This window comes from Bacillus sp. FSL R5-0416, from assembly GCF_037975425.1.
Taxonomy (GTDB): Bacteria; Bacillota; Bacilli; order Bacillales; family Bacillaceae; genus Bacillus; species Bacillus subtilis.
In genome coordinates, this window is the sequence record NZ_CP150252.1 from 2816574 (window position 1) to 2874244 (window position 57671).

Sequence of the window (57671 nt, forward strand, 5' to 3'; positions counted from 1 at the left end):
TAAAGCGGAAGCTTCGCCATTTCAATATACCAATCACAGAAATCATCCCAAATAAAGTTATATAAATGGCGTCCTACTTCACCAAATTCATATCGATCAGCAAGCTGGGTCACGTGCTCGATCGTTTCATTTAATCGCGTTAAAATCCACTTGTCAGCGACTGACTTTTCGCCTGACAGATCAAGTTCATCGTACGTCATGCCATCCATATTCATTAATGCAAAACGAGAGGCGTTCCAAATTTTATTGGCAAAATTCCAGGTCGATTCCACTTTTTCATAGCTGAAGCGCAGATCCTGGCCAGGAGAGCTTCCAGTCGCAAGGAAATAACGCAGAGAATCGGCTCCGTACTTGTCAATCACATCCATCGGGTCGACACCGTTGCCAAGAGATTTACTCATTTTCCGGCCTTGCTCGTCACGGATTAAGCCGTGGATTAAAACATCTTTGAACGGGCGCTCGCCTGTAAATTCAATGCCTTGGAAAATCATGCGTGATACCCAGAAGAAAATGATATCGTACCCTGTCACGAGAACATCTGTCGGATAGTAGCGTTTAAAGTCTTCAGCCGTTACATCAGGCCAGCCCATTGTGGAGAAAGGCCATAGCGCAGAACTGAACCATGTATCCAGTACGTCTGTATCCTGTTCCCAATTTTCGCTGTCTTCCGGCGCTTCAAGCCCGACATATAGCTCGCCTGTTTCTTTATGATACCAGGCAGGAATACGATGGCCCCACCACAATTGACGGGAGATACACCAGTCGCGGATGTTTTCCATCCAGTGTAAATACGTTTTTTCGAAACGGTCAGGCACAAAGTTGACCTTTTCTTCTTTCTTTTGCAGCTCAATCGCTACATCAGCAAGCGGCTGCATGCGCACAAACCATTGTGTAGAAAGATAAGGCTCCACAACAGCCCCGCTTCGTTCACTATGGCCGACAGAGTGCATATGATCCTCGATCTTGAAGAGAACTCCCGCCTCCTGTAAATCTTTCACGAGCTTTTTGCGGCATTCAAAACGATCCATACCTTGATATTGCAGAGCATTTTCATTCATCGTGCCATCTTCATTCATGACAAGAATGCGTTCTAAATTGTGGCGGTTGCCAAGCTCGAAGTCGTTCGGATCATGAGCAGGCGTAATTTTCACGGCACCTGAACCAAAATCCATATCAACATAGTCATCACCGACAATCGGAATTTCACGATTTACAATCGGCAGGATCACCGTTTTTCCGATAAGGTGTTTATAGCGCTCGTCTTCAGGGTGAACGGCAACAGCTGTATCACCGAGCATTGTTTCAGGACGTGTCGTCGCAATTTCAATTGAGCCTGAACCGTCAGCAAGCGGATAGCTCATATGATAGAACGCGCCTTGAACATCCTTGTAAATCACCTCAATGTCGGATAGGGCTGTTTTTGTCGCTGGGTCCCAGTTAATAATATATTCGCCTCTGTAGATCAGGCCTTTTTCATAAAGCTTAACGAATACTTCTCTTACCGCTTTGCTCAAGCCTTCATCCAGCGTAAAACGTTCACGGGAATAATCTAGGCCAAGACCTAATTTCGCCCACTGGCTGCGAATAAAGTCAGCATATTCTTCCTTCCACTTCCACGTTTCTTCGAGGAATTTTTCACGGCCTAAATCGTAGCGGGATTTGCCTTCTTCACGAAGTTTCGCCTCCACTTTAGCCTGTGTCGCGATGCCGGCGTGGTCCATGCCAGGAAGCCACAGCACATCATAGCCCTGCATGCGTTTCATTCTTGTTACAATGTCTTGCAGCGTTGTGTCCCATGCGTGGCCAAGGTGAAGTCTTCCTGTTACGTTTGGCGGCGGGATGACAACAGAGTATGGCTCTTTTGTCTGGTCACTGCCCGCTTCAAAAAATTTGCCTTTTAGCCAAAAATCATATCGGTCTTTTTCAACCGCTGCCGAATCATATTTCGTCGGCATTGTTTGTTCATTCGTTTCCATCATAACCCTCCAGCATGTTTAAAAATGGCTGAGAACGAAAAAAGAGCTCTTCATCCCTGTAAAAGGACGAAAAGCTCTTTCGCGGTACCACCTTTTTTCATGAACTCTATCAGTTCATGCACTTATAACGGATAACGGGTGTTTCCCGAATTTCTCTACTCTTCTTTCAAGAAATTATGCTCCCGGGCGACCTTCCAATCAGACAACATAAGAAGCCTTTCAGCAAACGGCTTCTCTCTCTGCATGCGCCTTTTTTGTACTCTTCCCGTTCTAAGCAGGTGTATTTATCAGCTCATTGTATACATTATTTATGTTCTTTATTATAGTAAAAGTGTTTTTGATTCGTCAATCATCTTTTCCAAAAACACCGCTTTCTATACAGATGGGCAGGCACCTATTGCCCAAGTTTACATATGATGCTTGTAAATGCGTAGAGGAGGATGCACCGTGAAGAAACGTTTCAGCTCTTATTCGCTGCCGCCATGGGTAAGGCAAATTCGGCTTGTATCCGCACAAGTGATTATTCCCATTACGATTTTTCAAGGAATCAGAACCATTTTCTTTCCGACAACCTTTGATGTTTTGCTGCTCGCAATCCTAATCTTTTTAGCTTGCGCCCTTCATTTAGAATGGATATAAACAAACAAGTCCGCGCCATTAAGACGTGGACTCGTTTTCAGCCTGAAATTTTTTCTCTTGTTCAATCTGATGGATTTTCATCACAAACGGCTCTATATTTTTCATTTGCCAATAAGCCTTTAATAATTGTGTACATTCCTCTTTTTCATGCTGTCTTTTCCCAGTTTGATAACCGTTCAGCACCTTGTACATGGCTGCCGGATATGCCATATAGCTGAGAAAAAGGCTGACTTCCGCTTCACGCAAAGGGAATGATTTCGTATATCCATAAAACCATTCGACGCATTCCGGACAAGCTTTCGGAAAGCCTCTGAACATTTTTGTATAAAAGCCGAGCAGGTCGTTTTGCGGCGGACCGACAGATGCTCTTTCGAAGTTTGTAAAATATCCGGTCCCGGCATCATTATACAGAAAATGGTGTATAGACAGGCTGCCGTGGTTCATTACAACCCTTGAAACGTCCTTTTCCTTTGCAGACTCATACCAGTCCTCCAACCGTTCCAGCGCAAAATTCACCGCGGAAATGGTTTCTGAAAAATAGGTTATGGCCTGGAGTTCAAAAGGAGAAAGGTACCACTCCTTCTCCGCTCTATCCACAAACTGCTCATAGAAAATTTTATCTTGTTCCCACTTTTTTTTCGTTTGCCCGTAATAACGTTCAATCTCATCACGTCTAACCTTTAGTTCCTGCGCGGTTCTCTCGTGAAGACGGGCTGTTTCTCTAAATAAATAAGCATGTTTCTGATCCCGTTCTTCCTCTTGGTCAAATTGGAGCCAAGGCATTAAATAGTAGGTATCTCCGTATTGTATGCCTGCTGAGAAAAACTCACCGCTATTTGTTCTGTAAACGGGAACGAATGAACGAAAGCCTTTTTCCTCAATCGCCACCATATGATCTGTAAAATGCTTGCCGCGCCCCTCTTTCAATTTTTTCAGGGCAAATATGCCGTAGTCTGTATACACTTTCCAAACAAGAGGACTGACAGGCTCAATAAATTGAGCAGTCAGTCCGTATTCCTGAAGAACCGATTGGGTATCTTCCATTTCATTCACCACATTTTCCGATCACTTACGGTTTACGCATGGCTATTTTTATATTGAGGAATATAGAGAATCTGTCCTGCTTTTAATTCATCATCCAAGGCTAAAGAATTCATCCTGATCAGCTGCTGGGATGTAATTTCATACCGTTCGCATAAACGCTCGATCGTATCTTCCTGCTGCACAATACAAATTTTCATTCTCGAAAACTCATCCGCTTCTTTTGTAAAGAGTTTTGTTAAATAAAGAGAATTATCACTTTCCTTTGTTTGAGGTTCCTTCGTTTCAGCAGCAGGAGCAACCCTAGGAACAGCATCCGTTTCCTTCCTTTCAGTCTCAGAAGATTCAGGCAGCTGGAAGGATTGAAAAGGTGTTTCTTCCTTAGGCTCTTCAGCTGATGGTGTTTTTCTCACTTCAATTTCGAAGCTCTCTTCCTCTTGTTCTTCCTCCTCCAGCAGCTTAGGCGCTGAATAAAAAGAATCCTCCTCTTCTTGTTCAGGCAGGAAGGTACGGTATGCCAGTTCAGGCAATTCTTCTTGAGATGCCTCCTCCGAGCTTGTTTTTTGATTGAAATGGAAATGTAAATCGGCTTTGTCATTCTCCACATATACAGCTGAAGCTGTTTCTCTGCTATCTTCTATGGAGAGAGCGGCCTCTGATACACTCTCCAAAGCTTCATCCGCTTCCGCCTCTTCTTGGCAAAGCGTAGGATCAGCCTGATCTGATTGAGCTGCTTCTTCATTTTGAGCCTCTTGGCGCAGCGCATATTCATGATTAGGAGACGCTGTTGTTTCCTCTTTTTCCTCTGCAATCACAGTCTCTGAATGAAGTTCAGCTTCCAAAGCAGGCGATTCTTCTGCTCCAGCGTGTTCACGAAGCTCAGTCTCCGCTGGAGAGTCTGCTTCTTCACGAACATCCGCTATTGCAGCTGCCGGCTCAGCCGTTTCTTTTTTTGCTTTAACGATCTCTTGAATCTCTATTTCTGAAGGATCAGGTTCTGGCTCAGATTCTGCTGTTTCCGATTCAGCACGAACCTCCGTTTCCGGCACAGCAAGCTTTTCTGACTCGTCTTCCTCTTTCACATCTTCTCTGGCCTCTGGTTCTGAAGCAACCGATTCAGGCGGCTCAGATTCTGTCTCCAGTTCTTCACGGAGGCCCGCTTTCGAGATAAAAAGTTCTGGCGGTTCGGCTGGCGGTTCATGCTGAAGAACTGCTTCCTCTGCCGATGATGCACCCGGTTCTTCTACTACACTATGTGCCGGCGGCTCTGAAAGCTCTTCCTCCCTGAATGCCGCAGGAGCTTCATATAAAGGTATCTCCGGCTCTTTGTCTTGCGTATCGTCCAAAAGCCCTTCGATCGCTAAATCAGCTTGAATTGTTAAAATGCGCGAATCCGTCAATTGATAGTCAAATGCGTCAATAAAGACGAAGACATCCTGTAAATGGCTCACTTTATTTTTCGGAATGGTAATATCCACAGGAAAACAGTGAGTCAGTTCCGCACTTCCATCCTCTCTCTTTCTGACTTGTTCAACAAACCGCTTATCTGTATAAATCTCTTCGGTATGTTTGTTTTGATCTATGTTGTACTCACCTGTAAGTTCAAGCGATCCTATGATTGATACATAATCATTTACTTCCTGAACCCTAATATCAGGATCTAATGAAATAGAAAGCAGTTCAGAAACTTCCTGTCCTTTTTGGAAACAGATCGATTCTTCTACAGAAAATTGCAATCGATGATTTTGCGGCAAGTTCATATCCTCCTTTCATCTAATCCTTAAAATTAGATGTCACTAAAGGTGTATGTATGAACTGGAGAAAATATGAGTGGGAGAGCACGAAAAAACCGGCACAAGGAGTCCTTGATACCGGTTTTCACTCTTATCTGCGGCTGATCTCAGCAAATACTTTCTCAGCTGCCTGGATTGTGTTTTCAATATCTTCATCAGTATGGGCCGTTGAGAGGAAAAGACCTTCGAATTGTGATGGCGGAAGGAATACCCCTTCATTTGCCATCCCTTTATAATAGCTTGCGAACAGCTTCAAATCAGATGATTTCGCTGTTTCATAATTGATGACTGGTTCGTTTGTAAAGAAGAAACCGATCATCGAACCTGCACGGTTAAAGGTATGCGGAATGCCATGAGCCTCGGCAGCTTTTGAAATTCCTTCTTCCAGTCTGTCGCCTTTTTTGATGAAATTCTTGTAGGAATCAGGTGTCAGCTGTTTCAATGTCTCTAAGCCAGCCGTCATCGCAAGCGGATTGCCTGACAATGTACCAGCTTGATAGATCGGGCCGCTTGGAGCGATCTGCTCCATGATTTCTGCCTTTCCGCCATAAGCGCCGACAGGAAGTCCGCCCCCGATTACTTTTCCTAAACAAGTCAGATCAGGCGTTACGCCGAAGTAGCCTTGAGCGCAGTTATAATCGACCCGGAAGCCAGTCATCACTTCATCAAAAATCAGCAGGGAGCCGTACTGCTCAGTGATATCACGCAGACCCTGCAGGAAACCTTCTTGCGGCGGAACAACACCCATATTTCCGGCAACTGGCTCTACAATGACTCCCGCAATGTCTTCACCGAATTGCTGGAAAGCAAGCTTTACACTTTCTAAATCATTGTACGGAACGGTGATGGTGTTTTTCGCAATGCCTTCAGGCACCCCCGGGCTGTCAGGCAGTCCGAGAGTGGCAACACCTGAACCAGCTTTAATCAAGAGAGAATCGCCGTGTCCGTGGTAGCAGCCCTCAAATTTTAAAATCTTGTTGCGGCCCGTATAGCCCCTTGCCAAACGGAGGGCACTCATTGTAGCCTCTGTTCCGGAGCTTACCATTCGTACAATTTCTACAGATGGCACACGATCAATGACGAGCTTAGCCAGTTCATTTTCTACTTCAGTCGGAGCACCGAAGCTTGTCCCATATTCAGCCACTTTTTTGAGGCTTTCTACGACGCGGTCATTTGTATGCCCTAAAATTAAAGGCCCCCATGACAAGACGTAGTCAATATATTCATTCCCGTCAATATCAAAGATTTTCGAGCCTTTTCCGCGCTCCATAAATATCGGGTCCATGTCTACCGATTTAAATGCGCGAACGGGACTGTTCACACCGCCCGGCATGAGTTTTTGCGCTTCTTTAAAAGCCGTTTTTGATTTTTCATAGCTTCTCATCTGCCTCAACTCCTGTCAACTGAATAAAATTACTCCGCAAGCCATTTCGCTGCGTCTTTCGCATGATACGTAATAATCAGGTCGGCACCCGCGCGCTTCATGCTTGTCAAAATTTCCAACACAATTTCTTTTTCTTTGATCCAGCCGTTCTGCGCTGCAGCCTTCACCATTGAATACTCTCCGCTTACATTATAAGCGACGAGCGGCAAAGTAAACTCATTTTTTACGTCACGCATGATATCCATATAAGAAAGCGAAGGTTTGACAATCAAAAAGTCCGCGCCTTCCTCGACATCTGATTGTGCTTCGCGGAGTGCCTCCATACGGTTGGCAGGGTCCATCTGATATGTTTTGCGGTCTCCGAATTGCGGTGTGCTGTTTGCTGCATCACGGAACGGACCGTAAAACTCGCTAGAATATTTCACAGCGTAAGACATGATTGGAATATTGACGAATCCTTCTTTATCAAGTGCTTCTCTGATCACTGTAACAAATCCGTCCATCATGTTTGATGGCGCAATGATATCCGCACCTGCTTTCGCTTGGCTGACAGCTGTCTGCGCCAAAAGCTCCAGCGATTCATCATTGAGAATGACTCCGTCTTTGACAAGTCCGCAATGGCCGTGGTCTGTGTATTCGCACAGGCACGTGTCAGCGACAACAACCATTTCAGGGAAGTGTTCTTTAATTTCTGTGATGGCTTTTTGGACAATTCCGTGATCATGGTACGCTTGTGTTCCGCAATCATCTTTTTCTTCCGGGATGCCGAACACGATAACAGATTGAATGCCCAGTTTGACCAGCTCCGCTACTTCATCCTTCAATAAATCTAATGATACATGGTAAACATCAGGCATTGACGGAACAGCTTTTTTGCCTTCCAGCCCTTCAACGACAAAAATCGGATAAATAAAATCTGATGGATGCAAACGTGTTTCCTTTACCATTTCTCTCATTGCTTTTGATGTCCGCAGGCGGCGGTGTCTATTAAATGATTGACTCATATTCTCTCTTCCTCTCTTGACATGCTGCACATTAATTCAAGCATGCCATCTATTGTAAATGTATCAGGCGTATGCGATGTGATGCCGTACGTCAGAAGGGCATCATTTGTTAAAGGTCCAATGCTGATACAGGCCGTCCCATTCGCCTTCCACTTTTTTAATTCTTCTCCCAAGACATGCATAAACGTATGTACGGTTGATGAACTCGTAAATGTTACATAGTCAAAGGAATATTGACCCGCAGCGTCTTTCAGTTCCTCAATGCCTTCTTCATCCGGAATCGTTTCGTAGAGAACCCATTCCTTTACTTCAAAACCGAGCGGGACAAGCTCTTGTTTTATCACATCACGTGACAAATTCCCTTTCATCACGGTAATGGGCTCCCCCGGTTCAGCATGCTGCTTAAGAGCGTCAGCCAATTGTTCAGCAATATACTCCTGTGGCATCACATCAACCGATACGTTATGCGTTTTTAAACGGCGGGCGGTTTTTTCACCGACGGCTGCAATTTTTTTATGCGCAGGGAGAATAAGCTGATTTTCCTTCAGATAAGAAAAAAAGAAGTCTGCCCCATTCACACTTGTAAAAACAAGCCAGCCTGGCGCGGCAAGATCCTCTCTTACCTGTTCCGCAACATCATTCGGCAAAGCGCGGCGAAACGTAATCAAAGAGGTTAAAACCGCTTTACCGCCAAGCGCCTCCACTTTTTGCTGAAATGATGTTGCCTGTGCCTTATTCCGGGTGACAAGCACTGTTTTTCCTTCCAACGGAAAATCATTTTCCATCCTCATCAAGCTCCCGTTTTACACGATCAATTAAATCTTTTGCTCCTTTGTCAGCCATAAGAGCGGCACAGCGCTTTCCTACTTCCTCCGGATCGTTTCCGGTGACGGTTTCTTTAAAAATGATTTTGCCGTCAGGTGAAGCGACAAGACCTGTCATTTCAATTTCATCCTGTCCATTTAACACGGAGTAGCCCGCGATCGGAACCTGGCAGCCGCCCTCCATCGCGTTTAAAAAAGCACGTTCCGCTAAGACAGTCCGTTTTGTATATTCATCTGTAAACTGAGAAAACAACGCCAACAGCGCTTCATCCGATTCTCGGCACTCAATCGCCAGTGCTCCCTGCCCCACAGCAGGCAAACAGCGCTCTGGCTCAAGGAATTCGGTTACGACATCTTGCTTCCACCCCATTCTAGAAAGGCCGGCAGCCGCTAAAATAATCGCGTCATAATCCTCTGTTTCCAGCTTTTGAAGTCTTGTATCTATATTACCTCTAATCCATTTAATTGTAAGGTCAGGGCGCTCAATCAAAAGCTGCGCGCTTCTTCTTAAACTGCTTGTGCCAATGACAGCACCTTCCTTCATTTCTGAAAGCTTTACGCGATTCTTTGAAATAAGGGCATCACGCGGGTCCTCCCGTTCAGGAATGCAGCCGATCACAAGGCCTTCAGGCAAAACAGCAGGCATGTCCTTCATGCTGTGCACTGCCATATCAATCTCTTCGTTTAAAAGCGCCTGTTCAATTTCTTTGACAAACAGCCCTTTTCCACCCACTTTTGAGAGTGTAACATCGACAATCCGGTCGCCCTTTGTCACGATCTCTTTAATTTCAAAAGCAAACGAAGGATTGATTTCCTTCAGTTTTTGAATAACCCATTTTGTTTGAGTCATAGCGAGTTTGCTTCGTCTGGAACCTACTTTAATCGTTCTCATCATTTCTTTCCTCCCGAATCTGCTTGGGACATCGTTTAACTGAACCAATGGAATTGCGACAGGCTTCCAAGCAGGAAATAATTGATCATCAGCACCAGAAAACAAGCCGTATTCCACAGTGCAGCGACCTTTCCTTGCAGCTCTTTAATCAGCCTGATATAAAGATAATAGCTGTACAGCAGCAGGACGACAAACGAACCAAGCACTTTTGCGTCAAACCAATACAGCGTTTCTAGTGAGACATATGCCCATATGACGCCGAGAATCAAACTCAGCAGCAGCATCGGAACCCCAATGACATTTAAAACATACGCCATATAATCAAGCTTAGATAAATCTTCTATTCTCAACAGCCATTTTCCCCACTTTTTCTTTTTCAGCAGATGATATTGAAACATATATAGCACAGAAAAAACGAAAGAAAGGGAAAAAGCGCCGTATGAAAGAATCGCCATTGTAATATGAATCACCAAAAGCTCGGATACAAGCTGCCCGGAAAAAGCAGCTGACTGCTGCTCTGTCGGTGAAAATGTGTGAATGGCGATCATAGAAAATCCTATAACATTTGTAAAAAACACGATAAAGTCAACACGTAAAAGCTTTGTCAGTACAAGTGACAGCGTGACAAGCACCCAGGCATAAAAATAAAGCGCCTCCGTCACATTTAATACCGGAAACCGCCCCGTCACCCACATAAAATAGGCCAAATACACGGTTTGCAGAGTCCAGACAATAGAAAGCAACCAGAAGGCCATTTTTCCAGCCTTCCGGTTGTGTTGAAGAAAATCTATAAAATAAAAGAGTACACTTAACGCGTAAATGACGATTGTCCCCTCATTAAGTCTTGCCATTGCAGTATCAATCATTCAGCTTTCACTCACTTACAAGTGGGCTAAAGCCCGCTTTTGATTCAGCCTTCTTAAAAGAGTGGACCTTCTGGCTGCTTTCAACGGTTTTCATCATTTGACGGCCCGCAGCTTCTTCAATATCAAAAATCTGCATAAACAACGCGAGCTTTTCTTCAGAATCAGCATCTGCCGCAAGCTCTTTCACCTTTAAAATCGGATCACGAAGCATTTGGTTAATAATGCTTTTGGTGTGTTTGTTCAACAGTTTTTTCTCTCTTGTGCTTAAGTGAGGCAGCTTACGCTCAATGCTGTCCATCGTGTCTGACTGGATGGCAAGCGCCTTTTCGCGCAATGCAGAAATAACAGGTACAACACCAAGTGTATTCATCCATTGTTTAAATTCCACAATGGTTTCTTCAATTAACAGTTCAACTTTTTCAGCTGTTTCTCTCCGCTCTTTCATGTTCGCTTCTACAATGCCTTCCAGATCGTCGATATCATAAAGAAAAACACCTTCAAGATCATTCAGCGCCGGATCAAGATCTCTAGGCACGGCAATGTCGACCATAAACAGCGGGCGTCCCTTGCGAAGCTTATTCGCGTTTTCCATCATCTCTTTGGACACGACAAATTCACTTGCACCGGTTGAACTGATTAAAATATCAGCCTCCGCAAGCGCGCTTTCAAGCTGATTCAAGCTTCTCGCTTCACCTGAGAAACGGTCTGCAAGCTCCTTCGCTTTCAAGTATGTTCGGTTAATGACAGTGACCTTGCCGATTCCCTGTCCGTGCAGGTTTTCCGCAGCAAGCTCGCCCATTTTTCCCGCACCGAGAATCAATATGTGCTTGCTTGAAAGATTTCCGAAGATTTTTTTGGCAAGTTCAACTGCAGCATAGCTTACTGACACCGCATTTGAGCCAATGTCTGTTTCTGCGTGAGTTCGTTTGCCCACTGTAACCGCCTGCTTAAACAGCTCATTAAAAATAGTCCCGATCGTTCTTTCTTGCTGAGCTGTTTTAAAGCTGTCGCGTACCTGTCCGAGAATCTGCGTTTCGCCAATCACCATAGAGTCAAGTCCGCAGGCTACACGGAATAAATGCTCAACAGCGGCATCGCTCTCATAAAACGTTAAGAACGGTGACAGCTCTTCTTTGCTTAATTGAAACCAATCAGCTAAAAACTTTTTTATATAATAACGGCCGGTATGGAGCTGGTCGACTACCGCATAAATTTCAGTGCGGTTGCAGGTTGAGACAATGATGTTTTCAAGAATGCTTTTCTCTTCTTTCAGCTGCACCATTGCTTCTGCCAGCTCATTCGGCTGAAAACTTACTTTTTCACGTATCTCAATAGGGGCGGATTTATAATCTACTCCCACAACAAGTATATGCATCGCTCTAATTACACCCCCAACACCCAATCTTAATTTATAATCATTCTAACATAGAACTCATTATTTATAATAATTATAACATAGTTTCTTTCACAAAATGTGAACAGATTTTAAAATTCTTATGCTATATTAGAAAAAGCTTCAGGGAAAAGAAGCATTCCTATTGACAATACCAAAAACAGCAGAAATTTACTACACATCAGCTCTAAAAAACAAGAAGGTGATAGCATGAAACAAAAATCAATTTTATTCCCTTGTCTGCTGCTTGCCGCTTCTGTATATGCATGGCTTGAAAGCGGCCAAGCCGAACTGTTTTCAGGGCAGGATCAATGGCCTGTTCTCCTCATGCTGTTAGGCGCAGCCTTTGTATATCAAGGAAAAAAAGAAGCCGTTACACCCCATTTTTTTATCGGTTTGCTTCTCTTCGGGATCGGTTTACACTTTTTTGCCAAGCCGAAATGGGTATGGTGGCCGGATGATTTTGAAATGCTCCTCTTTATGATCGGCTTCTCACTTCTCGTTTCAGCCGTTCAAAAAAAAGAATATGTATATGAAGCTGTGTCGATGATTTGTTTTTCCCTGTTTTTGTACTTTTTCAAACAAATTATGGCATGGCTTGAGTCTGCGCATATTCCAACAGCGCTTCTGAAGGAGTATTGGCCGTTTGTCTTTATTGGAATCAGTTTATTGTTATTATTGATAAAACGAAAAAAATCTATACGATAAATAAAACCGGTAGAGGATCCTCTACCGGTTTATCATTTTTTTGATCGCTCCCCAAGCTTCGTCTTTTCCCTTTTTCGTTTCTGAAGAAAAGAGAATCAGCTCGTCTTCCGGATCAATATTTAATGTTTGTCGGACAACCTTCGCGTGTTTGTCCCATTTGCCTTTCGGGATCTTATCCGCCTTTGTAGCGATAACAATAACAGGAATGCCGTAATACTTTAAAAATTCATACATCTGTACATCATCATTAGATGGCGCATGCCGCAAATCAACGATCTGCACCACAGCTTTTAATTCCTCGCGTGTCGTGATATAGGTTTCAATCATTCTGCCCCATGCTTCACGCTCAGACTTTGACACTTTGGCAAAACCGTAGCCCGGCACATCCACAAAATGCAACTCATCATTGATAATGTAGAAATTAAGCGTTTGTGTTTTTCCCGGCTTTGATGACGTTCTCGCAAGATTTTTGCGATTGATTAATGAATTGATAAAAGACGATTTTCCTACGTTCGATCTTCCGGCCAATGCGATTTCCGGAAGCCCCCCTTCAGGGTACTGTTCCGGTTTTACTGCACTGATCACGATTTCTGACTTTGTGACTTTCATTTCTTCTCTCCTACTAAGGCATGTTCCAAAACCTCGTCTAAGTGGGACGCCAATATAAATGTCAGCCCCTCCCTGACGCTTTCCGGAATATCCTCTATATCTTTTTCATTATCTTTAGGCGCAATAATGGTCGTTAATCCCGCTCTATGTGCGCCAAGCGCTTTTTCCTTTAAGCCGCCGATCGGCAGCACGCGCCCGCGAAGCGTGATTTCCCCAGTCATGCCGACTTCACGCGAAACCGCCCGTCCCGTTAAAGCAGAAACAAGCGCTGTTGCCATCGTAATACCGGCTGACGGACCATCTTTTGGCACCGCACCCTCTGGTACATGTATATGAATATCATACTTCTCATGAAAGTCAGGTTCAATGCCAAGTTCTTCTGTTTTGGATCGCACATAGCTGAATGCAGCCTGAGCAGACTCTCTCATAACATCTCCGAGCTTTCCTGTCAGGATTAATTTCCCTTTCCCCGGAGAAAGCGATACTTCAATCGACAGCGTATCTCCGCCAACGGTTGTATAAGCAAGCCCTGTCACTACACCAACCTGATCCTCTGTTTCAGCTTGTCCATATCTGAAAATACGTTTTCCGATAAAGTCTTGAAGGTTCTTCTCAGTAACCGTAATCCGTTTTCGCTCTTCAGCAACAATGGCTTTTGCAGCTTTACGGCAAATCGCGGCAAGCTGGCGTTCAAGGCTTCTCACACCAGCTTCTCTCGTATAGTAGCGGATAATATCAAGAATCGCCTGATCACGCAGCTGCAGGTTGCTTTTCTTCAGCCCGTGTTCTTTAATTTGCTTTGGAAGCAAGTGATCCTTTACGATTTCAAGTTTTTCTATTTCTGTGTAGCCTGCGATATTAATAATTTCCATTCTGTCTCTGAGCGGACCCGGAATTGTGGCCAAATTGTTCGCCGTTGCGATAAACAGCACTTTGGATAAATCAAAGGTTTCTTCAATATAGTGATCACTGAAGCTGCTGTTTTGCTCTGGATCAAGCACTTCAAGCATAGCGGATGATGGGTCTCCTCTAAAATCAGATGACATTTTGTCAATTTCGTCTAATAAGAAGACCGGATTCAGCTTGCCCGCTTTTTTCATCCCTTGAATAATACGTCCAGGCATTGCTCCGACATAGGTCCGTCTGTGTCCGCGTATCTCTGATTCGTCCCGAACTCCTCCGAGTGAGATTCTGACGAATTTGCGTCCCAAGCTTTTTGCAATTGATTTGGCTAAAGACGTTTTTCCGACACCTGGAGGTCCTGCCAAACAGAGAATCGGGCCTTTCAGGGATTTGGTCAGCTTCTGGACAGCCAAATATTCTAAAATACGTTCTTTTACTTTTTCAAGCCCATGGTGCTCTTCGTCCAAGAGACGTCCTGCTTCTTTCAAATCAAGCTTATCATCTGTTTCATCCGTCCACGGAAGAGCAACCAGCCAGTCGATATAGTTGCGGATCACAGAGCTTTCCGCAGAACTTGACGGAATTTTTTCATATCTGTTCAATTCTTTAAGCGCTGTTTCCTTCACATGATCAGGCATGCCTGCTTCTTCGATTTTTTCCGTCAGCGTCTGAACTTCGCCAGTTTTGCCTTCTTTATCGCCAAGCTCTTTTTGAATCGCCTTCATTTGTTCTCGCAAGTAGTATTCCTTCTGCGTACGCTCCATCGAACGTTTGACGCGCTGGCCGATTTTTTTCTCAATCTCCAGCACTTCTTTTTCATTATTAATAAAATCAATGACCTTGTTCAGCCTGTCTTTGACATCAGCCGTTTCTAAAATATCCTGCTTATCCTTTAGTTTAAGGGGCAGATGAGAAGCAACGATGTCTGCCATTCTGCCCGGCTCTTCGATATCAGTAACCGCGGCGTACGTTTCGGCCGAGATTTTTTTAGAAATTTTTATGTACTGATCAAAGTGGTCTAGCAAAGTCCGCATCAATGCTTCGTCTTCTGTATCTTTTGAATCATCTTCATGAATAAGTTGAATGTCGACCGACGTGTAATCCTCGTGTTCATTGTATTTGACGATATGGGCGCGCTTGAGGCCCTCCACCAACACACGAATCGTACCGTTCGGAAGCTTCAGCATTTGCTTAATTTTTGTATAGGTGCCGACAGTGAAAATCTCGTCTTCACCAGGTTCGTCTATCGAAATATCCTGCTGAGTGGCTAAAAATATCATATGATCATGCATCATTGCCTGTTCAAGAGCCTGAACCGACTTGTCACGTCCTACATCTAAATGCAAAACCATCGTCGGGTACACTAATAAACCTCTTAAAGGGAGGAGCGGGATGCTGCGTTTTAATTCTTCTGCCATGTGACTGACACCTCCGTGACTTTAGTATGAACCATTATAATACAACTTTTTCATCCTTGTACAATAAACGGCATGGTTCCATTTTCTATAAAACAGTCTCCTCGTAGTATACCCTTTCTTTCTGATATGAAAAAGGAAAAGATGTCCTTCATGAAAAAAACCCTATTATCAAAATAGGGTTTAAACAGATTCTTTATTGATTTCAATAGGAAACGGTTTTTGTTCCGTTGGCGGATTCACTAAAATTTCATCAAGCACTTCTTGGAACGTCTTCACTGCAATAATTTCGATCCCGTCAATCTGCTTTAAGATGGCCTGCTGATTTTCATATGGGATAATCACCTTTTTCGCACCGGACTGCTTGGCCGCTTTTATTTTCGGAATGACGCCTCCGATGGGTTTCACAAGACCGTTCAGGCTGATTTCGCCCGTCATCGCAACGGTATTGTCAATAGGAATTTTGTGTATCGCCGAGAAAATCCCCGCCGCCATCGCAATGCCTGCTGACGGCCCATCAATCGGAATCCCTCCTGGGAAATTGATGTGAATATCATAATCAGAAGGCTTCATTCCCATTGTCCGGAGCACGGTTAATACATTTTCAACCGAACCCTTCGCCATGCTTTTTCGTCTGATTGATTTTGATTGGCTGCCGATGCTTTCTTCTTCAGCTATTCCTGTGATGTTAATTGATCCTTTATCTTGAGCCGCGGTTACACTCACTTCGATTTCCAGAAGCGATCCGCTGTTAGGCCCATAGACTGCAAGCCCATTTACAATGCCAACCTGTGGTTCAACACCGATTTTTTGCTCGTGCTTTGGAGTAAGCTGACTGGAGTGAATGACCCATTCGATATCCTCAATCGTAATGTCCTTCCGATTCTCCGTTACAGCCATCCCCGCTGCGATTTGAATCATATTGACGGCTTCCCGCCCGTTCCTTGTGTAGCTGGTCAAAAGATCCAGGCCTTCTTCGGAGATATTTTTTTCAATTTTATCCGCTGCTGTTTTAGCAACCGTTTTCAGCTCGTCCTTTTCAAGCTCGCGGAAAAAAACCTCCAGACAGCGGGACCTGATAGCTGGCGGAATTTCGTTTGGCATTCTCGTGGTCGCGCCAATCAAGCGAAAATCAGCCGGCAGCCCATTTTGAAAAATATCATGAATATGATTCGGAATTTGTGTATTTTCCTCACTGTAATACGCACTGTCTAAAAAGACTTTTCTGTCCTCAAGCACCTTCAGCATTTTATTCATTTGAATAGGATGCAGCTCCCCTATTTCATCAATAAACAGCACACCGCCATGGGCATGGGTGACAGCTCCCTGCTTCGGCTGCGGAATCCCAGCCTGTCCCATCGCTCCGGCCCCTTGGTATATCGGGTCATGGACAGAGCCGATGAGCGGATCGGCAATTCCTCTTTCATCAAAACGGGCTGTTGTCGCATCGAGTTCCACAAAAACAGCCTGCTCTTTAAACGGTGATTGTTTATGTTTTTTTGCTTCTTCCAACACAAGCCGCGCAGCAGCCGTTTTCCCAACTCCCGGTGGCCCATAGACAATCACATGCTGAGGATTTGGCCCGCATAAAGCCGCCTTTAATGCTTTAATGCCGTCTTCCTGTCCGACGATATCTTGAAAGCTTTTGGGGCGGACCTTCTCAGATAATGGCTCGGACAAGCTGATAGCGCGCATTTTCCGAAGCTGCTCCATTTCCTTCTTTGATTCTTTATCTATTGTGACCTTTTGTGTCCTTTGATTTTTAAGCAAATTCCAAAAATACAAACCGATGATGATCCCAAAAAACAGCTGAATAAATAACGCGATCCCTGTCCAACTCATGGTGGTCCCTCCTGAAAAACAATTTATGTATCCAATTCATTCCTCTGATTGCTAGTATCTCCCATAGAAGACGGGAATAAACGTTTTTCCGGAAGAGTTGCATGCAAAAAAACCTCCTGAGTGTTACCACTCAGGAGGTTTGTACTTATCTTTATGCAGATGTTTTATCTTGGCTTACCTCAGTGCCGTCTTTTAATAAGAGGCGAGGAGGCTCTCCGTGTGTCACAGTCGCCCCGGTAATTACACATTTTTCAATGTCATCACGAGAAGGCAGCTCAAACATCACATCAAGCATGATGCCTTCAATGATAGAACGGAGTCCGCGTGCTCCAGTCTTGCGTTCAATTGCTTTTTTAGCAATTTCAGAAAGCGCTTCTTCTTCAAACTCAAGCTCAACGTTGTCAAGCTCAAGCATTTTCTTGAATTGCTTAACAAGAGCGTTTTTCGGTTTTGTTAAGATCGCAACCAATGCTTCTTCGTCAAGCTTTTCAAGGCTTGCAATAACCGGAAGACGTCCGATAAATTCAGGAATTAACCCGAAACGGAGCAAATCTTCTGGAAGCACTTTTGAAAGAAGATCTTCTTTCTCAAGATCAGCAGCTTTATTGTCGGCACCGAATCCAATCACTTTTTGGCCTAAACGGCGTTTGATGATTTGTTCGATACCATCGAAAGCTCCGCCGCAAATGAACAAAATATTTGTTGTGTCAATTTGAATGAATTCTTGATGAGGATGCTTACGTCCCCCTTGAGGCGGCACGCTTGCCACTGTACCCTCAAGAATTTTAAGCAATGCCTGCTGTACACCCTCACCTGACACGTCACGTGTGATAGACGGGTTTTCAGATTTTCTAGCCACTTTATCGATTTCATCAATATAGATAATGCCTTTTTCGGCTTTTTCCACATCATAGTCAGCAGCTTGGATGAGCTTCAAGAGAATATTCTCTACATCTTCACCCACGTATCCAGCTTCAGTCAAAGATGTAGCGTCTGCAATCGCAAACGGCACATTTAAAATGCGAGCCAATGTTTGCGCCAGAAGGGTTTTACCGCTTCCCGTAGGGCCGATTAATGAAATATTACTTTTTGAAAGCTCAACATCATCAACTTTGCTGTTAGAGTTAATGCGCTTATAGTGGTTATACACAGCAACAGCAAGTGATTTCTTCGCTTGATCTTGGCCGATGACATATTCATTCAAAATTTCACGAATTTCCTGAGGCTTTGGTACGTCTTTAAATTCTACTTCTTCTTCTGTTCCGAGTTCTTCCTCTACAATTTCAGTGCAGAGTTCGATACATTCGTCACATATATATACACCAGGTCCAGCTACAAGCTTACGAACCTGATCTTGTGTTTTTCCACAGAACGAGCATTTTAATTGTCCTTTTTCCTCGTTAAATTTAAACATTCTTTCACCCCTTAATCTTGTCTCACTTTTTCTTTTACCGGCAGAGCAAAAGAAAATGATTCTTGAAACGAACGAGTATGTATTGCATTTTACCATACTTTCCAAAAAGACGGTAACAATGTGTTTCTGACTTGCACATTCTATATGTATGACAAAAAACAGCCCTGCATTAACTATATTGCCCCAAGAAAAAGAGATAACTCATAATTGTACAAAACAAGGCACGAATGATTCGCGCCCTGTTTTATTAGTACTATTATTATGCACCATATTAACGGTTTTCTACAAGAAAATCAATTGCTTTGCGAACTTTTAAATCTTCTTTCATCGCGTCAGTAGAACCGATGGCTTGTTTAATATTTTCAACAGGCATGTTGTATGCTTCAGCCATTTTAGTAAGCTCAGCATCAACTTCCTCATCTGATACTTCAAGGTTTTCCACTTTCGCAATCGCCTCAAGAGTCAGGTTAGATTTTACGCGTTTTTCAGCATCTTCTTTCATTTGCTCTTTAAGCGCAGCTTCATCTTGACCTGAGAATTGAGTGTAAAGCTCAAGGTTCATGCCTTGCATTTGCAGACGCTGTTCGAATTCTTTCAGCATGCGGTCAAGCTCAGTGTCGACCATTGCTTGCGGAACATCGATTTCAGCATTTTCAGAAGCTTTCAGAACAAGCTCTTCACGCAATTTAGCGTCAGCTTCGTTTTCTTTTGCTTCTTCTAAACGTTTCTTAGTTTTTTCAGTTAATTCAGCGAGTGTTTCCACTTCTTCATCGATATCTTTTGCGAATTCATCGTCAAGCTCAGGAAGCTCTTTCGCTTTGATTTCGTGAATTTTCACTTTGAACACAGCTGGTTTGCCTGCAAGATCTTCAGCGTGGTACTCCTCAGGGAATGTCACTTCAACATCCTTCTCAGCACCTGCTTCAAGGCCAACTAATTGATCTTCGAAGCCAGGGATGAATGAACCAGAACCTACTTCTAGAGAGTAGTTTTCAGCTTTTCCGCCTTCGAATGCTTCGCCGTCAACGAATCCTTCGAAATCAAGAACAACTGTGTTTCCTTCTTCAACAGCGCCTTCTTCTTTTACAACAAGCTCAGCTTGACGCTCTTGAAGGGCTTTTAGTTCGTTTTGAACATCTTCGTCAGTTACAGTTGTGTCGTCTTTTTCAATGCCCAGGCCTTTGTATTCGCCAAGCTTCACTTCAGGTTTTACTGTTACTTTCGCAGTGAAGATTAAGCTTTCGCCTTTTTCGATTTTTTCAACGTCGATTTCAGGACGGTCTACAGGCTCGATTCCAGCTTCTTCAACCGCTTTAGGGTATTCTACAGGAAGAAGAATATCCAAAGCATCTTGGTAAAGAGCTTCTACGCCAAAGCGCTGTTCGAATAATCCGCGAGGAATTTTACCTTTACGGAATCCAGGAATTGAAACCTGTTTAACTACTTTTTTAAATGCATCATCAAGTGCTGTTTTAAACGTTTCAGCATCAACTTCAACCGTTAAAACGCCTTCGTTGCCTTCTTGTTTTTCCCATTTTACAGACATGTGTTTCCCTCCAAAAATCTATTCAGGTTGTGTCGGTCTTCCATTCTAAAGCAATCATACGGCTTCGTCCAACAAAAACAAAGCTGCCAAAGATCAGAATCATTATGTATAGATGTTAATAATGAACTGCAAAGCCTGTCCAACCGTATTTCTTATAACCCGTTATACACAAATACAACCACTATATTATAACATAACACATAGCGCTTTCAACTATATGGCGCGATTTACAAATAAGAAATTTCTTCAATATCTTTTAACATTGTGCAAGCTTCATCGAGTTCTCTGTCGGTAAATTCATACATCATATGAAGTTCTTCGCTTTCAATTTCAATCCCGTGCATATCGTAACCGACTTTATGAAGGGCAGCCGCCCAAAGGTCAGCCGACAGCAATTTCGGCTGGAACGGATATAAAACGTACAAATGTCTTCTCCACAATTCCTCTACTGCTGCATATAAGGTTGGATTTTCATTTCCAAGTGTCTCATCCAGCACCCTGAGAACACGGTGCAGAATCGGCGCGGCATCAGGCGGAACAATCTCAGACGGTTCAATTGTCAACGACTCGCCAAATTTACTAATGTGTACAGGCTTACTGTACTCATGCTCAGCCAACAGCATGACAATCATCGTTTTGATAATCGGATGGGCTGAGGGGTCTTGGAGGATTGTTTTGAGCAATCCTGTATACTTTGCTACGTTACGGTCTTTTAAGGAATGAATGAGATTCATTTGCTCCTCAGGGCTTGCCAGCACTTTCTCGGTGTCAATTGTATCCTCATATTCTTCGGCCCAAGCCTCGTCCTCACGATCCGGATCGGTCATTTTCCGGCTGAAATCCAGCAGCTTATAAAATTGCTCGGCGCTTTCTGCCGGCAGCTGATTTTCTTCCAAAACGGCTTCAATGGTGCTTTTGACTTCCTCGTATTTTTTGAGCTGAATTAAGATGGTCATGTACACCTGCAAAACCGTAAAATAATGGCCATAACCTTCTTTGAGCATCTTCTCGCACACGCTTTTTGCCTCTTCAAACTCGCCCAGCTCTAAAAAGCAGATGGCCATCCCTAAGTGAAGATCGGCTTCAGTATCATCATATTTCATCGCTTCTGAAAACAGTTCGAGCGCTTCTTGATACTTTTTTTCCTTTAGTGATGACATCCCTTTTTCCACAAGGCGGTCTTTCAGATGAGGAAAAGGAATAATTTTTGCGTTCTTCTTGTCATGCGTCATACCTATATTCCTTTCAGGCATTTATTTTGTTCAAGTGTATCAACACCTGTGAACAAAAACAAGAAATGAAAGGTTTCACCAGGCAAAAAAAGCCGCCGGACAAATACCGGCCGCTTTTTCAGTCTTGAAGCCAAGAGCTTCTTTGTGATTCAAATTGCTTGATTTCATCTTCCAGCAGCAGCGTTAATGAAATTTCATCATATCCGTTGATCAGCATCTCTTTCCAATGCGAGTCAACTTCAAATGAAATTTGATTGCCTTCACTGTCATGAATCAGCTGATTTTCAAGGTCAACAGTCATTTGCAATGACTTGTTTTCATACTGGCCGACAAGCTGTTTCCAATTGTCATATGGCATGCGGATCGGAAGCATGCCGTTTTTAAAGCAGTTCTGATGAAAAATATCAGCAAATGACGGCGCAATGATAATTTTAAACCCATAATCATCAAGTGCCCACGGAGCGTGTTCACGCGATGACCCGCAGCCGAAGTTTTCTCCTGCTATTAAAATGGAAGCTCCTTGATAAACAGGCTGGTTTAATTCAAATTCAGGGTTCGGTTCACCATTCGCATCATATCTCCAGTCAAAGAATGCAAAACGCCCGTAGCCTGTTCTTTCAATCCTCTTCAAAAATTGCTTAGGAATAATCTGGTCTGTATCCACATTGATCCGATTTAATACGGCCGCTTTCCCCGTATGTGATTTCAAAGGTTCCATCTCGCGCACTCCTTACACAACTGTTTTTTCCTGATAAAACTTTCTGACATCAACGAAGTGTCCGTGAATGGCAGCCATCGCAGCCATTGCCGGGCTGACGAGATGTGTTCTTGCACCTTTTCCTTGTCTGCCCTCGAAGTTGCGGTTAGAGGTTGATGCACAGCGCTCTCCCTCAGGAACAACATCATTATTCATACTCAAACACATGCTGCAGCCTGACTCTCTCCATTCAAATCCAGCTTCCAAGAAAATCTGGTCAAGCCCTTCTTTTTCAGCCTGAAGCTTCACGCTTTGGGATCCGGGCACCACGATGGCCCTTACGCTGTCAGCTACCTTCTTCCCTTTGATCATGTCAGCAGCCTGTCGAAGGTCAGTCATGCGGGAATTTGTGCAGGAACCGATAAATACGTGCTCCACTTTAATGTCTTCAATTTTTTGGTGAGGAGTCAATCCCATATATTCATAAGCACGAATCGCTTCTTTTTTATCGTCTTCTGCAGAAAAGCTTTCCGGCGCAGGAACTTCAGAATCGACAGGAAGAACCATTCCCGGGTTAATGCCCCATGTCACCATAGGGGAAATTTTGTTGCCGTCAAGGACAATAGATTTATCGTAAACAGCGCCCGGGTCTGTGCGCAGCGCCTTCCATTCCTCTACGGCCTTGTCAAATTCTTCGCCTTTTGGCGTGTACTTGCGATTTTTGCAATATTCAAACGTCACCTCGTCAGGTGCAATCAAACCTGCTCTTGCTCCTGCTTCAATTGACATGTTACAAACGGTCATTCGTTCATCCATCGTCATATTTCTGAATACTTCCCCAGTGTATTCAATGACGTAGCCTGTGCCGAATTTCACACCGTATTTGCCGATGACAGCAAGGATGACATCCTTTGCCGTTACCCCTTTTTGAAGCGTTCCATCTACGCGCACTTCAAGTGTTTTTGGACGCTGCTGCCAAAGTGTCTGTGTGGAAAGGACATGTTCAACCTCACTCGTCCCGATTCCAAATGCAAGAGCGCCGAAAGCGCCATGTGTTGATGTATGACTGTCCCCGCACACAATCGTTTTCCCTGGAAGCGTTAAGCCTAGTTCAGGTCCGACGACATGGACAATCCCTTGATCCACACTGTGAAGATCGGCAAGGCGCACGCCAAATTCCTCACAGTTTCTTTCAAGCGCCGTTACCTGGCGTTTCGCAACTTCATCCTTTATCTCAAAACGATTGACAGTCGGGATGTTGTGGTCCATTGTCGCAAATGTGTTTTGGGGTCTTCTGACCTTTCTTCCCTTTTGTCTCAAGCCTTCAAATGCCTGAGGAGACGTCACCTCATGAATGAGGTGCAAATCAATATAGAGAAGATCCGGCTTTCCCTCACCATGTTTTACAATATGCTGATCCCAAATCTTTTCGATGATTGTTCGAGGCATCATCTTTTATTTCCTCCCTCTACCTAGAGCTAAGACCGCTTAACGTAAGCTGTCACACATTAGACATTGTATTTTCACTCATGATTGCTGCCTTAACTTCCTCTGTAATGGCCTGAGTGCTGCTGAACTCTTCACCCCGTGCCAAATCTTTTGTTCTTTTCCCAGAAGCCAAGACTTTGTTTACCGCATCTTCTACAGCTTTCGCTTCCTCTTCAAGCCCGAAAGATGTTCTCAAAAGCATTGCCGCTGACAATATGGCTGCGAACGGATTTGCCATCCCTTTACCGGCAATATCAGGCGCGGAGCCATGAACAGGTTCAAACAGATGAAGACCAGAGCTTGATAGGCTGGCTGACGGGAGCATTCCGAGCGAGCCTGTAAGCATGGACGCTTCATCGCTTAAAATATCACCGAACATATTTTCAGTCACAACGACATCAAATTGATTCGGTGCATAGATTAGCTGCATGGCCGCGTTATCCACAAGCATGTGCTCAAGCTTCACATCAGGAAATTCTTTCGCAACGTCCTCAGCCACTTCACGCCACAGCCGGCTTGATTCAAGAACATTCGCTTTATCTACAGAGGTCACTTTGCCTTTTCTGGCTGCCGCCATTTTGAAGCCCTCTCTGATCACTCGTTCAATTTCCGTTCGCTTATAAAACAGTGTATCTACTGCTTCCTGCTCACCTTCAGTGTTTACATAGCGTTTGCTCGGCTGGCCGAAATACAAGCCGCCTGTGAGTTCACGAACGATAACGAAATCAACATTATCTATATATTCTTTTTTCAAAGGCGAAGCGTCAGAAAGGCTTTCAAATACCTTCACAGGCCGTAAATTCGCAAACAAATCAAGCTGTTTTCTGATGCTGAGCAGCCCTTTTTCCGGTCTCAGTTCCGAAGGATTTTGATCCCATTTCGGTCCGCCGACAGCGCCAAGCAATATCGCGTCTGCATTTTTACAAGCAGCAACGGTTTCCTCCGGGAGGGGGTTATGATGTTCATCAATAGCCGCCCCTCCAATCAGGCCATATTCAAATTCAAATTCATGGTTAAAGCGTTCGGCAACACTTTTCAGTACGTCTGTCGCTGATTCTAATACTTCAGGGCCGATCCCGTCTCCGGGCAATAGAGCAATACGTTTCTTCAAGTTAACCGTTCTCCTTTCTTTTATGATCCGACAGCTGTGTGGTTTTTCAATCCGCTCATATTCGACTGGAAAACCAATTGACGGTTGACTGCGTTCAAATAAGCTTTCGCTGATGCTTCTAATACGTCTTGCGCTATGCCCCGCCCTGCTGATTCTTTTCCGTTCACCAAAACTCTTACATACACCTGGGCAAATGCATCTTCGCCTTTTCTGTTAGACTGAATGCGGTAGTCTAAGAGCTCTACGTCCTTATCGATGCAGCGCTCAAGCGTATTGTAGATTGCTTCCACGCTTCCAGCTCCAGTTGCAGCTTCCTGAATAAGCTCTGCGTTTTCTTGATTTTTCAACGAAAGAGTAGCCGTAGGGACCTGACTTGTTCCGTAATGTACTTGAAGAGAAAGAAATTCATACCCAATCTTGCGATCTGTTACTTTTTCTTCTAAAATAAGAGAAACAAGATCCTCATCAGTGATTTCTTTTTTCTTCTCAGTCAACTCTTTGAACATCGTAAAGAATTTATTAATCTCTTCACTGTCAAATTGGAATCCTAAAGCAGTCAGCCGGTCTTTAAATGCGTGGCGTCCGGAATGTTTACCTAGGACAAGCGCATCTGCGGTTACACCGACAAGCTCCGGTGAAATAATTTCATAAGTCGATTTTTCTTTTAAAAAGCCGTCCTGATGGATGCCTGATTCATGAGCAAATGCATTATCTCCAACAACCGCTTTGTTGCGCGGGACAGCCATGCCTGTCAGTTTGCTTACTAAATCACTTGTTCTCTTAATCTCGTTCAGTGTAATGCCTGTTTCGACTTGGTAGAAATCTTTTCTGGTATGGAGGGCTACGGCAATTTCCTCTAATGCCGCGTTTCCGGCTCTTTCACCGATCCCGTTCACAGCGCATTCGATTTGATCAGCGCCATTTTCAATCGCAGCAAGAGAGTTTGCGACTGCCATTCCTAAATCATCATGACAGTGGGCTGAAAGCTTTGCTTTGTGAATGTTCGGAACGTTTTCCTTCATATATCTAAAGATATTTCCGTATTCCGCCGGAGCCAGGTAGCCGACAGTGTCCGGAAGATTGATAACACTGGCGCCTGCGTCAATCACTTTTTCGACTATTTCTGCTAGAAACGGCAGTTCAGTGCGGCAGGCATCTTCAGCTGACCATTGCACAATCGGAAAACGTTCTTTTGCGTATTTCACCATTTCAACCGCTCTTTCAATGACTTGCTCACGTGTCATTTTCAGCTTGTGCTTCAAATGAATGTCCGATGTGGCGATAAAAACATGAATTCTCGGGTGAGAACCTTCTTTTAACGCTTCCCAAGCAGCATCAATATCACCTTTTACACAACGGGCCAGACCAGTTACTGAACAATTTTTAATGGTTCTTGCGATTTCCTGAACAGCTAAAAAGTCACCTCGGGACGAAGCGGGAAATCCCGCTTCAATGATATCTGCCCCGAGTCTTTCGAGCTGCTTAGCTATGGCAAGTTTCTCCTGTGTATTCAAGTTCACTCCAGGGGACTGTTCACCATCACGAAGCGTCGTATCGAAAAAATTAATTTTGCGCAACGGAGACCACCGCTTCCTTCTTCTTGCCTTGTTTCACAAACGGCATCATTTCACGAAGCTTTCTTCCCACTACTTCGATTTGATGTTCGTTCTCGCTTGCATTGATAGCGTTGAAACGAGGACGGTTTACTTGGTTTTCGACGATCCACTCTTTTGCGAATGTACCGTTTTGGATATCTTTTAATACTTCTTTCATAGATTCTTTTACTTTAGCGTCCACAACGCGAGGGCCTGATACGAAATCTCCCCACTGTGCTGTGTCAGAGATTGAATATCTCATTCCTGCAAGTCCTTCTTCGTACATAAGGTCTACGATTAATTTCAGCTCATGAAGGCACTCGAAGTATGCAAGTTCAGGCTGATAACCTGCTTCAGTTAATGTTTCAAATCCGGCTTTGACAAGCGCGCTTAATCCGCCGCAAAGAACTGCTTGCTCACCGAACAAATCTGTTTCTGTTTCTTCTTTAAATGTCGTTTCTAATACGCCCGCTCTTGCGCCGCCGATTCCTTTGGCATAAGCGAGGGCTTTGTCCCTTGCTTCTCCAGTCACATCTTGATAGATTGCGAACAATGCAGGTACGCCGGCTCCTTGCTCATATGTTCTTCTTACCAAGTGTCCCGGGCCTTTAGGTGCCACTAAGAATACATCTACATCCGCCGGAGGAACAATTTGATGGAAATGCACGTTAAATCCATGAGCAAATACTAATGATTTTCCTGCTGTCAATTCATCTTTGATTTCAGCTTCGTAAACTTTTTGCTGCTGCTCATCCGGAAGCAGAACCATGATGATTTCGGCTTGGGCTGCCGCTTCTTTTACTGAAAATACTTTATGTCCGTCTTCTTGGGCTTGAGTGAAAGATTTTCCTTGTCTAACACCGACGATCACGTCTACTCCGCTTTCTTTAAGGTTCAGGGCATGTGCGTGGCCTTGCGAACCGTACCCGATAACCGCTACTGTTTTTCCAGCCAATACGTTCTCTTTGATATCACCGTTATAATATACTTTTACCATTTTAATCTCTCCCTTGTTATGTTTTATACAATAGATATTGTTTTATTGGATGACGCCTTTTGCTGGGTTCCCCTCGCAAAAGCCGTTGTACCTGTTCTCGCGATTTCTTTAATGCCATAAGGTTTTAATAACTCAATAAGCGCTTCAATTTTGTTAGATTCACCCGTCACCTGAACAACGATGCTGTCTCTGCTGACATCAACGACAGAGGCTCTAAACGGTTCTATGATTCCATTAATCTCTGTTCTCGTTGAAGGTGCGGAGACAACCTTGATTAAGGCCAGCTCCCTCTGGACAATCGATTGATTTGTGATGTCTGTGACTTTCAGCACATCAATCTGTTTGTTGAGCTGTTTCGTTAACTGTTCAACATCATTTTCACCTTCAACATGAACGACGAAGGTGATTCTGGAAACGCCGGCTGTTTCTGTGTGTCCAACTGTAATGCTTTCAATGTTGTAATGCCTTTTTGTGAATAGACCGGTGATCCGGTTTAACACCCCGGAGCGGTTCACCACAGTCAATGTGATAATTCTTTTCAAGGTTTCACCCCCACCATTTCATGCAGCCCTTTCCCCGGAGCCACCATCGGGAATACTTTTTCTTCGCTGGCAACCCGCACGTCAATGACAACAGGTTCTCTTGATGTTAATGCCTCTTCCAGCTTTTCCTTTGCTTCCGCTTCTGATGAAATTCTGATGCCTTTAATGCCGTATGCTTCGGACAATTTGACGAAGTCAGGCTGAGAAGCGAATTTAGATTCTGAATAACGTTCTTCATAGAAAATTTCCTGCCACTGTCTGACCATTCCGAGACAAGCGTTATTTAAAATCACTACCTTGACCGGAAGATTTAATTCGCGAATAACATCGAGTTCTTGAAGCGTCATTTGGAATCCGCCGTCTCCGACAACCGCGACAACAGTAGCATCTTTTTCGGCCAGCTGTGCGCCGATCGCCGCCGGAAGACCGAATCCCATCGTTCCAAGTCCGCCTGACGTGACCCATTTATCTGCTTTTTGGAACGGATAAAATTGCGCTGACCACATTTGATGCTGGCCTACATCTGTTGCGACAATGGCCTCTCCTTTTGTAAATTGATGAATATATTCAATCAATTTCTGAGGTTTAAAACCTTCTTCTTCATTATCTACATACCAGAGCGGATACTCTTCTTTCCATTCTGCGAGCTGTTTTTTCCATTCGCTTGAATCGCTTTGTTTGCCGTCTTGTTTGATCAGCTCCTGCAGGACAATTTTGCTGTCTCCGACTACAGGAATCTGTGTTTTCATGATTTTTCCGATTTCAGCTGGATCAATATCGATGTGGGCTATCTTTGCATTTCTGGCAAAGTGTTTCAGGTTTCCTGTGACACGGTCATCAAAACGGGCGCCGATACTGATTAATAGATCACATTCATGAAGGGCCATATTGGCAGTATAAGTACCGTGCATTCCCGCCATCCCTAGGAAAAGCGGATGGTCAGCCGGGAAGCCTCCGAGCCCCAAAAGGGTGTGTGCCACAGGGATTTGCTGCTGTTCAGCATAATTTTTTAATTCTTCTGACGCTTTTCCGTGCAGTACGCCCGCACCCGCCAGGATCACCGGTTTTTTCGCACTGCTCACGGCTTCCACAAGCTTGCGGATCTGCAAATAATTCGGCTCTGTTGTCGGCTGGTATCCCGGGAGATTCATCTCATGATCGTAGCTGAATTCTCCTTCAATTGTTGCTACATCTTTCGGAATATCAATCAATACAGGTCCGGGTCTTCCAGTTGTTGCAATATGGAACGCTTCTTTAATGATGCGCGGCAGATCTTCCGGCTGGCGAACCTGGTAGCTGTGTTTTGTTACTGGCATCGTAATCCCTAAAATGTCTGCTTCCTGAAATGCATCGCTCCCGATTACAGAGGTTGCTACCTGCCCTGTAAAGACAACTAACGGCAATGAATCAATCATGGCATCAGCAAGGCCTGTAACAAGGTTTGTCGCTCCCGGCCCTGACGTGGCAATGACGACACCCGGTTTTCCGGAGACCCTTGCGTATCCCTCCGCTGCATGAATTGCTCCTTGTTCGTGACGGGGAAGGATATGTACCAACCCTGAATTGTATAGCTTATCGTAAATCGGAAGCACAGCCCCACCCGGATAACCGAAGATCATTTCTACTTTCTCTTTTTTTAATGATTCAATCAGCATTAATGCTCCGCTCATCGTCTGTGTACATTTGGCAGATGCTGAATCCACCTGTACATTAGTCCCCATTTTAGTTCCTCCTTTTGGATTTTCATCCTTTAAAGATCATCTTTTCATTAGCTAGATAGCTGATTATTCAATAAAAAAAGCCCTTCCGCCCACAATCAGCCGCGCAGTAACTGCGATAGCTAAAAGGGGCGAAAAGGCTTTTCTTTCCGCGGTACCACCCTTGTTTACGGCCTTAGTCGGCCGTCTCATGGATATTTCTATCCGCTTTAGTAACGAGTGAATCAAGTTCACCCGGCCAAGTCCTACTGTCATTTCAGACTGGCACTCTGAGGCGAGTTCACCTTGTAAAGCTTCGCCGGTTCTCAGCTAACCCGGTTCTCTGTAGAAAGCTTTTTCAAGGCTACTTATCCTCATCTGCGCTTTTCATATTCAGCCTTCGGAACGGCTTTCCAGCTGTTCAAGAAGGTCGTTTGTTTTTCATTTTTTCAGAATCATACTGCGATGATTTTCGCTTGTGAAGCTTGCGTTTATCTTTTGTTGAACTCATATTACGTCGCTTTGGACGCAGTGTCAACAGCATTTTTTAAAATTATTAGACAATTTTGATTAATCAATCTATATTGTATACGCTTTCATTATTGGTACAAAAGGAATTGCAAATGTTAAAAGTTTTTATAATTTTTTTATTAATCTATCAAGAATACACCAGAATTATTTAATTTTATATAAACATGTAAGATTTTATAACACGCTATGAATCGTATATGGATTGAGTCTGACAGATCATCTGCAATCCATTTCAATTTCGGATAGGCACCCCTATTATTCCCCGGCATACATTAATGGTATCTTGCAAAGAAAAGGTGATACGATGAATAAATCATTAGCAGACATGCAAGGATTCCCTGCAGGCTTTCCAAGCTTCCCGAGCTTTCCGCAGCATCATTATCCTGCTGTCCCTTCCTTTTACCAGCAAAGCCATCAGCCATTTGGAGGCTACGGATACGGACAGCCGTTCAGCCAGGCATATAGCCCGTTAACCACTCCCTCTGCTATGTACTCCTCTTATCCATACACTTCAGATTTTTTCGGGCAGCAATTTTCAGGCACTGGCTTCAGCGGCCATAGCGGCGGGTTCAGTATTCCGGCGACACATGTCGGCGGTTTTAGCGGAACAGCCGGTGTGCATGGAGGCTTTAGATATTAAAGAAAACTGCAAGGGCCGAACACGATTTCGGCCTCTTTTTTGCTTTCAAGCATCTTTTGAAGCTCATACATTCCAAAAAGGCTTCAATACTGTCAGATTATCTGTCTTTATAGTTGGAAACAGGATCGAATATGATTAAGATGAATGTTTGAGGAGGAATAAAATGCATATAAAAATAGAAGATTTTACTGGACATCAGGTGGTTTCACTGGTGAATGAGCATTTACATAGCATGACGCTTATGTCCCCGCCGGAAAGCATCCATGCCTTAGGTTTAGAGAAACTAAGAGGGCCTGGAATAACATTTTGGAGTGCATGGGAGGGTGATGAACTAGCCGGTTGCGGAGCGCTAAAAGAACTGGACAGCCGGCACGGAGAAATCAAATCAATGCGAACATCTGCATCACATTTAAGAAAAGGCGTTGCCAAACAAATTCTCCAGCATATCATTGAAGAAGCTGGAAAGCGAGGCTATGAGCGGTTAAGCTTAGAAACGGGTTCAATGGCTTCATTTGAGCCGGCAAGAAAGTTGTATGAAAGCTTCGGTTTCCAGTATTGCGAACCGTTTGCAGACTACGTTGAAGATCCAAACAGTGTGTTTATGACGAAGGAATTGTGAGACGGCTTTATAAGGATAGATAAGTGCAGGGGAAGGTCTGTCTTATCTATCTTTTTTTATATTCACACATTTTTCACCTTTATGATACACGCCAATGTTTTCAATTTTGTTTAATTCAAAGAACAGCGGGAATTACAAACGACATGAACGATATCATGCAAATTCATAAAGGAGGAGATTGATATGAAAAGCATAGTTGGTGTATACGATACCCCGCAGGAAACCATCGCAGCAATTGAAGGCTTACTCACAAAAGGCTATGATTCTGATGACATTTCTGTTGTGACAAGCCGGCGAGATACAGATTATTTGGAGTCACGTACAGGAACAGAAGTCAATCAAGCTATCGATGCACATCAGGACGAATCTGAATCTTTTTTCGATAAACTGAAAGATTATTTCACAATGGATGATACTGCTACACACAGCAAAGCATTATCCGACTTGGATATTAAAACTGATGAAATAGACAAGTATCAAGAAGATTTGGATGACGGAAAACTTCTGGTAGCCGTCGATACAGATGCAGATGTAATTGCTCCTATTGATAACGGCAATGCCCTTTCAGGCGGCTTTTCAAGCACAAATGAATTGGATTATACAACGAAAGAAGAAAAAACGATGCCGCTCCGAGAAGAACAGCTGAAGGTCGATAAGGAAGACGTTCAAACCGGCGAAGTAGAAATAGGAAAAGAAGTGAAAACAGAAAAAAGAGATATGGACATTCCTGTGAGACATGATGAAATTTATGTCGAACGCCGTCCAGTGGATGAAAATAAAACGGACGCTGCTCCCGTCAACGATTCGGAAGAGATCAGAGTTCCAATCGTTGAGGAAAAGCTTGAAGTGACTAAAAAACCGGTTGTCACTGATGAAGTGGTTGTCGGCAAACGCACTGTTGAAGAAAATGAACATATTTCTGAAACTGTGAAAAAAGAAGAACCTCGTCTGAATAAAGAAGGAAAAGTTGACGGCTTGGATGATGATCCGTTAAATAACAAATGAAAATCATAACACGACAACAAAAAACCTCAAATCCTAAATAGATTTGAGGTTTTTCTTTTGGTACGTCCCAGGAGAGATTCGAACTCCCGACCGACGGCTTAGAAGGCCGTTGCTCTATCCAGCTGAGCTACTGGGACACGTTTTATTTTTTGTTTTTCGCTTTAACTATCAGCGACAAGATTTATTATATATGGGATGCAACAATAAGTCAACGGTTTTTTAGAATTTTTTTCATGAGGAAGAAAATTTTCTTCCTCATGACATTTTCATAGTGTGACTCGGTTTTGCAGATCCTCAATTTCATTGCCTGCTTGGTCGTAAAAACGGACTGTCGCAGCATCATTTTCTAATGTCAGTATAGCATAGCTTTCTGTCCTGCGCACCCTCGGAAGCCGGATGCTGCCTGGGTTAATCATCAGCTTGCCCCGCAGCACTTCGCTTCCCGCGATGTGCGAATGCCCGAAGCAGATAATATCCGCTCCGAGCTCCTCTGCACGATAGTATACGTTTAACAAGGTCTGTTTTATACCGTGAAGGTGGCCGTGTGTGACCAGTATTTTTCTTGAACCGGCAGTCAGTAGAAGCTCGTCCTTAAAATCGCCGGCAAAATCGCAATTGCCTTTTACAACCGCATAAGGCTCCAATGCAGGATGCCTCGTTTCAAGCTCAGAGTCCCCGCAATGAATCATGAGATCAACTTCTGCCTCATGCCGTTTCGCAATGGTTTGGAGTTCTTCTTCAAGCCCATGGCTGTCACTGATAATCAGCACGTTCATGTACAAGCTTCCTCCTTAAGCCTCCAAAAGCTTAGACAGCTTTTTAAGCGCGTCAGCCCTATGGCTGATTTTATTTTTTTCATCACTTGTCAGTTCAGCCATTGTCTTATCTTTATCTTTCACGATAAAGATTGGGTCATAGCCAAAGCCATATTCTCCTCTCGGTTCTTCGGCAATATACCCTTCAACATGGCCTTCGACTGTTTTTGTTTCCTCACCGGGAATACTCACGGCCAGTGCGCAGCGGAAACGGGCGGTGCGCTGTTCTTTTTCGATACCTTTCAGCTCGCTGAGCACTTTTTCGATATTTGCCTGGTCGTCTTTCTGTTCCCCTGCATAGCGGGCTGAATAAACCCCGGGTCTGCCGCCAAGATTATCGATGGATAGACCGGAGTCGTCCGCAATCACCATTTTGTTCACTGCTTTGGCAACAGCTTCCGCTTTCAGAATGGCATTTTCTTCAAATGTATGGCCTGTTTCTTCAATTTCTTCTGTGAATCCAATTTCAGCTAAAGATTTGACATCATAGCCTCTTGGCTCAAGAATTTCTTTGAATTCCTTCACTTTTCCCGGATTATGTGTCGCAATAATTGCTTCTTTCATGATGATCAAGCCTTTCTTTCTTTATTTCAGTTCTGGCAGAGAATCACCCAGCACTTCTTTTTGCTTGTCAATCAGCTCTTGAATTCCTTTTTCCGCAAGACCTAGAAGACCGTTCAGATCCTCTCTAGAAAAAGTTGCCTCTTCCCCGGTTCCCTGCAGTTCCACAAAACGGCCGCTGCCTGTCATGATGACATTCATGTCAACTTCAGCAGAGGAATCTTCTTCATAATTTAAATCTAACAAAATTCCCTGTTCCTTATCAATTCCAACAGAGATCGCAGCAAGAAAATCAGTGATCGGATTTGTCTTGATTGTTCCTGCTTTGATCATCTTGCCAATCGCAATCGCCATAGCAAGAAATGCGCCTGTAATGGAAGCTGTTCTAGTTCCTCCATCAGCTTGAATGACATCACAGTCAATCCAAATCGTCCGTTCACCGAGCTTTTCCAGATCTACAACAGCTCGAAGCGCGCGGCCGATCAGGCGTTGGATCTCCATTGTTCTGCCGGAAATTTTCCCCTTAGAAGATTCTCTGATTGTTCTTTGGTTTGTTGCCCGCGGCAGCATGCTGTACTCTGCTGTAATCCAGCCTTTCCCTCCGCCCCGCAAAAACGGCGGTACGCGGTCCTCAACAGACGCGTTGCAGATTACCTTAGTATTTCCCGCTGTTATTAGAACAGAACCTTCCGGATGGCTGATAAAATCCAGATCGAATGTGATTGGACGCAGCTCATCGTGTTGTCTTCCGTCATGTCTCATGTTTTACCTCCGATTGTATGTACATAAACCATTTTTGTCCCGGAATTGAATAAAGAAAGAGGCAGCCGGAACGCTAACCTCTTTCTTTCTAGTATATCAAAAATCCCAATTTAAAAACTACCCGTATTCACTTGAGATGGTCTGGAGACCGGTTCTGTGAGCTTTTCGCCTTTTTCATTTACCAGCTCTGATTTTCCGTTCACTTTAACAGACACGCCTTTTATATCCGGCTGCTCCGTTAACGTGAGCACAATGCTGTTCAGCACTTCTGAAGAAATCATTTTCGTCTTCTCATCGGCGCTGCCGAATATAGATTGATTGAAATCCAACGTCACGCGCCCGTCTTTGATTTTCGGTTTGCTGACCAGCTTTACATCTTCACTGAAGTCTGTTAACAGCCCGCTCACCTTGCTTGGGCCTTTAGCCAATTCATTAATGGCTGCTGTGATGTCGTCTTTTTCCGAATTGTCGATTCGTTTCGTCACCGGCACGTAGTATTCACTGTCTTCATTTTCCGCCAAATAGTAGACTGTCAGCGGATGGGTAGCAGTGAGATCATTTACACCGGCTGTCTCCAAATTAATGCCGTCTTTGCGGCTTAAATCATCTGAGATCGGTGTCCCTCCTACAGGCATCTCCTTCAGTTCATGCCCGTTTATTCTCAGCTTCACTTTATCTATCGAACTAAATTGCGTCAGCGTCCACGTCACAGACTGAACGATTTTCTGTTCGTCTTCTTTCTTATAATTTTTGAACTCATTAGAGAAATCAGCTATCGCGGTTCCATCTTTTTTGATGTCAACGTTAACAGTTGTGTCAGCCGGCAATACCGCTCTGAAGCCATTCGGAAGAATTTCTGACACAGGCCCGCCCTGTACGAGGTATTCAAGCGCCTGCTTAGCCGTGCTCTCACTTTTAGGAAGAGGCAGCGTTTGCGCAACAACATACCCGTTTTTATCAATGAGATAAAGCTCCCTCATGACAGTAGATGAAGCCTGATCCGCTTTTGCGGTATCGCTTTTTTCACTTTCTGTTTTTTTGGCTGCTGTTGTATTTGAATTGGCACCCGCTTCATCGTTCACGAATGTAACGTCTTGAGGCGGATCAATTTCCTCGGCTGCCTTATCAGATTGAAACAAACCGCATCCGGATAAAAGCAAGGCAGAGGTGAGACAAGTGGCACCAATGACTGCAGGTCCTTTTTTCAGCATACTTTTCCCTCCTAAGGATGTTTGTACTATTATGTATACGAGCCTCTTTAGGAAATAGACCGAAGAATTCCGGCAAAACAGAAAAAAACCCGCAACATACCGTTGCGGGGAAAACTATCTTCTAATCGGTTCTTGCAGTGAGATGCATTCCACATGGCCTACCTCATGCCCAAACCAATCGTCTGCGATTTTCGCAAACTGATCACGCGCTCCTGTTGTCAAGAACTGATGATCCGGGGCATTCGCAGACTGGTTCAGCAGCCCTTTATACGAGAGAATCGTGCTGACTTCCCGGGCTGTTTCATCGCCGGACGAAATAATGTTAACGTGTTCTCCCATATATCTTTGAATGGCTTCTTTCAAAATGGGATAGTGGGTGCAGCCTAAAATCAGCGAATCAATCGATGTGTCTTTTAGCGGATACAGCGAGGTTTTGACAATCTCGTCTGCTGTTTTGTCGAGAAACTTCCCGCTTTCCACAAAAGGCACAAGCAGCGGGCAGGCAAGGTTTTCAACCTTCAGATCAGGGTTTAATGCCAAAAGCGCCTCTTCGTATGCATTGCTCTTAATCGTATTCTCTGTGCCGATGACACCGATATGCTGATTATCCGTCACTTTTATCGCTGCTCTCGCACCAGGCTGAATCACTCCGACCACCGGTATACCGACGCTTCGCTGGATGTCATCCAATGCGATCGCTGTTGCTGTATTACAGGCGATCACCAGCATTTTGATGTGGTGGTTTTCGAGTAAATAATTCGTCAGCTCCCACGTATATTGAAGCACCTCTTCTTCAGGGCGCGGCCCATAAGGACACCGTTTCGTATCCCCGACGTAGATAATATTTTCTTTAGGTAGCTGTCTCATGATTTCCTTCGCAACGGTTAAACCGCCAACCCCGGAATCAATGACTCCTATTGGTTGTTCCAACAAAATCGCCTCATTTTCTCTTCATTTCATGCTGCAGTTTCATCAAAGATTTTTCGAAGATGGCTATTTCTTCATCTGTAAACGATTCGAACATATCACGCAGATATTCCTGTCTTTTTGTAATGACCTCTTGGATAATCCGTTCTCCTTCAGGCAGCAGATGTATCCGGACAACACGTCTGTCCGCCGGGTCCTTGACCCGCTCAACAAGCTCATTTTTTTGCATGCGGTCGATTAGGTCTGTTGTCGTGCTGCATGCCAGATACATTTTGCCCGATAATTCACCGATTGTCATATCTCCTAATTCATAAAGCCATTGCAAGCCGACAAATTGCGGCGGCGTAATCGCATATTGGTTAAGGATTTCTCGTCCTTTTTGCTTAATGATCGCGGCAATGTGGCGGAGTGACTTTTCAATATCCGCAACATGCTCCAAAGGTTTTGATGTCATTTGTCCATCCCTCACTCAAGGATCTCTTACGCACAAAAGCGTTCCGTGTCTATTTTCCTTCTTTTTTGAAGAAAATGCAAGACTCGCAGGAGAGAAATAGAGGACTTTAGTCAAACAACATCAAGAAATAAAATTTAATTTATGACTTGCCTACGTTTTGCACAGCATTCCAAATATGGTTTCGAATGTTCCAAACAAACAGCAATAACCGGCTCCTTCCAAAAGAAGGAATACCGGCAAGGATTAAAGCTCTAGCTCACCCATTCTAAGAAGCTCAACAACGGCTTGCGAACGCCCTTTCACACCCAATTTCTGCATGGCATTTGATATGCATATCTATCGCAAACTAAAACAATAGAAATCACTTGAATTTATAATGGAAATCGACTGTTCCATCCTCGTATATTACAAGTTTATCAATAAGCGCTGAAAATGCTTCGAATAAATCCTGATCAGTTCTTTCCAGCTGTGCGAATGCATTCTTAATATTTGATATGTCGATTGTTTCTTCTTCCTCACGCTCAAGCATGAACAGCTTATCGTTCAGTTTTTCAATTTGTTCTTCAAGCTCTTTTCGCTTCGCCTGGAATTCCGTCTTAGTGATCAACTGATCTTCCAAGTACAATTCGATTAGACGTTTTTTCTTGTTTTCTGCATTTTCAATTTCTATTTTCGTTCGCTTGATCCGGTTTTTCTTCTGCTCTTCAAAATCAGACTTTACATCTAGTTTTAACTTCTTGCCCTTTTGTTTCAGTGTTTTAATAACAAAAGCCCGCAAGTCCTTATATTGCATCGGAGCATGGTTTACACAAAGAGCAGTTCCACCTCGTCTGTAGGCGCTACACTTCAAATAATTAAACTCTTTCTTCTCACGTTTCTGATTGTATTTGTACGACGGCAGCACAACCATATTGCAACCGCACACACCACATTTCATCATTCCTCTTAGCTCATTCCGAGGGTTAAAACGCTTTTTACGCATCTTGTGTTCTTTGTTATTAGCTTTCTCATACTCTTCTTCTGATATGATCTTAGGACACCAGTCTTTGTAAACAGTCCATTTTTCTTTTGGGTTGCGGATAAATTTTTTCCGTCCCCCTATTTTGACTTGAGTATGTCTATTGGCAATAAACACGCCACAATAAATAGGATTCTTTAAAATCGTTTGTACTGTAGACAGCTGCCAAAACTCAGTCTTTTGAGGCTTTACAATGTTTCCAAGTGCCAATTCTTCGTTAAGCTTGAGAACGATCCTTTTATGTCCATATCCATGATTATTATGAAGATCGAAAATAAAACGTACGACTTTTGCTTCTTCTTCATTGATAGCTAGGAATTTACCTTCTTTCTTAAATCCAAAAGGTACACGGCCGGAATGTTCACCACGGCGGGCTTTTGCTGCTAGTGCCCCACTGGCTGCCACTGAAATTGTTTGAGGGTATTGGGCTGCAAACATTGAAAACATTTCAAATTTCATTGAGTTTTTGCCTTCATATAGGCTATCGTAGCCCTCTTCAAGCGTCACAACTCTTACACCGTGAGCCAATAAAACCTCTCGAATTTCAAGGGCATCTTTAAGATCACGTGCAAGCCGGCTGATTGATTTAAAAACAACCATCTTCAGCTTTCTTTTTTGCGCCTTATCTAAAATGAGTTGCATTGCTTTTCGATCAAGCAGCACTGTTCCGCTTATCCCATCATCTAATTGGATTGCTTCATCTTTCCATTCGTAATTATTTTTCTCAATCCAATGATGACAAATATCAATTTGGTTGGCTATTGATGTCACCTGTTCATCTTTTTCTGAGGAAACCCGTGCGTAAACTGCATAAGGGTAATCTTCATATTTGATGATCTCCTGTGTTTCTGTCTCTTTGAAGAACACTAAACCACCCCATTATTTTGCATTTGGTACATTTTAGTGTGATTATAGCATAATGATTACGAACCTCCTATACTTTTCCGGTTGATTTTCGAACATTTGTTCTTGTATAATTTGTTCAAGGAGTTGATCAGAATGAACGAGGGTATTTACGACAAGAGATGGGAACAAAAATTTATTTTGCCTGAGCAAAGGACAGCGCTATTAAATAGGAAGAAACAAGTCCAAAAAATTGAAAAACCCATCCTAGATGAATACCAACTGGAAGAAATGGCCCGTGTTATTTGCGAGGCGATGGAATTCAACTCGGTTCTGGTCATCAGGGTATACAGAGACGGTTTTATTGAAGTAGTCACAGGACATGTTCATTACATAGATGAAGTGAAACAGAGGCTGCACGTGAAGGATTTAAAAGGTGATACATGTTTTATTGAATTTGATTCTCTTTTAACAGTTAAAGCATATGATGAATGAATCCATGTCTTTATAAAGAAAAAATAAGAATGACATCAATTTCCTAACTGTACGTTGACAAAACCATATAAATATAGTATAGTAATATTAACAGAACTCACACGCCTCTTAACAATGCGGACCACGGTGAGTCTTTTTTATATCCAAAGGATGGAAAATAATGACAACACCTCAACCAGTCAAAGTATTTAATACACATAGTGAGCAATTAGAAAAATTAAAAACACGAGGTCTTATTATCGAAGACGAACCTCTAGCTTTAAAAACACTAACTAGAATAAATTATTATAGATTAACTGGGTATATGCTTTCGATGAAAGATGGGGACAAATTCCATGAAGACGCTTCTTTTAATAAGGCTTTAAGGCTTTATGATTTTGATACTAAATTAAGACGTTTACTATTAAAAGCTACTGAATATATTGAAATTGTATTGAGATCTCAATTAGCTTATAAATTTTCCGAGAAGTATGACGGTTTAGGATATAAAAACTCAGAATATTTTTACGATGAAGAGAAGCACAAAAAATTCATTGATATTATAGAGAGAAAAATCACCGATAGCAAAGAGTTATTTGTTATCCATCACAAAAATACATATAATAATCAACTGCCATTATGGGTAGCAATTGAATTATTCTCGATGGACATGTTATCAAAATTCTTTAAAAATATGCTTACGCCTGACAAAAAAGACATATCTCTTAACTTCTATGGAGTTCATCATTCGTATTTAGGAAACTGGTTATATTGTTTAACTAACGTAAGAAACATATCAGCGCATTATTCAAGATTATATAATAAAAAATTCCATTTTTCTGTAAAATTGTACAAAGAAGTACAATTGAATCGAAAAAAAATTGTTTCTGTTTTCTATATCTTAAAGAAAATGTTACCTGCAGATGAATGGAGAAGGTTTCTGGATAGTTTTCTTATTTTAGTAGAAGAGTATGATGACGTAATAGAAATGCATCATATGGGTTTCCATGATAATTGGGAAGACTATATTAATTGATCCCCCACCGAAATGGGGGATTTTGTTTATTTCAAGAGAGCTTCTAGTTTCGCTTTCGTTTTCGGTCCATAAATGCCATCAGGATTTAAACCATTCATCAGCTGGAACCGTCTTACTGCATCAGCTGTTTTCGGTCCGTAATAGCTATCGATCCCAAAGTTTTTGGCTTTCTTATCCGGATAGAAATGCAATGCCGCCAGCGCTGTTTGAATCTGTTCAACAGCATCACTGTGCATCAATGGGCTCTTCACTTTGAAAATGCCAGAAGGCAGATTGAAAGATGATTTCTTTTTGCTTGAGCTTGTTTTTTTCACTGCCTTGGACGAAGTTGTTTTCTTGCTGGATGATTTGCCGCCAAGTGCTTTTAATTCAGCATCAATAGCCGCTTTAACCTCATTCCAGCGTCCCTCGTCTAAAATACGGTGAGGGCAATACTTTCCGCTCCAATCTTGGTGCTTCCGCACTCGATCAATACCCCATCCGCGTTCTTTAAGCAACTGAGCAACAAACTTGATAGCCAACTTTTCAGCAGCCCTGTATTTAGGCCCTCCTGACTTGCTGTAGCAGATTTCAACACCGATAGACTTACGGTTCCCAGTGCCGTTTGTGCCGTCTCCTGTGTGCCATGCATTGCGTTCTGTTGGGATGCCCTGCCTTACCTCTTTATCATCAACAGCAAAGTGAAAGCTCGTTGAACTTGTGTTTCCGATCATATAGCTGACCTCGTTAGCAGCAGATGCATCATTGTAAGTGTTATGAATGGTGATGTATTCCGCGGTCATCGGATTAGGGCATTTTAAAGCGTATTTTGCTTCTGATACAAGGTTCTTTTTCACTGCGATTGTCATAAATGATCTCTCCTATTCTGTTTTTGAATTAGAAAGAGCCACTGGTTTACCCAGCAGCTTGTTCATCTTTTGTTGTTTGTTCATTTTCTTCTTCAATTACATGAAGCCGGTCAGTAATGGCAGCCGGAATCTTAACGCCGATCTGTGCCAGGTTCTCTGTAATGGAAAGCCCTTCATTGGCGATATAAAAAAGAACGGTCCCAAATGTGAGAACACCGTTCAGATTGAGAATCGTATCAATAATGTTTGCCACAATAACCACCAAAAAGCTGAGCATCTTCCGAACGTAACCGAACCAAGCGCTCCGGCTCCGCAGCTTCTTAAACTTCCATGCCTTGATTACACCTGTTATGACGTCAATAATGCTGAGGACCAGTAATAAATCGAGATATTTCACACCTCCAAACAGATAGATCCTCGCTAAATCCAATGTTTCAAAATTAATAAACACCGTTGTCTCCTCCATTTCTTGTTATCACCTCCTTAGAGGCAAAAATAAAAACGCCTATTAAGCGTTTATTCTTCTTTATTCAGCCCCAGCAGGTTCACTAGTTTCCCCAGAAGGGGTATCGCTGGGAGTCGGGTAATCCTTTCCAGTAATTTCTTTGTATTGCTCTTTGGTAATCCATTCAATTCCAACGTATTCCTGAACTTTTTCGTCAGTATAGCATTTCCACTCATAAAACTGCTTGATGTCAGCTATTTCTGGATACCGAGCCATTTAAATTGCCCCCTTCAATTCTTCAATTTGTTTTTGCATCTGTGCAATGACAAAAGCCTGTTCTGCTTCCCTCATGCGTCTATCTTCGTTTTCCTTCTCCGTCTTGGCAATCTGCAAGGATAGTGCTGCATTTTGCTGCTTTAATTGGTCAACTACAGAAACTTCATGGTCCCCTTTACTTAATATCTCGTCGATCTCTTCTTGTGTTGCTGATTCAACCCATTCTTGCTTTTTCGGGTCGAATTTCGGCTCGAAAAAAGAAGGATCGTCTGGCGTTGGAACCACTGTACAATCTGGCGGAATAACATAGTTACCCACGTCATCTTTCTCATAAATCACAACCGGCTCAATAAATCTAAAATCTTCACCATATCTATAAACCTGTAGCATTCTTATCCTCCTTAATCTAATGGAATCGGGTTAACGTCCATGTGATATCCGGTGACAGCATTGCCATCATTGGACATTAAACCAGTCAATTTTAAATCACCCGTACCATAAACAACCAGTTTAACAATACCAGTTATTCCAGACGTTGATGCGAGAACAACTGCCCCGTTACTCGGAACCATTGAGGAAGGTATTGAACCAATAACCACTTCCCGTGGTGCTGTAATGTGTCCTCTGAACAAAAGAAAATTGCCCCACTTAGCATACTGGAATGGCCTGTCCCCCTTTGCTGCACCATTTTTCAGTGTCACGTTTTGCCACGTTACTGACTCAAAATCCGCGCTTGGGATAAGTCTTTTCCATCCCTGCCAATACGTTGTACTGCCATCATAGTAGTTTGTAAAGACATTATTCTTGTAATCTGTAGCGTAAACCCACCCATACATACCTTTCCCGTCAGAAGAAAGACCGGTGAGATGAAATATCCCTCTTGTTGAAAAAGTTGAAGGAGCGTTAACAGCCTTTCCATGAGCATAGAAAGTTCCCATTGTCCGTCCCTGATCAACTATTTTTTGAAGTATGTCCTCTCCTTCATTAGCTGCAATTGATACGCCCCCGTAATCTGCAGTGATTTTAGATAATTGAGAACCATTCCATTTATCCTTATCAGATTTTGTGACATGGATATCTGTTTGATTGGCATGTGCATCGACTTTCTTCTGAGCTCCTTCTGTACTTTCTATTTCAATCCAATCTGTCCATACACTGTTAGCCAATGATTTACGATAAGTTTTATTGTCATTCGTCATGACAAGAACATGACCATAAGACTTCCCTGCGCTGCACGTCCACAAACCCCTTCCAGAAGCACCCGGTGAGTTTTTGGCTGTTCCTGCATAAGAGAAATACGTGAAATTCGGATAATTTAATAATTCTGTATGGACATCTGTTGTTATATTAAATAATGGCTGTCCATCATCACTCGATATCTTACTTAATTGCGAAGCATTCCACTTGGTTCGCTCTGCATCAGAAATATGTCGAATCTGGTTATAGTTATGTGCGTCAAACTCCGTTTTGGTTGCCTGTTTGTCATTGGTAACATTACTGAGCCCGACTTGATCTTTTGTCACTCCGTGAGGGTTGCTTTTATCATTAATGTGCTGATCAGTGTATGTTTTTGCGTTTTTTTCGGCTGTATCAGCCTTGTTTTGCGCTCCTGTAGTTGTTTCCTTTGCATTCCAGTTTGAACGCTCTGTGGACGTGATATGGCGTGTAGAATCGGTATTGTGTGCATTGAACTCAGTCTTAGTGGCTTGCTGCACGTTGTCTACGTTTCCTAAGCCTACTTGTGCCTTTGTGACTTGGTTCGGGTTATCCCTACGGGCAGCCAATTCATCTGTATATGACTTTGCTTTATTTAAAGAAGAAGTGACGTCATCCTGCGTTGCTCCGATCTCTTGCAATTCCTTCAATGCTTGATAGGTGGTATTTTGAAACCAGTTGAACCAATCCGCAGGGGGATGGTCCATTGGTTTGTATCCTTCATCAATGGAGGACTGCGGGGGCCGCTGCCCGGCGTTCCCCCATTCAGGTAATTCTTTTGTAAAAGGCATATAAAATCACTCCTTAAATCGGTAAAGGGTAATCATCTTCAGGCTGAAAGATTCCGCCGAGTGTTCCCCCGTCTGTCCCGTCTGTTGAAAATCCATATTGACTCGTTTCTATAGAGTTAGCAGATGACGAAAAACGAAAGGTGCCGTTTAAATCCACATAAGCCACCCGCACGCCTGCAGCTACTGTTTTTTGAACGATATTCGAAAACTGTGTTGCACTCATTCCAACTTTGCTCAAAGCCTCAATGGGTGCCTTTTTTACGATAATGGCAGCTGGTTCATCTTCATTGTTTTCCTTGCTACTGACAATGTGTATTTCACTTGGCTTGCAGTTCAGTGTTTTGGCTAAAGCTTCAATGATCCGGTTTGTGGTGCCATCTGAAACATTTCTGGCAACCTTGCCGCGAATAAGCACACGATAAATTTCATCAGTGGCACGGCCCCGATCCTGCGACACGTTGTCACCAAGTAAATCCAGAGCCTTTCCTTTTGCCGCATCAATATCCCGCCAGTTCTCAGCTGTGGTTAGCGCGCTTTTAAGTGCTGTCAGCTGTTCATCGACAATTAAAAAAAGCTTTCCGATATTGCTCTTTTCATCTTTCAAAAAGGCATCGGTCAGCTTTCCTATTAAGTCTTTAATCATATGAGATTCACCACGATTTCATCAAAATGTACCTGGGCAACCTCTTTAGGTTCAATTTCAATGTTTGACTGTGAAAGGTTTGTCGCATCTTTCCCCATCCTGATTGTTACATCAGAGACACCATCTACTTGATATACCGCGTTGAACAACTGCGACAATATAACATCATCGCCCATTTGTGAGCCGGTATAGTAAGAGCCGTTTGCATCAATTCCCCCGATTTTATAAACGAGGTTGTTTTTGATCTGACTTACTCCATCAATAGGGAAGGAAGCATTTGTTTTTAAATCCAGCTGCAGATATATTTTGACTTCCCTTGCAAAATCAAATTTGACGGCATGGTCAAGTCCGCTGGCGTCAGTTATGGTGACAACTTGCTCCCCGACCGTTTCAATTCCTGCAGCAACACTGTCAAACAGTGCTTGCGCAACATCATCTTTTGTACCGCCTAGAACATAAGCATGAATGCTTTTTGGTGGGTTGCCGTCCGCATCGGTCTGCATGGTATTGTTGGCAACAATATTCGCCGATCTGACGCCTGACACGCTTAGCAGGGCTGAAATAATACCTCCGTTTGTAGATGCTGAACTGCCCTCAACTGATTTCTTTATTCGTGCCCGGAATTCCGAATCTGTTTCCTCGTCGGCACCGCCTGCCGATGGTTCCGGATTTGTAACTGAATACACGCCCTCTGAGGGCTCTGCCTGCACGGTAATGGTATTTGCCGCAACATTGTTTATAACGCCCTTAGAAAGCGAGACAGCCGTCCCTGAGCCTGTCCCATTAGCCTCAATTACAACGTCTTCAATCAATTCAAAATAGATGCCTGATTCCGTAGTAAACTGAGTTTGTTCTTCAATTACGATGCCGGGTTCTCCAGTAAAGGACAGAGTCACGACTGATTCCGCAGCTGGCTCCCGGGTGATTCCCGAGTTGCTGCCAAGACGATCGAGCTGCACGCCCTCAGACTTACTGACAAAGCCGCTGTTATAAACCCTTTCTGCAATGTCCCACAAACCAGCAAGAAACCAAGCAAAGATACGAATAATAATTCCTAATGGCGTTTTACTGGATGTGTTTACATCCTCCCCGAATTGTTCCCGCGCCCGGTCCTCCATACTATCAACAAGCTCGGAATAGGTTTGCCGTTGAAAGCCCGTTTCATCAAGCAAGATCAACACCCCCTATCTCAATTGTTTCTTCATCCTCTTTTGTCATTTTCACATGCACTGCAAGACTGCGAGACTCTTTATCCATTAAGAAGTTCACCGATTCCACACTGGCAATACGCTCTTCTTGGGAAATGGCATTTATAATGTCATATTGCGCCTCTTCTTGATCAAACTGCTTTCTTAAAATGTTGCTGCGATCAAGGCCGACATGTTCATCAAGCTCAAACTCTCCTAAACTTGTTCTAAGGATCATTTCTACTGATTGAGCCAGCTCAGCATCACCCTCAACCATTTGCAACTCACCATTTTCAAAACAAAGATCCCCGTCTTTAAGCTTGAGAGTTTTCATCCTTCCCACACTCCTATGACAACAGGATCGTTTATACTGTGTGTGCGCCTCGAATCCGGATCAAAAGTTTTATTGCCGTCCAGGTTATCCAGTGAACGTTCAGCAAACGAAACAAACACGCAGGACCCTACTTTAATATCAGCTTCGACGTGTTTCAAAACAGGCGCATGCTCGATTAAAGGGTATTCATGTAGATACTCACCATCATTGGTTTGAAACAGCAATTTCAGATCGGCAGTGTGTTTCTCAGCATTGTAATTTACAACCCGTGCTGGCGCCGTTGTATGGATTGATTGTTTTATCCGCTGTTCGAATCCGTCAAAGAACTTTGTCGCTTTACTCATTAAATCACCCTACATTCTGTGAAAAAGTCTTTACCGTCAAAGGAATGAGAGCCATCTTTCACACGATATTTTCCTTTCGCTGTCTTGCTGTTTATTTCTATGATTGAAGCAACTGCGATACGATGCTGCAATAGGCACTTCACCTTATACCCTTTGAGATCATCTTCCTCAAATTGTTCAGGCGTTTCCACAAGTCCTGTTTCCTCTTCGAGCTTGAAACGTTCGTCATCCCCTTGACTGAGTGGCCGAATAACAGGACGGCCGCGCCGATAATACATGACTGCCCCAGCATCATGAATGACCTCTTCAAGATTGTTTTCAATCAATCCAGTGACACGATAGCCTTTTTTATAAACTTTATTTTTTGGCAGAATGATATTTTTCACTTTAATACCGAGCACACGCAGAAGCTTATCGACAATTTGCCTTGAGGTTGTGCCAGCCTTGAACGTGATTTTCATGTATCTATTACGGTATCTGACCTCTGTTCGAGTGCCATAATTTCGGACCGTTTTATATGTCCGGCCGTTCTTGTCTTTTTTATAAGTCACCACAGGCTTTGCGAGCTTGTACCGCTTTTTCACGTAATATTTTTCAGCAGGATCAGCGTTTTCAGTGGTCACTTTCATATGGGTGTAATCATCGCCATCTTTTGAATAGATGGCCGTTACCTTATTCAAACCGTCCCAATTATTCAGCACCTTGGTAACTTTACCGATAGTTAAAACACCGTAATCGTCTTTATAACCAGCTTGAACAGTGATAGTGCTGCCTTTTTTAATTTTGCTGATTGAATCTTTGCTTAGGTTGTATATTTCAACCTTTGTTTCATTCGGTTTGAAGTCATCATCAAACGGGACCTCAAAATGAATCTCTAAGTCCTTATAATCGAAAGTGGTTTGTGAACTGCCGTTATCTATCGTGATCTTAACGACGCGCCCAAACAGCGTTTTATTCGTCGCCATCGTCTTCTCCCTCCGCATCGTCCGAGACATCATCAATATAAAGAAACACGGTTTGCATAAAATTCTCGTATGTAACCCGTGTTTCTGTATTCGATTCATCCATAGGGATAAGGGAAGGCGCAGGCAGTTTCTCGTTTACAATGTCTTCCCACAAAGGGACGTTCAAAATCAATTTTTCGCCCAGCACGATTGCTTCCATATCTTGATCATATAAATCAAGTGAAAAACTATCGTCTGTTTGGTTGTAATTGATACGCAAAATGAACGTGTCATCTGCTAAATCAAATTCAAACTGCTGTGGTATGTCCTCTTTGTCAAAAGGAATGTAATCTCTTGATGCCATGCCTTTCCCTCCTTCATCTAATCCTCATTTTGACCCCTATCGGAATTCTTCGGTCCGGCCAGGGATTCAACCGACGCAAAGCATTTACTGTGGTGCCGTATTTACGAGCGCAGCCCCAATAAGTGTCACCCTTCTTGACCTTGTGGTATAACTTGCCGGATTTTTTTGTTTTCTTCTTGCTGGCTTTCTTCTTTTTCCCGGCTGTTTTCACTTTCTTTTTGACCCACGGGCTTTTTGCAATACGGATTTCTTGCAACTCAATTGAAATAGCAAAACCGTTTGTGTAATCGCCTGTGTCGCGATCTATCTTTGTGATGATCACATTTTTAGCAACCTTACGCCCGGTATAAGTCAAAAGAGTGCCGGCATAAGCCTGCTTTTTCAGATATTCATAATCACTATTTGCTGTTTTGCCTAATAAATAGCCAGAGACTGTTGTCGTCTCTGGCTTTCTTTGTACATGGTCCGTGATCGGAACCCCTTTTTCAACGGGATATGAAGTGACCTCCACATCCGCGCCATCAGATTCCTTTTCGTTTACGAGATTAATCTTTCCGAGCTTCGCCAATTAATAAGCCCCCTCTGGTGGATAAAGCGACTTCAGCATGTCGAAAACTTCGTCAAATGTTTCAGTTACAGCCTTTTTCACCTTTGTTTCTGCCCCTTCACTGCCGCCCTCAACTTTTACGTTGATCGACGGGTTAAACGTGATATTGACAGATGAACTGCTTGAGCTTGTAGCAGCTTTTTCTGGTGTGTATCCAGTATCCGCGCCAAGCTCCCGACCGAGTGCAGCATACATTCCGAGTGATTGGTTTCTGTATCGTGGCTCAGTTGTGATGACATACTCCCTAAAGCCGTTTTCACCAAGCGCAGCGACTTGCGGGCTGTTTATGACTCCACCTGTCGCATAACCTCTATACGGCCCACCATGAGCCATAGAAACGAGCCCAGGATGTTTTAAAATGCCGCCGTATCTGCTGTTCAAATAATTGATAGCAGCAAGGATCTGGTCAACTGGATTTTTGATATTTCCGTGACCCGGTTCCTTGTGAGCGTTGAATGTACTTGGTATAAACTGCATAAGCCCTTGTGATGGATGGCCAGCTTTCGCATTCGAATCCCAATTGTTCACAACATTAGGATTCCCGCCTGATTCCTTCATGGCAATAGTTTCAAGTGCGCCAGCATATTCAGAGCCAAGGCCCTTGATTGATAGCGCTTGAGCTACCCACTTTTTGACGGCTTTTGAGCCGCCACCTGAAAAGCTTTCAGCGTAACTGGACATTTTGCCTTTAACAAAACCAACGGCCTTATCTTTGACAAAGTTAAAAGCCCCTTTTGCGAGATCACCGAACGAGCCAGCCATAGAAGGTGCAGAGACACCCATTTTTTCTAAAACTTTTGTTAAAAGCTTAGATGGGTGCCCGATGTAATCAAAAACATCAAGAGCAACATCTTTCACTTTGCCGGCAACGGATTTTACACCATTCCATGCTTTTGTGAATATATTTCCTTCTGTGCCTTTTGCGTAAGCCGGAACTCCCGCTAAAGCAGCTCTTGTTTGTTTTGCAGATAATACCTCAGTGCCTTTCGGGAGGTTCATCAATGTATCAGTTGCAGGGCTGAGTCCCACATGACCTGATGGAGTACGATACATTTCAGGGCCAGCGTTTGCCCCTTTACCGTCTCCAAGTATCGCAGGGCCTCCGGGGTGTCCTCCGGTTCCATGTGCATATTTAGGTACTTCCCATTTTGGGATATGCTTATCTTTCAAACCGATCTTATCAAGGACCCAGTTAACTCCACCGATTACACCATTTACGCCTTTTCCGAGTGCTCCGGCAAGTTTGTTCGCTAAGCTAGTCACACCAGACACAGCCTTATGAGCCATGTTCTTAATTCCATCACCGATTTTACCAGGAAGTTTCTTGGCCCCTTCGACTAAATCATTGAAACGGTCCATAACTTTTTGACGTAAATCAAGCGCCAATAACGCAACTTTATTTTTTATATAAAGCCATCTATCAGTGATTGCTGAACCCATATTGCTTACAAGCTTTTTCACCATTCCGACTGCACTTGAGAATATTTGCTTCACTCCATCCCACATCATGCGGAAATTCCCAGTGAATAAGCCTTTGAAAACCTTCACTATTCCCATAATAATGCCGATTGCACCCTGTATTATCGCAATGATATTTTTAAGTGCAACTTGAATTATTGAGAGCACAACTGGAAACACAGCAGTCACGATATTTAGGATGAAACGGATCGCCGGAATGACCACAGTTGTGATGATATTCGCCAGAAATTGCAAAAGAGAAACAACAATTGGAAGTACCGCTTGTATGATTTGCATGATCTGCGGGAATACCTGCTGCACAACTTGAATCAAAATAGGAAGTGCTGCTTGCGCCAACTGTAAAATGATTGTTGCCGCTACAGTAAGCAATTGAGCCACGATTGGAAGAACAGACATGATGACTTGTTTAATAATCGGGAACACTTGCTGCACCGCTGATAAAATTAACGGCAGCACTTGAACCGCTATTTGTCCGATGGATGAACCTAAAAGCTGAATCAATTGCAGAACAATCGGAAGAGCTTGTTGTACAATGCTCAGGATCAATGGGAACGCAAGCTGAATCATCTGGACCAAAATCGGTAAGGCATTTTGCACAATTGAAACAAGGATTCCTGAGAAACTCCCTATCAATTGAATAATGATTGGCAGCACCGCATTAATTACGCTCAGAATAACCGGGAAAATCGTCTGGAAGCCTTGAACAAGTAACGGCAGAATGCTGCTTGCTATTTGCAAGACACTCGTCCATAAAGTGCCAGACAGCTGCATCCAAGCTGAAAGCAATTGCTGAATCAGTGGCATAATTTGTGGACCGATTGTCTGGAACGTTTGCGAGATAGCTGCAGCAAACAAAACAAGCGTGCCGCCTATTTGAACGAAAGCCTGCTGAAGTTGTCCGGCCAGCTGCTGAAACTGTGGCGTCAATTGCGTGACCAATTGCCCGAAAGACAGTTGAATCGTGTTAATGATTGGCTGCAATGCCTGAAAAACAGTCGTTAGAACAGATTGTACCGATGTCCATGCCGTCTTTAAGGCCTGGCTTACATTTTGGTTTGTTTGTTGCATGCGATACAAGGCGCCGGCAACACTCAAAATAGCACCGACAGCCACACCGATTGGCCCTGACACTCCGAGGAATGCAAGTCCGATCGCCGCGACAAACGGAGCAACAAGAGAAACCATTCCTTTAAAACTGGATAGACCGACTTTCAACTGCTCCATGAATCCTTTTACGATGCCGTTTAGACCTTCTGACAGTCCTTTACCGAAGAAGTCCGAGACTGTCTTTCCGGCATTATGAATGAAGCCTGACACGGTTTTCACAGCCGTTTTATAGGCCGACTCAATTCCAGCCACTAACTGTGGATGCGATTCACCGAGACGATCCCATAATTTCAATGATTCAGCCTGCATTTTATGAATGGCTGTGATCGCCACGTTTTGTGCGTCCTTGAATCCTTTCATGAATGCAGGTTTTAAACCCTCAGCCTCTTTGATCATCGTATGAAATGCACCGACAACCGCCGATTTCCCCATGTTAGCAAAGCGTTTCATCGCGTCTGTCGCTGGCTTGAATCTTTCCTGAAGCTTATCGAAATTCTTGTACAGCAAATAAATGCCGGTTACAAGGAGAACGATGGCCCCCGCAACGACATACACCGTGCCCGACATAGCAGCCAGCCCGGTTACAACTGGACCAATGAACATCCACAAACTGCTGAGAGCTCCAAGGAACCCATTAACTAACCCTACCCCTATCGCTAGTGGCGATAAAAGTAGGGTTAAAACAGGGATGAGAAGCATAAATCCTTGAATCATTTTCGAAAGAACAGGATGTGCCTCATTAAACTGAATGATCAGTTTCGCGACGGCTGTAATGCCCTTGTATATCGCCATCGCAAACGCCGCAAACACTTCGATTGCTGGCTGAATGGCTTTCAGTAGTGTGCTGCACATCTCTTCCCATGCCTTTGAATAGCCGGGAACTGTTTGAGTTGCCGCTTTATGAAGACCTTGGAACATGAAAAAGTTTGTAAAAGCCGCACCCAGTGCCACCATTTGAAAACGCATATAACCCTGAGTGATCATCATTGTCATATCGTTAAGCTCTTTCATGTTGGCAGTAGGTCCGAGCATTTTCAGAGCCAAATGCGCAGCAGTTCCCTGCTTTGCCATGTTCTCAAGCGTATTTGATACGGCAAGCCCAGCTTTATTGACTTGATATAACGGGTTTCCCATTCGGTCATAGTTCGCCGCAATCTTCTCAGATTGAGTGGACCGAGCCATCAATGTCCCTACAGTCTGCAGCATGCTCATGCGCATCATTTTGTTGTTTTTCATCATGTTGTCTGTGACTTGCTTGTGAGCACGTCCCAGCCTGTACACTTCATCCATAAACTGCTGATTGGTGCCAGACCAGCTGTCCATCTGGTTCCCTAACTGAAAGAAACCGTACTGAGCCCGAATCATTTCATTCCGGAAACCCGACATATTATGGTGTTCGTTGTACCATGCTTGCCGCATTTCATTCAGCATACGGATTGTGTCTTCTTCAAGCCCTTGAGTTGAACCGCGTAAAAAGTTCATTTCACGGTTGTACGTCCGGATTCCCCGGTAGTCCGGGGCAGGGACAGCTACCGCCGCCACGTTATTCTGAACGCTTTGCGTGTTCTGCTGCGTAACGTTTGCTGCGGGCGTACCGATACGGCTCATATCGACGTTATTCAAATTCTGCCTGAGTTGATCAATTGATTCATTGGCGTTTGTTATCGACGTCTGATCAACATTGATATTGACCTCAGACGGAAGGCTTTGAATAAGTCTGCTTGTCTCTTGTACCTGGGTATTCAGCTGGCTCAAACGGGATGTAACTAAGTCGATTTGAGGCCCTAGCCGTTCTATCATTTGACTGGCAGTTTGCAACGATGAGTTGTCCAAGATCATACTCATATGGATGTCTCTAAAATTCCGCTGTTGCCTTTGAACCTGAGCCATCCGTGTACGCATCTGTGAAAAACTGCCGCCAGCATCGCCGACATGATCAACGAGTCTATCTATTTGCTGATTTGCTCTTTCTAGAGGGGAGGTATCAACGTTCAATTCAACGTCAATATGCGTACTTCTTAATGCTTCTGACAACGTTCATACCCCCTCATTTCTTGTTATTCCTCTTGTTTTCTTGCTCAATATGGATGTCGAGGGCTGCATTTGCCTCCATTAGGGTATCGAGATCCATCATCGCGACCTCTGAGAAGGAGAACTTCCCAGACATCACGAGTCTATACATAGGCCAGTTGTCACTCGCCTTCTTTTTGTAATACGGCTTTGGTTTGGGTTTCGTCGATAAGAAAGGATTGAACCTCTTTCATTAATTCCATGAAACCTTCGTGTTCATCGAAATATTCAAAGCTCACTTTCGGTTGGACAACGACTTCTTTCATGAATAACTCATACATAGCAGCTGAATTTGGTTTACCTAAATTGAGGTTGACTGCTTCGTCCTGAATTTCCACCATTCGCTTTGTTCCTGGGTGTTGAAGAGTGTACTCAATTCCTTTGATAGTTACTTTCTTTTGTTTACCGAATTTTGACATAGGTTTTCCCTCCGCTTGTTTAGTTTGCATATATTGAAAAGCAGCCCTATTGGACTGCCTCTTTGCGTTTGATTTTTTCTTTTTTGCCATAGCTTAATTACTGTTCCAATACTGTATAGTCAAAGACTTGAATCTCGAACTCACGATCTCCAATCTCGTCACTGAATTCAGCGTCAGCAGGCTTTTTGACCATCGCTTCTGTTCCACCGATTTTTTCCTGTCCGCCAGTAACCCAGATAGGAAAACGCTGGGCTGTGTTTGCCATTTTATTTAGGTATGGTACAAATGGCGATCCCATTGAAAGTGTCAGTGTGATTGTTCCAAGTGGGTTGTTCTTCGTTGCAACACTGACATCACCCTTGGCGCTGACTTTAGTCGAGAACTTTTCTTCGTCTTTTGCACAAGAAACCATTGTGCCCTCGGAATAACCGGTTACGATTTTCCCGTCAATGTTCGTGTTGACTTCGTTTGCATCATAAACGTACATTCTTTATATCCTCCTTAAATTGAGATTTCACCAGTGATTTCAGCTGAATGAACCGCGCCAGACAGCTCAAAAGTAAATGACAGGCCGTCGTATACACGATTTTTTCTGTTTTCATCTGTGATTTGATCACGGGTTTTAGTGCTGATTGAATACACTGGCTGCCCGTCTGCATCTTCGGCAACAATGCCATTTGCAAAGGCTGTTTGCAGAACGTTTGTGACCTGTACACTCAGCAATGAAAAACCAGCATTCGAGAACGGGATTTTGCCGTTGTTTGAGAATGCTGATTGAATTGAGGTTTCAATATTCAATTTCACCCAATCTTTGCCGTGCAGCACGTCGATATATTCCCCGGATGCAGTAATGCCCTCGGATGTCTCGTTGTGACCTGCTTTGGTTACATAAGCAATAGCCCCTTCTGTGTGCAGCTTCTTCAGCTCGTCTGCTTTAATATCTTGAGGCGTGATACCTACGATATTTTTAAACTTCCAAGTTACTGAACCCACTGTATGAGAAGCAACCGAACCAACAAGGCCAGCGTCTGGATGCTCGTCATTTAACGGGTGATAGAAAACAATTGTACGGTCCTTACCTTTGTAAGAAGCAACTTCTTCACGGTCAGTTACCTGTAAGACTACAAATTTATATGATTTCTCTTCCATCGCTTTTGCCGCTTCCATTCTTTCATCCGCTGTAGCATCAGCAAGGATCAGGAAGTGCCAGTCATTATCGAAATACTCGTCAAACGCATTCCGAATGGAGAATGTTCCTTGTGTAGTAGCTCCTTCTTCTGGTGTTTCTGTGCTGCCTCCATAAGTACCGATGGCAACCTTTGAAGGTGCATTGTCACCCTGCGCAAAAATAGCCGCAGCCTTTTTATATGCTGCTGTCGTTTCCGCATAGTCTGCCTTAATAGCTTCTAATGAGCCATATTCTTTATATGTGTTGTGGCCGTCTACCTTTGCGAGAATCAGAGGTGTTCCCAATCCTTTAAGGCTGGACGGTTTCACTAAGTCAATTTTGACTGTAACGTCACTAAGTGGCATATGAATTACCCTCCTGTATTTTCAATTCGTACAGAGTCGAAAACCTCTGCATTTGCTTCTCCATGAGTGACACGCGTTCTAAAGCGCGTATCGAAGCCGTGACGGCGTTCTGTGTCAATCGTGATAAATGTATCTCGATTACCGAAACCGTCGTTCCTGACCCACGCCAGCCCATTATCATGAAGCTTTTGACGTGCTTCAGCTGTTTTGAAGTACGCCGCTGTTTGTTGAGCAAGAGAAATGGCCTCAATATGGCTGTTTGAAACCCATGTAAAAGAGAAAACAAGCTCGATGTCTTCCGTTAACACTCCCTGTTCTTCAATGCCTCTATGTTGGGGCAAATACGGGGATGTCACGGTATACGTACAAAAAGGATAGACAGGTTGTTTCCCTGTACCATTTGCAACGATTACGACATGGCCTGTTTTCTCTCTAATCAGTCCCAAGACTGTTTGTATTATGCTGTTGTAGTCCATCTGAATTGATCACCGCCTTTAAGATATAGCTGTTGAAATCGGCATACGTCCCATAAGGCGTCATCGCTTCAACATCAAAGGTGGCGCCGTCAAAAATCACCTGAGCTTTCAGAGGAATTTCGTTCTTGATAAATAGCTGCCTGTCCATAGATGTAAGCCGGCCGCCAGATTGATAGACCAATTGAGACTGCAAAGGAACTATTGCTCCTCTTTCGTCTGACTTCGTCGGTTCCGGTGGCACCCATTCGCCAAGATCATCATATGAACCCTCTTCAGATGGGATAAGCAATGTAAAATCAACGCTGTACCGCTTAATCAGATCAGAAAAAATGAAATGATTACCCATCAGCTTTCAACCTCATAATCCATAGAGCCAATCATTTCCCCAGTATCAACCAATGGGTTTGAAGAGCCTTTTTCCTCGGTTGTAAATGGATGGTTTGCCGGGTTCCGCAAGTCTCTGGCATACACTTGAAGCCGCCCTTTTGCAAGCAGGCCGACCGTTTCCATAATGTCATTCATTGAATCGCCATTCTCTAATGCTCTTTCGACCAGATCCTCTACCTTTTGAACGATCTCTTCTTCGTTCTCGTCCCATCCTGCACGGATGAAAGAACGCTCCGGAATGTTGATATATTGAGTTTCTTTCTTGAGGTACAGCCCTTTTACAGCAAGATAATTCCGCATGCGATCAGTTACAGCAATACGGCAGCCGAATTCGTGAACAGCCGCGATCATTTGCCGCTCACTGTCCAGGATTCCAACTTTCACCTTACCGACAGAACCGAGGTTTCTTATGACTTCTGGAATACGGTTTCTATCTCGTACCCGAATGTTTCTGTGTGCCATTTGATCACCTCAGTGGTTTAAAACGAATTTTTTTGTATGGCCGAAAAAAATCAAGCGCTGGTTTATACCTTACGTCATCCGCCGTGTATGTCTTGCTCATTCCGCCAATTGATTCAGACTGAACACCTTTCGGGCTGTCCCGATCAATTTCAATCATGAGAGCAATTCCTTTCTTCACAGGGCCTGGTAGTGATTCAACCCCATCTGGACCGACAAAAGAGTTATTGCACTCCTCCTTAACGAAAGAAATCGCGTCTGCAAGGTCTATTTGTAGCTTTGCATCCTGGGATGTGTCATCAGCTGGAATCCCTAACCTGACTTTTAATTCTGCCAAGTCCATTTCTCTCATTCCTTTCAAAGAACCGGTTCATATGTCGCAAAGCATCGGCAATTAATATCATTTGATGGATCACCGCTTTGTCCCGGCGCTTCTGCTGTTACATGAACACCATTTTTATTGATGCCAAGATCAAACAACTGATTGACCATGCGTTCCTGCCCTTCTAAATGGACATGATCCGCATGTTTTGTCTCACGAACTCTTTCATCACCAACGTTGTGCCAGATTTTTTTCATGTTGATGCCCCGCGATTGAGCTTTTTTAGCAGCGTCAAGCGTTGCTTTTTCCCTTGTGCGATGCATTTCTGTATTGGCTATGCGCTTTGATCGGTTGTAACTCAGGCCGACATCAGTCTGCAGCTCCTTCGCAACCTGAGCAAAGCGTTTCCGCTCAATAAAACCGCGTTCGATTGTCTTGTTAATCTGCTGTATTGTCTTTTTGCGATCAGTTTCAATGGCTTTGTCCATTTGTTTACTTTTAATAGCCTGCTGAACGTCTCCGGGAGCCCATTCAGCAGGCAAATTCATCTGATTCAGTGTTGTTTTTGGCCGCGCAAGTTTTATCCCTAACGCAGCCAGAACGCCAAGGATCAGCCAGCTGTATGATGATTCGTAAGTTTCTTCGAGAAATTCTATAATCATCGCTTTGACTTTCGCTGAAAGATCACTAATCAACGAGGTGATTTCCCGCTTTATACGGTTTAGATCACCGTGTCGATTAGCGTCAGCAAGTGTCGGTTCTTCGATTTGATCAAGTTTGACGAATAACGCAGTCAGCTTTGACAGCACATCTTTTGAAGCACGCTGAAAAAGCCGCTTGAGTTTCCGTAAGAATTCCTTAGTTTTACGGTTCAACGGCTTCAAAAGCTCCTTTTCAGTTTGTTCTTTATCCACCGC

The 57671-nt window shown here is 43.6% G+C and carries 57 protein-coding genes, 1 tRNA gene, 1 pseudogene and 2 other annotated features (1 of these 61 only partly in view); of the genes and pseudogenes, 7 read left to right on the forward strand and 52 right to left on the reverse strand.

All coding sequences use genetic code 11. The features are described from left to right. On the reverse strand, positions 1-1976 hold the 5' portion of the coding sequence (valS, locus tag NYE20_RS15060; RefSeq protein WP_161621714.1) for a valine--tRNA ligase. The gene continues 667 nt to the left of window position 1, outside the view; 1976 of the gene's 2643 nt are visible here — the first part of the coding sequence; its start codon is at positions 1974-1976; the stop codon falls past the left edge of the window. Between the two features lie 59 nt (positions 1977-2035). Further along, positions 2036-2258: a binding site (T-box leader), on the reverse strand. Positions 2259-2423: 165 nt separating this feature from the next. On the opposite strand from valS, the gene NYE20_RS15065 reads away from it, so the two are divergent. Continuing rightward, positions 2424-2615, forward strand: a complete 192-nt coding sequence (locus tag NYE20_RS15065; RefSeq protein WP_003222590.1) for a hypothetical protein — start codon at positions 2424-2426, stop codon at positions 2613-2615. Between the two features lie 18 nt (positions 2616-2633). Here the strand turns inward: NYE20_RS15065 and cotN are convergent, their stop codons facing one another. From cotN to hemA, 8 genes are all read right to left on the reverse strand, one after another. After that, entirely contained in the window at positions 2634-3659 is a 1026-nt protein-coding gene (cotN, locus tag NYE20_RS15070; RefSeq protein ID WP_014480462.1) for a spore coat protein CotN, read from the reverse strand. Positions 3660-3691: 32 nt separating this feature from the next. Continuing rightward, positions 3692-5410: a spore coat morphogenetic protein SpoVID gene (gene spoVID / locus NYE20_RS15075; RefSeq protein WP_161621715.1), complete on the reverse strand. Its 1719-nt coding sequence runs from the start codon at positions 5408-5410 to the stop codon at positions 3692-3694. 130 nt (positions 5411-5540) lie between these two features. After that, positions 5541-6833, reverse strand: coding sequence for a glutamate-1-semialdehyde 2,1-aminomutase (gene hemL, locus NYE20_RS15080; RefSeq protein ID WP_015384279.1), 1293 nt, complete (start codon positions 6831-6833; stop codon positions 5541-5543). A gap of 29 nt (positions 6834-6862) precedes the next feature. Further along, positions 6863-7837: a porphobilinogen synthase gene (gene hemB, locus NYE20_RS15085; RefSeq protein ID WP_015483525.1), complete on the reverse strand. Its 975-nt coding sequence runs from the start codon at positions 7835-7837 to the stop codon at positions 6863-6865. Next, entirely contained in the window at positions 7834-8622 is a 789-nt protein-coding gene (hemD, locus tag NYE20_RS15090) for a uroporphyrinogen-III synthase (protein WP_032726325.1), read from the reverse strand. Before hemD ends, hemB begins: the two co-directional genes overlap by 4 nt. After that, positions 8612-9556, reverse strand: coding sequence for a hydroxymethylbilane synthase (gene hemC, locus NYE20_RS15095; RefSeq protein ID WP_021480247.1), 945 nt, complete (start codon positions 9554-9556; stop codon positions 8612-8614). Before hemC ends, hemD begins: the two co-directional genes overlap by 11 nt. 32 nt (positions 9557-9588) lie before the next feature. After that, entirely contained in the window at positions 9589-10419 is an 831-nt protein-coding gene (locus NYE20_RS15100; protein ID WP_003222575.1) for a cytochrome c biogenesis protein, read from the reverse strand. A 7-nt stretch (positions 10420-10426) separates the two neighbouring features. Next, on the reverse strand, positions 10427-11794 hold the full coding sequence (gene hemA, locus NYE20_RS15105) for a glutamyl-tRNA reductase (protein WP_161621716.1): 1368 nt from the start codon (positions 11792-11794) through the stop codon (positions 10427-10429). 228 nt (positions 11795-12022) lie between these two features. Between hemA and NYE20_RS15110 the strand changes: the two genes are divergently transcribed. Further along, positions 12023-12520, forward strand: a complete 498-nt coding sequence (locus NYE20_RS15110) for a hypothetical protein (protein ID WP_014477563.1) — start codon at positions 12023-12025, stop codon at positions 12518-12520. Between the two features lie 21 nt (positions 12521-12541). On the opposite strand, the gene yihA is transcribed toward NYE20_RS15110, so the two are convergent. The 13 genes from yihA to ilvB form a co-directional block, all read right to left on the reverse strand. Then, positions 12542-13129: a ribosome biogenesis GTP-binding protein YihA/YsxC gene (yihA, locus tag NYE20_RS15115; protein ID WP_003229621.1), complete on the reverse strand. Its 588-nt coding sequence runs from the start codon at positions 13127-13129 to the stop codon at positions 12542-12544. Next, the gene (gene lon / locus NYE20_RS15120; RefSeq protein ID WP_003229618.1) at positions 13126-15450 is read right to left on the reverse strand and encodes an endopeptidase La; all 2325 of its coding nucleotides are present in this window, start codon (positions 15448-15450) and stop codon (positions 13126-13128) included. The genes yihA and lon overlap by 4 nt, the downstream gene beginning before the upstream one ends. Positions 15451-15630: 180 nt before the next feature. After that, on the reverse strand, positions 15631-17289 hold the full coding sequence (gene lonB / locus NYE20_RS15125) for an ATP-dependent protease LonB (protein ID WP_038827669.1): 1659 nt from the start codon (positions 17287-17289) through the stop codon (positions 15631-15633). Positions 17290-17440: 151 nt separating this feature from the next. Then, positions 17441-18703 carry an ATP-dependent protease ATP-binding subunit ClpX gene (gene clpX / locus NYE20_RS15130; protein ID WP_003229613.1) on the reverse strand — a complete coding sequence of 421 codons (1263 nt, stop codon included), beginning with the start codon at positions 18701-18703 and terminating at the stop codon, positions 17441-17443. A gap of 271 nt (positions 18704-18974) precedes the next feature. Continuing rightward, positions 18975-20249: a trigger factor gene (gene tig / locus NYE20_RS15135; RefSeq protein ID WP_339183301.1), complete on the reverse strand. Its 1275-nt coding sequence runs from the start codon at positions 20247-20249 to the stop codon at positions 18975-18977. A 227-nt stretch (positions 20250-20476) separates the two neighbouring features. After that, the gene (ddcA, locus tag NYE20_RS15140) at positions 20477-21481 is read right to left on the reverse strand and encodes a DNA damage checkpoint antagonist DdcA (protein WP_339183304.1); all 1005 of its coding nucleotides are present in this window, start codon (positions 21479-21481) and stop codon (positions 20477-20479) included. Between the two features lie 118 nt (positions 21482-21599). After that, positions 21600-22199, reverse strand: coding sequence for a 3-isopropylmalate dehydratase small subunit (gene leuD / locus NYE20_RS15145; protein ID WP_041850185.1), 600 nt, complete (start codon positions 22197-22199; stop codon positions 21600-21602). Between the two features lie 12 nt (positions 22200-22211). After that, on the reverse strand, positions 22212-23630 hold the full coding sequence (gene leuC, locus NYE20_RS15150; protein WP_003229604.1) for a 3-isopropylmalate dehydratase large subunit: 1419 nt from the start codon (positions 23628-23630) through the stop codon (positions 22212-22214). A gap of 49 nt (positions 23631-23679) precedes the next feature. Continuing rightward, on the reverse strand, positions 23680-24777 hold the full coding sequence (gene leuB / locus NYE20_RS15155; protein ID WP_101502157.1) for a 3-isopropylmalate dehydrogenase: 1098 nt from the start codon (positions 24775-24777) through the stop codon (positions 23680-23682). Positions 24778-24797: 20 nt separating this feature from the next. Then, positions 24798-26354 carry a 2-isopropylmalate synthase gene (locus NYE20_RS15160; protein ID WP_032726332.1) on the reverse strand — a complete coding sequence of 519 codons (1557 nt, stop codon included), beginning with the start codon at positions 26352-26354 and terminating at the stop codon, positions 24798-24800. Continuing rightward, positions 26341-27369: a ketol-acid reductoisomerase gene (gene ilvC, locus NYE20_RS15165; RefSeq protein WP_003222549.1), complete on the reverse strand. Its 1029-nt coding sequence runs from the start codon at positions 27367-27369 to the stop codon at positions 26341-26343. Before ilvC ends, NYE20_RS15160 begins: the two co-directional genes overlap by 14 nt. Positions 27370-27392: 23 nt before the next feature. Continuing rightward, positions 27393-27911, reverse strand: coding sequence for an acetolactate synthase small subunit (ilvN, locus tag NYE20_RS15170; RefSeq protein WP_004399096.1), 519 nt, complete (start codon positions 27909-27911; stop codon positions 27393-27395). Continuing rightward, positions 27908-29632 carry an acetolactate synthase large subunit gene (gene ilvB, locus NYE20_RS15175; RefSeq protein WP_015251528.1) on the reverse strand — a complete coding sequence of 575 codons (1725 nt, stop codon included), beginning with the start codon at positions 29630-29632 and terminating at the stop codon, positions 27908-27910. Before ilvB ends, ilvN begins: the two co-directional genes overlap by 4 nt. 121 nt (positions 29633-29753) lie before the next feature. Beyond that, positions 29754-29998: a binding site (T-box leader), on the reverse strand. A gap of 445 nt (positions 29999-30443) precedes the next feature. Here ilvB and cotQ point away from each other — a divergent pair. The 3 genes from cotQ to NYE20_RS15190 all read left to right on the forward strand — a co-directional run bounded on the left by cotQ (position 30444) and on the right by NYE20_RS15190 (position 32403). Next, the gene (gene cotQ / locus NYE20_RS15180; protein WP_021480258.1) at positions 30444-30779 is read left to right on the forward strand and encodes an inner spore coat protein CotQ; all 336 of its coding nucleotides are present in this window, start codon (positions 30444-30446) and stop codon (positions 30777-30779) included. A 163-nt stretch (positions 30780-30942) separates the two neighbouring features. Beyond that, positions 30943-31398 carry a GNAT family N-acetyltransferase gene (locus tag NYE20_RS15185; RefSeq protein WP_339183310.1) on the forward strand — a complete coding sequence of 152 codons (456 nt, stop codon included), beginning with the start codon at positions 30943-30945 and terminating at the stop codon, positions 31396-31398. 183 nt (positions 31399-31581) lie between these two features. Continuing rightward, entirely contained in the window at positions 31582-32403 is an 822-nt protein-coding gene (locus NYE20_RS15190; protein ID WP_029318199.1) for a YsnF/AvaK domain-containing protein, read from the forward strand. A 63-nt stretch (positions 32404-32466) separates the two neighbouring features. Here NYE20_RS15190 and NYE20_RS15195 read toward each other — a convergent pair. The 9 genes and pseudogenes from NYE20_RS15195 to NYE20_RS15235 all read right to left on the reverse strand — a co-directional run bounded on the left by NYE20_RS15195 (position 32467) and on the right by NYE20_RS15235 (position 39018). Next, positions 32467-32540 (reverse strand) — tRNA-Arg (locus tag NYE20_RS15195). Positions 32541-32669: 129 nt separating this feature from the next. Beyond that, positions 32670-33179, reverse strand: a complete 510-nt coding sequence (locus NYE20_RS15200; protein WP_015384295.1) for a metallophosphoesterase — start codon at positions 33177-33179, stop codon at positions 32670-32672. 15 nt (positions 33180-33194) lie between these two features. Then, positions 33195-33791 carry an XTP/dITP diphosphatase gene (locus tag NYE20_RS15205; RefSeq protein WP_015251523.1) on the reverse strand — a complete coding sequence of 199 codons (597 nt, stop codon included), beginning with the start codon at positions 33789-33791 and terminating at the stop codon, positions 33195-33197. A 12-nt stretch (positions 33792-33803) separates the two neighbouring features. Beyond that, positions 33804-34541 (reverse strand): ribonuclease PH, encoded by a 738-nt coding sequence (gene rph / locus NYE20_RS15210; protein ID WP_161621719.1) that lies wholly within the window; start codon positions 34539-34541, stop codon positions 33804-33806. A 110-nt stretch (positions 34542-34651) separates the two neighbouring features. Further along, on the reverse strand, positions 34652-35752 hold the full coding sequence (gerM, locus tag NYE20_RS15215; RefSeq protein WP_021480263.1) for a spore germination protein GerM: 1101 nt from the start codon (positions 35750-35752) through the stop codon (positions 34652-34654). A gap of 114 nt (positions 35753-35866) precedes the next feature. Further along, the gene (racE, locus tag NYE20_RS15220) at positions 35867-36685 is read right to left on the reverse strand and encodes a glutamate racemase (RefSeq protein ID WP_015251521.1); all 819 of its coding nucleotides are present in this window, start codon (positions 36683-36685) and stop codon (positions 35867-35869) included. A gap of 7 nt (positions 36686-36692) precedes the next feature. Beyond that, positions 36693-37133 (reverse strand): MarR family transcriptional regulator, encoded by a 441-nt coding sequence (locus tag NYE20_RS15225; protein WP_003229573.1) that lies wholly within the window; start codon positions 37131-37133, stop codon positions 36693-36695. Positions 37134-37376: 243 nt separating this feature from the next. Next, positions 37377-37463: pseudogene (gene gerE, locus NYE20_RS15230) on the reverse strand (spore germination transcription factor GerE); the annotation flags it as partial. 31 nt (positions 37464-37494) lie between these two features. Beyond that, the gene (locus tag NYE20_RS15235) at positions 37495-39018 is read right to left on the reverse strand and encodes a recombinase family protein (RefSeq protein WP_041339462.1); all 1524 of its coding nucleotides are present in this window, start codon (positions 39016-39018) and stop codon (positions 37495-37497) included. A gap of 132 nt (positions 39019-39150) precedes the next feature. Between NYE20_RS15235 and NYE20_RS15240 the strand changes: the two genes are divergently transcribed. Together NYE20_RS15240 and NYE20_RS15245 are read left to right on the forward strand one after the other, a co-directional pair. Next, on the forward strand, positions 39151-39489 hold the full coding sequence (locus tag NYE20_RS15240) for a YolD-like family protein (protein ID WP_212036254.1): 339 nt from the start codon (positions 39151-39153) through the stop codon (positions 39487-39489). Between the two features lie 160 nt (positions 39490-39649). Continuing rightward, positions 39650-40504, forward strand: coding sequence for an Abi family protein (locus NYE20_RS15245; RefSeq protein WP_213397252.1), 855 nt, complete (start codon positions 39650-39652; stop codon positions 40502-40504). Between the two features lie 26 nt (positions 40505-40530). Here NYE20_RS15245 and NYE20_RS15250 read toward each other — a convergent pair whose 3' ends face one another. The 21 genes from NYE20_RS15250 to NYE20_RS15350 all read right to left on the reverse strand — a co-directional run bounded on the left by NYE20_RS15250 (position 40531) and on the right by NYE20_RS15350 (position 57668). Further along, positions 40531-41352, reverse strand: coding sequence for an N-acetylmuramoyl-L-alanine amidase (locus tag NYE20_RS15250; RefSeq protein ID WP_327839309.1), 822 nt, complete (start codon positions 41350-41352; stop codon positions 40531-40533). A gap of 46 nt (positions 41353-41398) precedes the next feature. Beyond that, the gene (locus NYE20_RS15255) at positions 41399-41818 is read right to left on the reverse strand and encodes a holin family protein (protein WP_159377034.1); all 420 of its coding nucleotides are present in this window, start codon (positions 41816-41818) and stop codon (positions 41399-41401) included. A gap of 60 nt (positions 41819-41878) precedes the next feature. Continuing rightward, a complete protein-coding gene (locus NYE20_RS15260) occupies positions 41879-42073 on the reverse strand; it encodes an XkdX family protein (RefSeq protein WP_159377035.1) in 195 nt (64 codons plus the stop codon). Continuing rightward, on the reverse strand, positions 42074-42463 hold the full coding sequence (locus tag NYE20_RS15265) for a hypothetical protein (protein WP_159377036.1): 390 nt from the start codon (positions 42461-42463) through the stop codon (positions 42074-42076). Positions 42464-42474: 11 nt separating this feature from the next. Then, the gene (locus NYE20_RS15270) at positions 42475-44079 is read right to left on the reverse strand and encodes a hypothetical protein (RefSeq protein WP_231834029.1); all 1605 of its coding nucleotides are present in this window, start codon (positions 44077-44079) and stop codon (positions 42475-42477) included. 13 nt (positions 44080-44092) lie between these two features. Continuing rightward, the gene (locus NYE20_RS15275; protein ID WP_015715405.1) at positions 44093-44722 is read right to left on the reverse strand and encodes a hypothetical protein; all 630 of its coding nucleotides are present in this window, start codon (positions 44720-44722) and stop codon (positions 44093-44095) included. Continuing rightward, entirely contained in the window at positions 44719-45903 is a 1185-nt protein-coding gene (locus tag NYE20_RS15280) for a baseplate J/gp47 family protein (protein ID WP_231834030.1), read from the reverse strand. The genes NYE20_RS15275 and NYE20_RS15280 overlap by 4 nt, the downstream gene beginning before the upstream one ends. After that, a complete protein-coding gene (locus NYE20_RS15285; RefSeq protein WP_015715403.1) occupies positions 45887-46243 on the reverse strand; it encodes a hypothetical protein in 357 nt (118 codons plus the stop codon). Before NYE20_RS15285 ends, NYE20_RS15280 begins: the two co-directional genes overlap by 17 nt. Then, complete coding sequence (locus NYE20_RS15290) at positions 46240-46587, reverse strand: Gp138 family membrane-puncturing spike protein (protein ID WP_041339442.1); 348 nt, start codon at positions 46585-46587, stop codon at positions 46240-46242. The genes NYE20_RS15285 and NYE20_RS15290 overlap by 4 nt, the downstream gene beginning before the upstream one ends. Further along, positions 46587-47552 (reverse strand): hypothetical protein, encoded by a 966-nt coding sequence (locus NYE20_RS15295; protein WP_339183329.1) that lies wholly within the window; start codon positions 47550-47552, stop codon positions 46587-46589. The genes NYE20_RS15290 and NYE20_RS15295 overlap by 1 nt, the downstream gene beginning before the upstream one ends. Next, entirely contained in the window at positions 47539-47895 is a 357-nt protein-coding gene (locus tag NYE20_RS15300) for a hypothetical protein (protein WP_041052512.1), read from the reverse strand. Before NYE20_RS15300 ends, NYE20_RS15295 begins: the two co-directional genes overlap by 14 nt. Positions 47896-47908: 13 nt before the next feature. Next, positions 47909-48463, reverse strand: a complete 555-nt coding sequence (locus NYE20_RS15305; RefSeq protein WP_032722281.1) for a LysM domain-containing protein — start codon at positions 48461-48463, stop codon at positions 47909-47911. Beyond that, positions 48464-53122: a transglycosylase SLT domain-containing protein gene (locus tag NYE20_RS15310; protein ID WP_268474472.1), complete on the reverse strand. Its 4659-nt coding sequence runs from the start codon at positions 53120-53122 to the stop codon at positions 48464-48466. A 158-nt stretch (positions 53123-53280) separates the two neighbouring features. After that, on the reverse strand, positions 53281-53577 hold the full coding sequence (locus NYE20_RS15315; RefSeq protein ID WP_041339472.1) for a hypothetical protein: 297 nt from the start codon (positions 53575-53577) through the stop codon (positions 53281-53283). 97 nt (positions 53578-53674) lie between these two features. After that, positions 53675-54064, reverse strand: a complete 390-nt coding sequence (locus NYE20_RS15320; protein ID WP_041339434.1) for a hypothetical protein — start codon at positions 54062-54064, stop codon at positions 53675-53677. A gap of 14 nt (positions 54065-54078) precedes the next feature. After that, positions 54079-55110, reverse strand: a complete 1032-nt coding sequence (locus tag NYE20_RS15325; protein WP_085186914.1) for a DUF3383 family protein — start codon at positions 55108-55110, stop codon at positions 54079-54081. Positions 55111-55115: 5 nt separating this feature from the next. Next, positions 55116-55586, reverse strand: a complete 471-nt coding sequence (locus NYE20_RS15330) for a hypothetical protein (RefSeq protein WP_064670954.1) — start codon at positions 55584-55586, stop codon at positions 55116-55118. Further along, complete coding sequence (locus tag NYE20_RS15335; RefSeq protein WP_167407913.1) at positions 55543-55932, reverse strand: hypothetical protein; 390 nt, start codon at positions 55930-55932, stop codon at positions 55543-55545. The genes NYE20_RS15330 and NYE20_RS15335 overlap by 44 nt, the downstream gene beginning before the upstream one ends. After that, a complete protein-coding gene (locus NYE20_RS15340; RefSeq protein ID WP_268474475.1) occupies positions 55932-56435 on the reverse strand; it encodes a hypothetical protein in 504 nt (167 codons plus the stop codon). The genes NYE20_RS15335 and NYE20_RS15340 overlap by 1 nt, the downstream gene beginning before the upstream one ends. A 4-nt stretch (positions 56436-56439) precedes the next feature. Further along, positions 56440-56775 carry a phage head-tail connector protein gene (locus tag NYE20_RS15345; protein ID WP_043856986.1) on the reverse strand — a complete coding sequence of 112 codons (336 nt, stop codon included), beginning with the start codon at positions 56773-56775 and terminating at the stop codon, positions 56440-56442. A 14-nt stretch (positions 56776-56789) separates the two neighbouring features. Beyond that, positions 56790-57668, reverse strand: coding sequence for a phage minor head protein (locus tag NYE20_RS15350; RefSeq protein ID WP_268474477.1), 879 nt, complete (start codon positions 57666-57668; stop codon positions 56790-56792). Positions 57669-57671 lie beyond the last annotated feature (3 nt).

Bases quoted from the DNA above. Each gene is read 5' to 3' on its own strand.
- cotN (WP_014480462.1), bottom strand. From the start codon at position 3,659: ATGGAAGATACCCAATCGGTTCTTCAGGAATACGGACTGACTGCTCAA.
- hemL (WP_015384279.1), bottom strand. From the start codon at position 6,833: ATGAGAAGCTATGAAAAATCAAAAACGGCTTTTAAAGAAGCGCAAAAA.
- hemB (WP_015483525.1), bottom strand. From the start codon at position 7,837: ATGAGTCAATCATTTAATAGACACCGCCGCCTGCGGACATCAAAAGCA.
- hemD (WP_032726325.1), bottom strand. From the start codon at position 8,622: ATGGAAAATGATTTTCCGTTGGAAGGAAAAACAGTGCTTGTCACCCGG.
- hemC (WP_021480247.1), bottom strand. From the start codon at position 9,556: ATGATGAGAACGATTAAAGTAGGTTCCAGACGAAGCAAACTCGCTATG.
- NYE20_RS15100 (WP_003222575.1), bottom strand. From the start codon at position 10,419: ATGATTGATACTGCAATGGCAAGACTTAATGAGGGGACAATCGTCATT.
- hemA (WP_161621716.1), bottom strand. From the start codon at position 11,794: ATGCATATACTTGTTGTGGGAGTAGATTATAAATCCGCCCCTATTGAG.
- NYE20_RS15110 (WP_014477563.1), top strand. From the start codon at position 12,023: ATGAAACAAAAATCAATTTTATTCCCTTGTCTGCTGCTTGCCGCTTCT.
- yihA (WP_003229621.1), bottom strand. From the start codon at position 13,129: ATGAAAGTCACAAAGTCAGAAATCGTGATCAGTGCAGTAAAACCGGAA.
- lon (WP_003229618.1), bottom strand. From the start codon at position 15,450: ATGGCAGAAGAATTAAAACGCAGCATCCCGCTCCTCCCTTTAAGAGGT.
- lonB (WP_038827669.1), bottom strand. From the start codon at position 17,289: ATGAGTTGGACAGGGATCGCGTTATTTATTCAGCTGTTTTTTGGGATC.
- clpX (WP_003229613.1), bottom strand. From the start codon at position 18,703: ATGTTTAAATTTAACGAGGAAAAAGGACAATTAAAATGCTCGTTCTGT.
- tig (WP_339183301.1), bottom strand. From the start codon at position 20,249: ATGTCTGTAAAATGGGAAAAACAAGAAGGCAACGAAGGCGTTTTAACG.
- ddcA (WP_339183304.1), bottom strand. From the start codon at position 21,481: ATGACGCATGACAAGAAGAACGCAAAAATTATTCCTTTTCCTCATCTG.
- leuD (WP_041850185.1), bottom strand. From the start codon at position 22,199: ATGGAACCTTTGAAATCACATACGGGGAAAGCGGCCGTATTAAATCGG.
- leuC (WP_003229604.1), bottom strand. From the start codon at position 23,630: ATGATGCCTCGAACAATCATCGAAAAGATTTGGGATCAGCATATTGTA.
- ilvC (WP_003222549.1), bottom strand. From the start codon at position 27,369: ATGGTAAAAGTATATTATAACGGTGATATCAAAGAGAACGTATTGGCT.
- ilvB (WP_015251528.1), bottom strand. From the start codon at position 29,632: ATGGGGACTAATGTACAGGTGGATTCAGCATCTGCCAAATGTACACAG.
- cotQ (WP_021480258.1), top strand. From the start codon at position 30,444: ATGAATAAATCATTAGCAGACATGCAAGGATTCCCTGCAGGCTTTCCA.
- NYE20_RS15185 (WP_339183310.1), top strand. From the start codon at position 30,943: ATGCATATAAAAATAGAAGATTTTACTGGACATCAGGTGGTTTCACTG.
- NYE20_RS15190 (WP_029318199.1), top strand. From the start codon at position 31,582: ATGAAAAGCATAGTTGGTGTATACGATACCCCGCAGGAAACCATCGCA.
- NYE20_RS15200 (WP_015384295.1), bottom strand. From the start codon at position 33,179: ATGAACGTGCTGATTATCAGTGACAGCCATGGGCTTGAAGAAGAACTC.
- rph (WP_161621719.1), bottom strand. From the start codon at position 34,541: ATGAGACATGACGGAAGACAACACGATGAGCTGCGTCCAATCACATTC.
- gerM (WP_021480263.1), bottom strand. From the start codon at position 35,752: ATGCTGAAAAAAGGACCTGCAGTCATTGGTGCCACTTGTCTCACCTCT.
- NYE20_RS15225 (WP_003229573.1), bottom strand. From the start codon at position 37,133: ATGACATCAAAACCTTTGGAGCATGTTGCGGATATTGAAAAGTCACTC.
- NYE20_RS15240 (WP_212036254.1), top strand. From the start codon at position 39,151: ATGAACGAGGGTATTTACGACAAGAGATGGGAACAAAAATTTATTTTG.
- NYE20_RS15245 (WP_213397252.1), top strand. From the start codon at position 39,650: ATGACAACACCTCAACCAGTCAAAGTATTTAATACACATAGTGAGCAA.
- NYE20_RS15250 (WP_327839309.1), bottom strand. From the start codon at position 41,352: ATGACAATCGCAGTGAAAAAGAACCTTGTATCAGAAGCAAAATACGCT.
- NYE20_RS15255 (WP_159377034.1), bottom strand. From the start codon at position 41,818: ATGGAGGAGACAACGGTGTTTATTAATTTTGAAACATTGGATTTAGCG.
- NYE20_RS15260 (WP_159377035.1), bottom strand. From the start codon at position 42,073: ATGGCTCGGTATCCAGAAATAGCTGACATCAAGCAGTTTTATGAGTGG.
- NYE20_RS15265 (WP_159377036.1), bottom strand. From the start codon at position 42,463: ATGCTACAGGTTTATAGATATGGTGAAGATTTTAGATTTATTGAGCCG.
- NYE20_RS15270 (WP_231834029.1), bottom strand. From the start codon at position 44,079: ATGCCTTTTACAAAAGAATTACCTGAATGGGGGAACGCCGGGCAGCGG.
- NYE20_RS15275 (WP_015715405.1), bottom strand. From the start codon at position 44,722: ATGATTAAAGACTTAATAGGAAAGCTGACCGATGCCTTTTTGAAAGAT.
- NYE20_RS15285 (WP_015715403.1), bottom strand. From the start codon at position 46,243: ATGAAAACTCTCAAGCTTAAAGACGGGGATCTTTGTTTTGAAAATGGT.
- NYE20_RS15290 (WP_041339442.1), bottom strand. From the start codon at position 46,587: ATGAGTAAAGCGACAAAGTTCTTTGACGGATTCGAACAGCGGATAAAA.
- NYE20_RS15295 (WP_339183329.1), bottom strand. From the start codon at position 47,552: ATGGCGACGAATAAAACGCTGTTTGGGCGCGTCGTTAAGATCACGATA.
- NYE20_RS15300 (WP_041052512.1), bottom strand. From the start codon at position 47,895: ATGGCATCAAGAGATTACATTCCTTTTGACAAAGAGGACATACCACAG.
- NYE20_RS15315 (WP_041339472.1), bottom strand. From the start codon at position 53,577: ATGTCAAAATTCGGTAAACAAAAGAAAGTAACTATCAAAGGAATTGAG.
- NYE20_RS15320 (WP_041339434.1), bottom strand. From the start codon at position 54,064: ATGTACGTTTATGATGCAAACGAAGTCAACACGAACATTGACGGGAAA.
- NYE20_RS15325 (WP_085186914.1), bottom strand. From the start codon at position 55,110: ATGCCACTTAGTGACGTTACAGTCAAAATTGACTTAGTGAAACCGTCC.
- NYE20_RS15330 (WP_064670954.1), bottom strand. From the start codon at position 55,586: ATGGACTACAACAGCATAATACAAACAGTCTTGGGACTGATTAGAGAG.
- NYE20_RS15335 (WP_167407913.1), bottom strand. From the start codon at position 55,932: ATGGGTAATCATTTCATTTTTTCTGATCTGATTAAGCGGTACAGCGTT.
- NYE20_RS15340 (WP_268474475.1), bottom strand. From the start codon at position 56,435: ATGGCACACAGAAACATTCGGGTACGAGATAGAAACCGTATTCCAGAA.
- NYE20_RS15345 (WP_043856986.1), bottom strand. From the start codon at position 56,775: ATGGACTTGGCAGAATTAAAAGTCAGGTTAGGGATTCCAGCTGATGAC.